Origin of the sequence: Halioglobus japonicus, from assembly GCF_001983995.1 — a bacterium.
Lineage (GTDB): Bacteria > Pseudomonadota > Gammaproteobacteria > Pseudomonadales > Halieaceae > Halioglobus > Halioglobus japonicus.
In genome coordinates this window covers 2,763,551-2,820,213 of the sequence record NZ_CP019450.1, presented here as the reverse complement: position 1 = coordinate 2,820,213, position 56,663 = coordinate 2,763,551, and the positions used below count along the sequence as shown (strand labels likewise).

The 56,663-nt window shown below is 57.7% G+C and carries 54 protein-coding genes and 1 pseudogene (2 of these 55 running past the window's edge); 33 read left to right on the top strand and 22 right to left on the bottom strand.

Annotated elements, in window-relative coordinates; translation table 11 throughout:
• The 10 genes from BST95_RS13270 to BST95_RS13225 all read left to right on the top strand — a co-directional run.
• Positions 1–572 carry the 3' portion of a lipid-transfer protein gene (locus tag BST95_RS13270; RefSeq protein ID WP_084200092.1) on the top strand. The gene continues 499 nt to the left of window position 1, outside the view, so 572 of the gene's 1,071 nt are visible here — the last part of the coding sequence; its start codon lies off the left edge, out of view; the stop codon is at positions 570–572.
• Complete coding sequence (locus tag BST95_RS13265; protein ID WP_084200091.1) at positions 572–1,735, top strand: thiolase domain-containing protein; 1,164 nt, start codon at positions 572–574, stop codon at positions 1,733–1,735. Before BST95_RS13270 ends, BST95_RS13265 begins: the two co-directional genes overlap by 1 nt.
• A gap of 20 nt (positions 1,736–1,755) precedes the next feature.
• A complete protein-coding gene (locus BST95_RS13260) occupies positions 1,756–3,384 on the top strand; it encodes an acyl-CoA synthetase (protein ID WP_084200090.1) in 1,629 nt (542 codons plus the stop codon).
• An 18-nt stretch (positions 3,385–3,402) separates the two neighbouring features.
• Positions 3,403–4,221: a crotonase/enoyl-CoA hydratase family protein gene (locus tag BST95_RS13255; RefSeq protein ID WP_084200089.1), complete on the top strand. Its 819-nt coding sequence runs from the start codon at positions 3,403–3,405 to the stop codon at positions 4,219–4,221.
• 47 nt (positions 4,222–4,268) lie between these two features.
• Positions 4,269–4,943, top strand: a complete 675-nt coding sequence (locus tag BST95_RS13250; protein ID WP_084200088.1) for a nitroreductase — start codon at positions 4,269–4,271, stop codon at positions 4,941–4,943.
• An 8-nt stretch (positions 4,944–4,951) separates the two neighbouring features.
• Positions 4,952–5,722: an enoyl-CoA hydratase-related protein gene (locus tag BST95_RS13245; protein WP_084200087.1), complete on the top strand. Its 771-nt coding sequence runs from the start codon at positions 4,952–4,954 to the stop codon at positions 5,720–5,722.
• 124 nt (positions 5,723–5,846) lie between these two features.
• On the top strand, positions 5,847–8,276 hold the full coding sequence (locus BST95_RS13240; protein ID WP_084200086.1) for a penicillin acylase family protein: 2,430 nt from the start codon (positions 5,847–5,849) through the stop codon (positions 8,274–8,276).
• 201 nt (positions 8,277–8,477) lie between these two features.
• Complete coding sequence (locus BST95_RS13235) at positions 8,478–9,380, top strand: alpha/beta hydrolase (protein ID WP_084200085.1); 903 nt, start codon at positions 8,478–8,480, stop codon at positions 9,378–9,380.
• 232 nt (positions 9,381–9,612) lie between these two features.
• Positions 9,613–10,026, top strand: a complete 414-nt coding sequence (locus BST95_RS13230; protein WP_084200084.1) for a VOC family protein — start codon at positions 9,613–9,615, stop codon at positions 10,024–10,026.
• Positions 10,027–10,400: 374 nt separating this feature from the next.
• Positions 10,401–11,432 carry a midcut-by-XrtH protein gene (locus BST95_RS13225; RefSeq protein ID WP_102106149.1) on the top strand — a complete coding sequence of 344 codons (1,032 nt, stop codon included), beginning with the start codon at positions 10,401–10,403 and terminating at the stop codon, positions 11,430–11,432.
• 21 nt (positions 11,433–11,453) lie between these two features.
• Here the strand turns inward: BST95_RS13225 and BST95_RS13220 are convergent, their stop codons facing one another.
• Both BST95_RS13220 and BST95_RS20620 read right to left on the bottom strand, forming a co-directional pair.
• Positions 11,454–11,858 carry a reverse transcriptase domain-containing protein gene (locus BST95_RS13220; RefSeq protein ID WP_240500195.1) on the bottom strand — a complete coding sequence of 135 codons (405 nt, stop codon included), beginning with the start codon at positions 11,856–11,858 and terminating at the stop codon, positions 11,454–11,456.
• 44 nt (positions 11,859–11,902) lie between these two features.
• The gene (locus BST95_RS20620; protein WP_189520387.1) at positions 11,903–12,265 is read right to left on the bottom strand and encodes a hypothetical protein; all 363 of its coding nucleotides are present in this window, start codon (positions 12,263–12,265) and stop codon (positions 11,903–11,905) included.
• 297 nt (positions 12,266–12,562) lie between these two features.
• Here BST95_RS20620 and BST95_RS13210 point away from each other — a divergent pair, with 297 nt between their 5' ends.
• On the top strand, positions 12,563–13,408 hold the full coding sequence (locus BST95_RS13210; RefSeq protein ID WP_084200080.1) for a DUF3267 domain-containing protein: 846 nt from the start codon (positions 12,563–12,565) through the stop codon (positions 13,406–13,408).
• A gap of 332 nt (positions 13,409–13,740) precedes the next feature.
• Complete coding sequence (locus BST95_RS13205) at positions 13,741–14,061, top strand: VOC family protein (RefSeq protein ID WP_082849838.1); 321 nt, start codon at positions 13,741–13,743, stop codon at positions 14,059–14,061.
• Between the two features lie 281 nt (positions 14,062–14,342).
• On the opposite strand, the gene ribB is transcribed toward BST95_RS13205, so the two are convergent.
• The 3 genes from ribB to BST95_RS13190 all read right to left on the bottom strand — a co-directional run bounded on the left by ribB (position 14,343) and on the right by BST95_RS13190 (position 17,720).
• A complete protein-coding gene (gene ribB, locus BST95_RS13200; protein WP_084200078.1) occupies positions 14,343–15,461 on the bottom strand; it encodes a 3,4-dihydroxy-2-butanone-4-phosphate synthase in 1,119 nt (372 codons plus the stop codon).
• 2 nt (positions 15,462–15,463) lie between these two features.
• Positions 15,464–16,654, bottom strand: a complete 1,191-nt coding sequence (locus BST95_RS13195; RefSeq protein ID WP_084201170.1) for an acetyl-CoA C-acyltransferase — start codon at positions 16,652–16,654, stop codon at positions 15,464–15,466.
• A 73-nt stretch (positions 16,655–16,727) separates the two neighbouring features.
• Positions 16,728–17,720 carry a GlxA family transcriptional regulator gene (locus BST95_RS13190; protein WP_084200076.1) on the bottom strand — a complete coding sequence of 331 codons (993 nt, stop codon included), beginning with the start codon at positions 17,718–17,720 and terminating at the stop codon, positions 16,728–16,730.
• A 117-nt stretch (positions 17,721–17,837) separates the two neighbouring features.
• On the opposite strand from BST95_RS13190, the gene BST95_RS13185 reads away from it, so the two are divergent.
• Together BST95_RS13185 and BST95_RS13180 are read left to right on the top strand one after the other, a co-directional pair.
• Complete coding sequence (locus tag BST95_RS13185; RefSeq protein ID WP_084200074.1) at positions 17,838–19,694, top strand: beta-ketoacyl synthase; 1,857 nt, start codon at positions 17,838–17,840, stop codon at positions 19,692–19,694.
• A complete protein-coding gene (locus tag BST95_RS13180; protein WP_146004162.1) occupies positions 19,691–20,131 on the top strand; it encodes a hypothetical protein in 441 nt (146 codons plus the stop codon). Before BST95_RS13185 ends, BST95_RS13180 begins: the two co-directional genes overlap by 4 nt.
• A gap of 30 nt (positions 20,132–20,161) precedes the next feature.
• Here the strand turns inward: BST95_RS13180 and BST95_RS13175 are convergent, their stop codons facing one another.
• The 3 genes from BST95_RS13175 to pspF are packed head-to-tail and all read right to left on the bottom strand — an operon-like array spanning position 20,162 to position 22,351.
• Positions 20,162–20,911 (bottom strand): class I SAM-dependent methyltransferase, encoded by a 750-nt coding sequence (locus BST95_RS13175; protein ID WP_084200070.1) that lies wholly within the window; start codon positions 20,909–20,911, stop codon positions 20,162–20,164.
• Between the two features lie 8 nt (positions 20,912–20,919).
• Positions 20,920–21,333 carry a hypothetical protein gene (locus BST95_RS13170; RefSeq protein ID WP_084200069.1) on the bottom strand — a complete coding sequence of 138 codons (414 nt, stop codon included), beginning with the start codon at positions 21,331–21,333 and terminating at the stop codon, positions 20,920–20,922.
• 28 nt (positions 21,334–21,361) lie between these two features.
• The gene (gene pspF, locus BST95_RS13165) at positions 21,362–22,351 is read right to left on the bottom strand and encodes a phage shock protein operon transcriptional activator (protein ID WP_229801866.1); all 990 of its coding nucleotides are present in this window, start codon (positions 22,349–22,351) and stop codon (positions 21,362–21,364) included.
• A 212-nt stretch (positions 22,352–22,563) separates the two neighbouring features.
• Here pspF and BST95_RS19765 point away from each other — a divergent pair, with 212 nt between their 5' ends.
• From BST95_RS19765 to BST95_RS13150, 4 genes are all read left to right on the top strand, one after another.
• The gene (locus tag BST95_RS19765; RefSeq protein WP_157114488.1) at positions 22,564–22,740 is read left to right on the top strand and encodes a hypothetical protein; all 177 of its coding nucleotides are present in this window, start codon (positions 22,564–22,566) and stop codon (positions 22,738–22,740) included.
• Between the two features lie 26 nt (positions 22,741–22,766).
• Positions 22,767–23,444 carry a phage shock protein PspA gene (gene pspA, locus BST95_RS13160; protein WP_084200064.1) on the top strand — a complete coding sequence of 226 codons (678 nt, stop codon included), beginning with the start codon at positions 22,767–22,769 and terminating at the stop codon, positions 23,442–23,444.
• Between the two features lie 76 nt (positions 23,445–23,520).
• Entirely contained in the window at positions 23,521–23,784 is a 264-nt protein-coding gene (gene pspB / locus BST95_RS13155; RefSeq protein WP_084200062.1) for an envelope stress response membrane protein PspB, read from the top strand.
• Entirely contained in the window at positions 23,781–24,293 is a 513-nt protein-coding gene (locus BST95_RS13150; RefSeq protein ID WP_066056476.1) for a PspC domain-containing protein, read from the top strand. The genes pspB and BST95_RS13150 overlap by 4 nt, the downstream gene beginning before the upstream one ends.
• Before the next feature lie 244 nt (positions 24,294–24,537).
• Here the strand turns inward: BST95_RS13150 and BST95_RS13145 are convergent, their stop codons facing one another.
• Positions 24,538–25,389, bottom strand: coding sequence for a PA0069 family radical SAM protein (locus BST95_RS13145; protein ID WP_205737273.1), 852 nt, complete (start codon positions 25,387–25,389; stop codon positions 24,538–24,540).
• 94 nt (positions 25,390–25,483) lie between these two features.
• Between BST95_RS13145 and BST95_RS13140 the strand changes: the two genes are divergently transcribed.
• The 6 genes from BST95_RS13140 (at position 25,484) to ppk1 (ending at position 31,039) form a co-directional block, all read left to right on the top strand.
• The gene (locus BST95_RS13140) at positions 25,484–26,512 is read left to right on the top strand and encodes an AraC family transcriptional regulator (RefSeq protein WP_084200060.1); all 1,029 of its coding nucleotides are present in this window, start codon (positions 25,484–25,486) and stop codon (positions 26,510–26,512) included.
• A 92-nt stretch (positions 26,513–26,604) separates the two neighbouring features.
• Complete coding sequence (locus tag BST95_RS13135) at positions 26,605–26,853, top strand: hypothetical protein (protein WP_146004163.1); 249 nt, start codon at positions 26,605–26,607, stop codon at positions 26,851–26,853.
• 140 nt (positions 26,854–26,993) lie between these two features.
• Positions 26,994–27,785: a universal stress protein gene (locus tag BST95_RS20615; protein WP_240500194.1), complete on the top strand. Its 792-nt coding sequence runs from the start codon at positions 26,994–26,996 to the stop codon at positions 27,783–27,785.
• Positions 27,716–27,862, top strand: coding sequence for a universal stress protein (locus tag BST95_RS21410; RefSeq protein WP_420866362.1), 147 nt, complete (start codon positions 27,716–27,718; stop codon positions 27,860–27,862). Before BST95_RS20615 ends, BST95_RS21410 begins: the two co-directional genes overlap by 70 nt.
• A gap of 354 nt (positions 27,863–28,216) precedes the next feature.
• Positions 28,217–28,621, top strand: coding sequence for a hypothetical protein (locus BST95_RS13125; protein WP_084200056.1), 405 nt, complete (start codon positions 28,217–28,219; stop codon positions 28,619–28,621).
• A gap of 270 nt (positions 28,622–28,891) precedes the next feature.
• Positions 28,892–31,039 (top strand): polyphosphate kinase 1, encoded by a 2,148-nt coding sequence (gene ppk1 / locus BST95_RS13120; protein ID WP_084200054.1) that lies wholly within the window; start codon positions 28,892–28,894, stop codon positions 31,037–31,039.
• Here the strand turns inward: ppk1 and trhP are convergent.
• Positions 31,036–32,349 (bottom strand): prephenate-dependent tRNA uridine(34) hydroxylase TrhP, encoded by a 1,314-nt coding sequence (gene trhP, locus BST95_RS13115; protein WP_084201169.1) that lies wholly within the window; start codon positions 32,347–32,349, stop codon positions 31,036–31,038. The genes ppk1 and trhP overlap by 4 nt on opposite strands.
• A gap of 126 nt (positions 32,350–32,475) precedes the next feature.
• Here trhP and BST95_RS13110 point away from each other — a divergent pair, with 126 nt between their 5' ends.
• The gene (locus BST95_RS13110) at positions 32,476–33,408 is read left to right on the top strand and encodes a DUF808 domain-containing protein (RefSeq protein WP_084200052.1); all 933 of its coding nucleotides are present in this window, start codon (positions 32,476–32,478) and stop codon (positions 33,406–33,408) included.
• On the opposite strand, the gene BST95_RS13105 is transcribed toward BST95_RS13110, so the two are convergent.
• The gene (locus BST95_RS13105) at positions 33,405–33,608 is read right to left on the bottom strand and encodes a DUF1289 domain-containing protein (protein WP_084200050.1); all 204 of its coding nucleotides are present in this window, start codon (positions 33,606–33,608) and stop codon (positions 33,405–33,407) included. The two genes, BST95_RS13110 and BST95_RS13105, sit on opposite strands and share 4 nt — an antisense overlap.
• A 65-nt stretch (positions 33,609–33,673) precedes the next feature.
• Positions 33,674–35,542, bottom strand: a complete 1,869-nt coding sequence (locus BST95_RS13100) for a DUF885 domain-containing protein (RefSeq protein ID WP_084200048.1) — start codon at positions 35,540–35,542, stop codon at positions 33,674–33,676.
• Between the two features lie 176 nt (positions 35,543–35,718).
• On the opposite strand from BST95_RS13100, the gene BST95_RS13095 reads away from it, so the two are divergent.
• Complete coding sequence (locus BST95_RS13095; RefSeq protein ID WP_084200046.1) at positions 35,719–36,429, top strand: glutathione S-transferase family protein; 711 nt, start codon at positions 35,719–35,721, stop codon at positions 36,427–36,429.
• On the opposite strand, the gene BST95_RS13090 is transcribed toward BST95_RS13095, so the two are convergent.
• Entirely contained in the window at positions 36,422–37,879 is a 1,458-nt protein-coding gene (locus BST95_RS13090) for a helicase HerA-like domain-containing protein (RefSeq protein WP_084200044.1), read from the bottom strand. The two genes, BST95_RS13095 and BST95_RS13090, sit on opposite strands and share 8 nt — an antisense overlap.
• Positions 37,880–37,983: 104 nt before the next feature.
• Here BST95_RS13090 and ypfJ point away from each other — a divergent pair, with 104 nt between their 5' ends.
• Both ypfJ and BST95_RS13080 read left to right on the top strand, forming a co-directional pair.
• Entirely contained in the window at positions 37,984–38,883 is a 900-nt protein-coding gene (gene ypfJ, locus BST95_RS13085; RefSeq protein ID WP_084200042.1) for a KPN_02809 family neutral zinc metallopeptidase, read from the top strand.
• 95 nt (positions 38,884–38,978) lie between these two features.
• Positions 38,979–39,191 (top strand): hypothetical protein, encoded by a 213-nt coding sequence (locus BST95_RS13080; protein ID WP_084200040.1) that lies wholly within the window; start codon positions 38,979–38,981, stop codon positions 39,189–39,191.
• Between the two features lie 6 nt (positions 39,192–39,197).
• Here the strand turns inward: BST95_RS13080 and BST95_RS13075 are convergent, their stop codons facing one another.
• A complete protein-coding gene (locus BST95_RS13075) occupies positions 39,198–39,806 on the bottom strand; it encodes a uracil-DNA glycosylase (RefSeq protein ID WP_169843939.1) in 609 nt (202 codons plus the stop codon).
• Between BST95_RS13075 and BST95_RS13070 the strand changes: the two genes are divergently transcribed.
• Entirely contained in the window at positions 39,796–40,542 is a 747-nt protein-coding gene (locus BST95_RS13070; RefSeq protein WP_229801872.1) for an ABC transporter permease, read from the top strand. The two genes, BST95_RS13075 and BST95_RS13070, sit on opposite strands and share 11 nt — an antisense overlap.
• 2 nt (positions 40,543–40,544) lie before the next feature.
• On the opposite strand, the gene BST95_RS13065 is transcribed toward BST95_RS13070, so the two are convergent.
• Together BST95_RS13065 and BST95_RS13060 are read right to left on the bottom strand one after the other, a co-directional pair.
• Positions 40,545–40,904 (bottom strand): YkvA family protein, encoded by a 360-nt coding sequence (locus BST95_RS13065; RefSeq protein WP_084201167.1) that lies wholly within the window; start codon positions 40,902–40,904, stop codon positions 40,545–40,547.
• A 4-nt stretch (positions 40,905–40,908) separates the two neighbouring features.
• Positions 40,909–41,781, bottom strand: coding sequence for a helix-turn-helix transcriptional regulator (locus BST95_RS13060; RefSeq protein WP_084200036.1), 873 nt, complete (start codon positions 41,779–41,781; stop codon positions 40,909–40,911).
• Between the two features lie 152 nt (positions 41,782–41,933).
• On the opposite strand from BST95_RS13060, the gene BST95_RS13055 reads away from it, so the two are divergent.
• Both BST95_RS13055 and BST95_RS13050 read left to right on the top strand, forming a co-directional pair.
• Entirely contained in the window at positions 41,934–42,743 is an 810-nt protein-coding gene (locus BST95_RS13055; protein ID WP_084200035.1) for a hypothetical protein, read from the top strand.
• A 34-nt stretch (positions 42,744–42,777) separates the two neighbouring features.
• Positions 42,778–44,148, top strand: coding sequence for an MATE family efflux transporter (locus BST95_RS13050; protein ID WP_229801876.1), 1,371 nt, complete (start codon positions 42,778–42,780; stop codon positions 44,146–44,148).
• Positions 44,149–44,165: 17 nt separating this feature from the next.
• Here the strand turns inward: BST95_RS13050 and BST95_RS13045 are convergent, their stop codons facing one another.
• Together BST95_RS13045 and BST95_RS13040 are read right to left on the bottom strand one after the other, a co-directional pair.
• A complete protein-coding gene (locus BST95_RS13045) occupies positions 44,166–45,047 on the bottom strand; it encodes a lysophospholipid acyltransferase family protein (RefSeq protein ID WP_084200033.1) in 882 nt (293 codons plus the stop codon).
• 127 nt (positions 45,048–45,174) lie between these two features.
• Entirely contained in the window at positions 45,175–46,647 is a 1,473-nt protein-coding gene (locus BST95_RS13040; protein ID WP_084200031.1) for an HAD-IB family hydrolase, read from the bottom strand.
• Positions 46,648–46,852: 205 nt separating this feature from the next.
• On the opposite strand from BST95_RS13040, the gene hrpB reads away from it, so the two are divergent.
• Entirely contained in the window at positions 46,853–49,408 is a 2,556-nt protein-coding gene (hrpB, locus tag BST95_RS13035; protein WP_084200029.1) for an ATP-dependent helicase HrpB, read from the top strand.
• A gap of 1 nt (position 49,409) precedes the next feature.
• Here the strand turns inward: hrpB and BST95_RS13030 are convergent, their stop codons facing one another.
• The 3 genes from BST95_RS13030 to BST95_RS13020 are packed head-to-tail and all read right to left on the bottom strand — an operon-like array spanning position 49,410 to position 54,806.
• Positions 49,410–51,458: a YgiQ family radical SAM protein gene (locus BST95_RS13030; RefSeq protein ID WP_205737409.1), complete on the bottom strand. Its 2,049-nt coding sequence runs from the start codon at positions 51,456–51,458 to the stop codon at positions 49,410–49,412.
• Positions 51,382–53,904 carry a TonB-dependent receptor gene (locus BST95_RS13025; RefSeq protein ID WP_205737271.1) on the bottom strand — a complete coding sequence of 841 codons (2,523 nt, stop codon included), beginning with the start codon at positions 53,902–53,904 and terminating at the stop codon, positions 51,382–51,384. Before BST95_RS13025 ends, BST95_RS13030 begins: the two co-directional genes overlap by 77 nt.
• A 44-nt stretch (positions 53,905–53,948) precedes the next feature.
• Positions 53,949–54,806 (bottom strand): ion transporter, encoded by an 858-nt coding sequence (locus BST95_RS13020; protein WP_084200025.1) that lies wholly within the window; start codon positions 54,804–54,806, stop codon positions 53,949–53,951.
• 82 nt (positions 54,807–54,888) lie between these two features.
• Between BST95_RS13020 and BST95_RS13015 the strand changes: the two genes are divergently transcribed.
• Positions 54,889–55,683, top strand: a complete 795-nt coding sequence (locus BST95_RS13015; RefSeq protein WP_084200023.1) for a PhzF family phenazine biosynthesis protein — start codon at positions 54,889–54,891, stop codon at positions 55,681–55,683.
• Here the strand turns inward: BST95_RS13015 and bioA are convergent.
• A pseudogene (gene bioA, locus BST95_RS13010) lies at positions 55,680–56,663 on the bottom strand (adenosylmethionine--8-amino-7-oxononanoate transaminase); it runs 311 nt beyond the window's last position. The gene BST95_RS13015 and the pseudogene bioA sit on opposite strands and share 4 nt — an antisense overlap.

The following is a 56,663-nucleotide window of genomic DNA, read 5'->3' as shown; positions in this document are numbered from 1 at the left end:
CTCGTCGTAACGCGATGGAAAATAATCCTCACGCGCAGCTCAAAGGCGAGCTGTCTGTGGATGATGTACTCGCACAGGACACGTTTGTGTCGCCTCTGCGCAAGGCAGACATCTGCCCCATTTCTGACGGTGCAAGTGCGATGGTGATCGCAACGGTAGAGAAGGCCAAGGCCTGGGGTAAGCCCTACGCCGTGATCTCCGGCATCGACCATATTATCGAAACCCACAATATGGGGATGCGCGATCTGACGGACTCCCCATCAACGCGTAAGGCTGCAGAAAGAGCGGGTGTGAGTAACGGCAAGGTGGATGTCGCCGAGTTGTATGCGCCTTTCAGTCACCAGGAAATCATCCTCAGCCGAGCACTTGGCTTGTCGGAGGACACCAGTGTTAATCCGTCGGGTGGTGTGCTGGCAGGTAACCTCATGATGGCCTCTGGACTGTCACGGGTTGGGGAGGTGTTTAATCGAATTATTGCCGGTGAGGCGGAACGCGGTGTGGCTCACGCCACGTCTGGGCCATGCCTGCAGCACAACCTGGTTGCCGTGGTAGAGAAAGGGGAGAAAGCCTAATGACAAATTTGGCAGCAGTGGTCGGGATTGGCCAAACGAGTTATACGACCAAACGCGATGACGTATCGATCGCAGGTCTGGTGCGCGAGGCGGCGGTCAATGCCCTCAAAGACGCAGATCTGACCTGGGATGACATCGACGCGGTAATCATCGGCAAAGCCCCCGATATGTTCGAGGGCGTTATCATGCCGGAGATATATCTCACCGACGCATTGGGATGTAATGGCAAGCCCATGTTGCGCGTCCACACGGCTGGCTCGGTGGGCGGCTCAACGGCACTTGTAGCGGCATCACATGTGCAAAGTGGCGCCTTTAAGCGGGTGCTTACCGTGGCCTTTGAGAAACAGTCAGAGTCGAACGCGATGTGGGCCCTCTCAAATCCACAGCCTTTTTCCACCCACCTGAATGCGGGTGCGGGCGGCTATTTCGCACCAATCATTCGCGAGTACATGCGCCGCTCCGGCGCCCCCTACGACGTGGGTATCAAGGTGGCTGTCAAGGATCGACTGCACGGCGCGCGCAATCCTCTGGCGCACTTGCAACTGCCTGAAATCACGATGAAGGAAGTCGAGGAATCCTTCATGCTGTGGGATCCGATCCGTTTCCTGGAATCTTGCCCGTCGTCCGATGGCGCCTGTGCCATGATCATTGCTAACGAAGAGCTAGCAGAAAAGGCATCCAAGCCTCCCGCGTGGATTCGCGGCGTAGCGATGCGCTCGGAGCCGACAATGTTCGCCGGTCGCGATGAGGTGAACCCACAGGCTGGCCGCGATTGCGCGGCGGATGTTTACAAGCAGGCAGGCATTACCGACCCGCGCAAGGATCTCGACTGTGCTGAGGTGTACGTACCGTTTAGCTGGTACGAACCGATGTGGCTGGAGAACCTCGGCTTCGCCCCGGAGGGCGAGGGCTGGAAGCTGACCATGGAGGGCGCAACGTCGCTGGATGAAAATGGCGATATTCCCTGGAACCCTTCAGGGGGTGTGCTGTCATCGAATCCGATTGGTGCATCGGGCATGATTCGCTTTGCCGAGGCTGCACGTCAGGTGCGTGGTGACGCGGGTGACCACCAGGTTGAAGGCGCTAAACTGGCATTGGGCCATGCCTACGGCGGTGGCGCCCAGTTCTACGCCATGTGGGTTGTGGGCGCAGATAAGGCCTAAGTACAGAAGGAGTAGCAGGCATGAATAAACATTTTAATATCGCCGATATGTACGAGATGGTGGCCGATAAAGTGCCGGGGCGCGATGCCCTGGTGTGCGGTGACCAGCGGGCGACCTTTGCTGAGCTCGACCAACGAGCCAATCAGCTGGCTCACTACCTGGCTGCCAATGGGGTGGGCGCGGGCGACCATGTGGGGCTCTATCTCTACAACTGCAACGAGTATCTCGAGGGTATGCTTGCCTGCTTCAAGATCAGGGCGGTGCCGATCAACGTGAATTATCGCTACGTCAAGGATGAGCTGCTGTACATCTTTGATAACGCGGACATGGTTGCCTGTATTCACAATCAGGAGTTCTCACCTCACATTGCGGAGATTCGCAACGCGGCTCCCGATCTGCAAACGTTTGTGCATGTGGTGGATGACAGCGGTGCCGATGTCGATGCTATCGGCTCGGTGGAATACGAGGCCAGCCTGGCGGGGCAATCTGACAACCGCGACTTCGGTGAGCGTGCCGACGACGACCTGTTCATTCTCTACACCGGCGGCACCACCGGTATGCCCAAGGGCGTCATGTGGCCACACAAAGCCGTGTTCTTTGCCGCCATGGGCGGCGGTGGCTGGTTCCACCCCGATGGCGCGATCAGCCAGCCCGAACAAATCGTCGATCGTATCGGTGATTTTCCGATTGTTGGTATGGCCCTGGCGCCGCTCATGCACGGCGCCTGCTGGTGGTATGCCTGTATCCAGATGCTGGCCGGTAACACCGTCGTGCTCAGCCCGTATCGCTCGCTGGTGGGCGAAGAAGTCTGGGACATCGTGGCTCGCGAGAAGGTCAACGCGATCTCAATTGTCGGCGATGCCATGGCCGTACCGCTGCTCGATGCCCTTGAGGCGAATCCCGAGCGCTGGGACCTGAGCTCGATATTCAGTGTGGGCTCCGGTGGCGCTGTGTTCTCCGAGAGTAAGCAGGAAGCCTTCAAGACGCATTTCCCGAACGTATTCATTACCAACTCGTTCGGTTCCTCAGAGTCCGGCAACATGGGCATGGATGGCGGTGGCAAGAAAGGGCAGGGTCTTGGTAATGTCACCAAGAGCGAGTTCATGTCCGTAATTACCGATGTGGAAGGCGAGCCGCATCGTCATGTGCAGCACGGTGAAATGGGCATCTTTGCGCGCGCCGGGCATATCCCGGTGGGCTACTACAACGACCCGGAGAAAACCGCGCGCACGATTGTTGAGGTAGATGGCAACCCCTGGTTGTTACTCGGTGACGAGGCGCGACTTGAAGAAGACGACACAATCACTGTGTACGGTCGCGGCTCCAACTGCATTAACAGCGGCGGCGAGAAAATCTTCCCCGAAGAGGTGGAGCAGGCGCTGAAGGCCAATCCTGCGATTTTCGACTGCCTGGTGGTGGCCACGCCGGATGAGCGCTTTGGCAGCAAAGTAACCGCTGTGGTGGCGTTGCGCGGCGATGCCGCGGTGTCGCTTGCCGAGGTGCAGGAGGCGGCCCGAGAACACATTGCAGGCTACAAGGTGCCTCGCGAGCTACACGTAGTGGACGAAGTCCCGCGCGCCCCGAGCGGCAAGCCCGCGTACCCCAAAGCTCTGGAAATTGCCCTGTCCGGCGATTTCCACCAAGCCTGACAACATTGAGGAAGTAACATGGCTGAACTGGATATAAGCACTGAGAACTGCATTGTTGAGCAGGAGGGCAACGTCCTGATCGTGACGCTGAATCGCCCGGAGGCGAAAAACGCCTTCAGCCCGCAGATGCTGCTGGGTATGTATAAAGCCTGGCGCCTGCTGGATGAAGACGACAGTCTTCGCTGTGCGATTCTGACCGCCAATGGCGATACCTTCTGTGCGGGCATGGACCTCAAAGCCGGTGCGGATGGCGATCACGGGGCTACCGAAGAGTTTATGACGCTCATGGGTGAAGTGCCCAATGTGCACTGGCAGGCGCTGTTGCGTGACAATCGCCCCAACAAACCGATTATCCTCGCCGTTGAGGGCTACGCGCTCGCCGGCGGCACTGAGATTTTGCAGGGCACGGATATTCGGGTCGGTGCCGAGGATGCGGTGTTCGGTGTTACAGAAGTGGCGCGGGGCCTGTATCCCATGTCCGGCTCCACCGTGCGCCTGCGCCGCCAGATTCCCTACTGCCTGGCCGCCGAGATTCTGCTCTGCGGTGAGCACGTGTCTGCACAGCAGGCATTAGATATCGGCCTGATCAACAAGATTGTTCCGAAGGGCACCACATTGGATGCCGCCAAGGAATACGCAGCCAAGATCTGTGCCAACGGACCGCTGGCGGTCAAGGCCGTGGTGCAGTCATTGCGTGAGCACCAGGAGTGTATGAGCGAAGACGATGCCATGGTGGCCTCGGATGCCCTCGCAGGGCCTGTGTTTGCCTCCAACGATGCCAAGGAAGGTATGCGCGCGTTCAAGGAAAAACGCCCCGCGGAGTTTACCGGCACCTGATCTTGCCGCGATAATGGCGCCCCCAACTCAAGACGGATTCCAGACCCATGTCAGACAGCAGTGATATTTTCCAGGCGGTAGTCGAAGGGCGGCGCTCCCTGCGTGCCTTTGAGCCGGAGCCCATTGAGCCGGCGCTGCTGGAGCGCATTTTTAACGTTGCCCAGCGCGCGCCGAGCAACTGCAATACTCAGCCCTGGAACGTGCATGTGGCCTCGGGTGCGGTGCTGGAAAAACTCCGTACTGAAATTCCGGAGCGCTTTATGGGCGGGGACATCAGCATGGACTTTCCCTATGACGGCGTGTATGACGGTGTCTACAAGGAGCGCCAGCACGGCGCCGCTGTGGCCCTCTATGATGCTGTGGGTGTTACCCGTGAAGACAAGGCCGGGCGCCACACCCAGTTCATGCGCAACTTCACGTTTTTCGATGCCCCCCACGTTGCATTCCTGTTTCTGCCCGAACCCTTCGGTTTGCGCGAAGCGGCGGACCTGGGCATGTACGCGCAGACGTTGATGCTCACGCTGACCTCGCACGGCCTTGGCAGCTGCCCGCAGACTGCTTTGAGCTTCCAGGCCAACTTTGTACGGGAAGTATTGGGCGTGCCTGAAACCGACAAACTCGTGTTCGGTATTTCATTCGGCAGGCCTGTGGCCGATGCGCCGGCAAATGGCTGTCAAACGGATCGGGCCGATCTGGCGACGGCCATCAATTTTCATCAATAAGGAAAACTATGAGCGATAAACTGCTTGTCGAGAATCGTGACGGGGTGCTGGTTGTCACCCTGAATCGTCCAGAGCGTAAGAACGCCATCGACAACGATATGTGGGTGGCGATCGAGTCGACCTTCCGCAACGCCGCCAATGACGACGACGTGGTCTGTGTCCTGTTGTGCGGCGCCGGCGCCAATTTCTGCTCCGGCGTTGACCTCTCCAGCTTCGGTGAGGCGGGTGTCGATGCCCAGGCGCTGTTTGATGCAGCAGCTTTGGCGGTGGCTGAATTCGACAAGCCGCTGGTAGCGGCAGTGCAGGGCGCCGCCGTCGGTGGTGGTGCCACCGTGCTGTTTCACGCTGACATGGTGTACGCAGCCGAGTCCTTCCGTCTGCGCCTACCGTTCGCCAGCCTGGGGCTGGTGCCGGAGTGGGCAAGCAGCTATATGTTGCCGGCCAATATTGGCCCGCAACGGGCAGCGGAACTGTTCTACACGGCGGCCTGGGTGGAAGCTGAGCGAGCTCTGGAACTGGGTGTTGTGGCCCGGGTGCTGCCGGAGTCAGAACTCTTCGATCACGCCCTTGCGCAGGCGCGGGAGATCGCCCAGTGGCCGGTGAATTCCCTGCGCGAGATCAAGCGCAGCCTGCGCATGCACCATATGCCTGCGATCCACACTGCCATTGAAGCAGAGAAAGAGGGCATGGCCCGGCAGGCCGGTTCGCCCGAGAATATCGAAGCCATTACCGCCTTCATGGAAAAGCGGCCGCCCAATTTTCGCGAATTGAAGGGCTGACCACTTTTGACTGGTTGGTGGCCAGAATTCACTGGCCATTATTTTTAGGTGCGGCTGTGCAAGGGACTGGCCGATCGGTAAACTATTACGGTTGTTTCATTAACAATTCTAATAGGTACCTCACTTGAGCACTGAACTACCCCGCAAGTTGCGCCTGCCACTGGCTGCATTGGCCTGCAGCGTTATTGTCGCCTGTAGCGATTCCTCCGACCGCAATAACACGCCCGTTGACCCGCCGGTCGATCCCCCCGAGCCTGAATACACCTACGAGACAGATATTATCTGGACTGAGTACGGCATTCCCCATGTCGTGGCCGACGATTGGGGCAGTGGCGGTTATGGCGTGGGTTACAGCTACGCCAACGAAAATTTCTGTACCCTGATGCGTGAGTATGTGCGCGCCAACGGCGAGTCCGCCCGCTATCTGGGCGACGAGGGAAACCTCAATGACGACTTGGTCTACAAACTGTACAACGACGATGAGACCATCGACCGCATCTTCGGGACTTTGTCTGACGACCTGCAAGCCGCGATGGAGGGCTATGCCGCCGGCGTCAACCGCTACCTTAGCGAGACCGGTGTCGACAACCTGGCGGAAGGCGAAGAAGGCTGTCGCGGCGCCGATTGGGTGCGCGAAGTGGATTATCGCGATGTGGTACGACTCGCTCACAAGGCGATCTTGCGTGGCTCCAGTGGCCCGCTGGCCGATTTTAGTACCGCTGTGACGCCACCCCAGGGTATGGCTGCCGTGGCGCCGATGGCGCCGGCTGAACAGGCCGAACTGTTCGCCGGGCTGGACAAGGCGACGGTAACCGCCGCGCTTGGCGTGCCTGAGGGATGGGAAATTGGCAGTAATGCGTATGGCATCGGCGCCGATGCCTCGCAGACAGAATCCGGCATTCTGTTTGGTAACCCGCACTTTCCCTGGCAGGGCAACCTGCGCTTCTTTATGTTTCACCTGACCATTGCGGACGAATACGACGTGATGGGCGCGGCCCTCGGTGGCCTGCCTGCACCGGTGATTGGTTTTAACGAAAACGTCGCCTGGTCACACACGGTAAGCACCGGCGACCGCTTCACCTTCTTCGAACTGTCGCTCAATCCAGACAACCCCATGGAATACCAGTACGACGGCGAGATGCGCGAAATTACCTCACGCTCGGTTACGGCCATTGATGGCAGCGGCGCCGAGGTGGATTACACGTTCTACTTCTCTCACTACGGCCCGATTGTCGACCTGGGCTCTGTCTCACCGCTTCTGGCTGGCTGGCCCAATGCCGCCGGTACGCTGCTGACCTATCGCGATGCGAATCTGGAAAATCTGCGCGGTTTCGACCAGTGGGTGCAAATGGGTAAGGCCGAGAACATGGGCGAGTTTACCGACGCTCTGCGCAGTATTGGTATTCCCTGGGTGAATACGATTGCGGCTGACCGTGATGGCAACGCGTTCTACGGCGATATTTCTGTGGTGCCCAACGTCTCTGTAGCTCAATACGGCAGCTGTATTCGCGGAACGCTGCAGGCGCTGCTGACCGACTTTGGTTTCACCACACTGGAGGGCTCTGATTCCAGTTGCGAGTGGGGCAACGATCCCGATACGCCCGAAGGCGTGTTTGGTTACGACAGCCTGCCTAAACTCGAAACGCGCGAATACGGCGCCAATGCCAACGACAGCTACTGGCTGTCCAACCCACGCCAATTGCTCACCGGCTTCTCGCCCGTGATTGGCGATGAGAATATTGAGCAAAGCATGCGTACCCGGCACACGTTCTCGCTGGCTGAAGCGCGTCTGGCAGGCGGGGATAACCACGGTGCTGATCCCTTGTTCAATATCGATAATGTCCGGGCGATCTCCTATCAGGCAGACAACTACGTCGCGCAGCTGATGCAGAGTGATCTCGCCGATGTCTGTGACGAAACCGCAGACTGGGCCATGTATAGCGCCAATCCCGCTGCCATGACAGAGGCCTGTACGATACTGCGCAACTGGGACGGTGCACACCGACTCGACAGCGTTGGCGGCCATATCTTCTGGGAATTCTGGCAGCGCGCACGCGACATTGAAAACCTCTGGAGTGTGCCTTTTGATGTGACCATGCCCGTGACCACGCCTGCTGTGCTTAACCTCGATCCGGTAGTGGTTGACGCTGTTCGTGTCGCGCTTGGTGGTGGCGTAGACGCGCTGCTGGACGCAGGCATTGCGCTTGATGCCCCCTGGGGTGAGGTGCAGTTCGACGAGAAGAACGGCGAGCGCATCGGTATTCACGGCGGCTCTTCGCGCATGATGTTCAGCGTGATTACCTCTGACCTGATCGATGGCGAAGGCTACTCCAATATCACCCACGGCAATAGCTACATCCAGGCTATTACCTGGGATGAGACCGAGTGCCCGGATGCCTATGCCATTCTGACTTACTCGCAGTCCACTGACCCCGCGTCCGATCACTACGCCGACGCCACACGCCTGTACAGCGAAGGCGGCTGGATTGATATGCCGTTCTGTGACACTGCCCGCGACGAGCAGGAAATAGGGCGAGAGACGATCGCTGAGTAATCATTAACCGCCTCGCGAGGGGTGGGGAGCATAAACCAACGAGGCCTCCTGGATGTGATTCAGGAGGCCTTTTTGTAGGAACAAAGTGTTGCCAGGGAAAATTCACACCAGGCTATCTCGATAGGGAACTGCTACATTGAGGTTGAGTTGCGATTCAACCAACCGGCGACGCAATCTACACAATCGGAACTGGAACCCAGAATGGCGAGCGACAATCTCGAGGCAATCATCGACCTCATCCCGGAAAATTTCGCAGACCCCAATGCCGATTTTCAGGCAGTTCGAAACACCATGGCGCCTTTTCATAATCACCCAACGGACAGCGACCTGCGGATTGACGTCAAAGAAGTGGGTGGTATCAGAGCAGGCTGGTACGAATATGATCGCCACGCCGACCACGCTTGTGTCGCACTTCACTACCACGGTGGCGCCTACGTATCTTGTCCGTTGGATGTGTACCACTTTTACGGCGGTCTCATCGCAAGGGCATTGGATATGCCGGTGGTTATGCCGGACTACCGCCTGGCACCCGAACATCCGTATCCCGCCGCTCCCATGGATTGCTTTAATGCCTATCGAGGATTGCTGGAGATGGGCGTTTCCCCAGAGAAGATTGTTGTACTGGGTGAGTCTTGCGGCGGGGGCTTGGCGGTGGACGCACTATTACAGGCAAGAGATGAAGGGCTTCCGATGCCGGCATGTTTTGTGTCGCTGACGGGGTGGTTCGATTTGAATGTAACGACCAGGCCTTCGGGAAGGGATCCGTTTCTTACGCCGGAATGGGTAAGAAATCGTGGGCTCGATTTCACCGCGGGCAAAGTAGAGCTCGACGACGGCCGTGCCTCAGTCTGCAACGCGAATCTTGAAGGACTACCCCATCTGTTTCTACAGGTCGGCGAATACGACACCATGGCCAAAGGCGCACTGCGACTGGCTGAGCGTGCAACGCTGGCGGGAGTGAAAGTTACCCTGGAAAGCTGGCCGGAAATGATACACGGCTGGCACGGTCTGTTGGATTCTGGAATACCCGAAGCGGAGGAAGCCTGGGCTCAGATTAAGCACTTTGTCGACTGGAAACTGCAGCGGGAAAAGTATGCAAGCTGATGAGGCCAAGCTAAAGCCCTGTCGGGGCCGGTATCTCCCACACAAGTAACACAGATCCCAGGGTCAGCTAAGCGTCCCCTTCCCGTCATTCCTTTGAAGGCCGGAATCCAGTGTCAGCTTTGGGGCTGTGGGTTCAACCCTTCGATCCCGAACGACCGCTTTCGCCTAGAAACGGACTTTTGCGCTACCATGGTTTGAAGGAGCTTTTTCTGACTAGCGGAGAAAATTGTTCATGTCAGTTTCGTTTACTCATCTTGCTTTGCACGTTCGTGACCTTGAAGCGTGTGTTGCTTTTTATACGTCATATGCGCAAATGCAATTGACTCATAATCGAGTTAACCAGGGGAAGCGGGTCGTCTGGTTGGCTCAGGCTGGTAGGGAAAAAGAATTTATTGTCGTACTTATCCCCGGTGGTCCCGGCCGGGAGCAGGCCCCTGCAGACTACTCTCATCTCGGTTTTGCTGTGGACAGTAAAGAGGCTGTCGATACTATCGCAGATATGGCTCGATCAGATGGTATCTTGGAGTGGGAGCCACGGGAGGAGCCATATCCAGTAGGCTACTACTGCGGAATAAGAGATCCAGATGGCAATTTCGTTGAGTTTAGCTTTGGGCAGCCGTTAGGCCCGGGCGCGGAAGGAAACTAAATTAGTAAACTTAAAGCGATGGCCTCTGAGATCATTCATCTTGACTGATCAAAGTCCGCTTTCGCCTAATTGCGGTCTCTTGATATAGTTTCGCGAGCGTCCGCTTTCGTCCACAAAGCGGACATGAAGCGTTGTATCCGACAAACATCCTCTCCGCTCAAAAATGAACGCCCCGTGCTTCTGAAATCCGTGTGTAACGGTCATAATTCGAAGGGAAGCTTTGATTGCCTCATATTATTGAGCCGAATCGCGGCTCAGTATTGTTGCGTTGTCAGTTAAACTCAAGTAAAACCAAGTATAGCCGCACTACAATATCAAGCGCATGGAAGGCAGCGCGTGCTTTCAAATAACAAAATGGTAACCAGGGGACTAACATGAGCATCAAGCACGCATGGGCGGCGATTTCATCGCTGACACTCTCTTCAGTCGCATTCGCGCAAACAAGCGGTACCCTGACATATGGGCCTGCGTCAGTGACCGCTGCTCCGACTCCCGTTGATTCAGTCGCACCGGCAGTGCCCGTGCCGATGCCTTCGCTGCTGTTAATACCGCTTGGCGTTTTGTTGGCGCTGGTTGGCTATCGCGCATTGCGCGGCCCGCAGGGGCGTAAATTATTGAGTGTGATGTTATTGGGGGCGGGTCTCACCCTGAGCGCATTGGGTAGCCTGAACATTCCCCAGGCACTGGCTAGTATTATTCCGCTTGAGCTGGACAACCCTGAAGGCGGGGAAATTGATCTACCTGTCGAGCCGGCGCAAATCAGTAATACCTCTGGCGTAGCGCTGAAGCTGGGTTCCTTGAGGATAGATGATAGCTGTACTTCCCAACCCCCGCCCACCACGCAATGCGAGAGCGGCCTCATCCTTGAATCGGGTGACAGTTGCGCCGTCGATTACGACTGCAAGAAAGTTGTGTTCGTTACGAGCACCACTCAACCCGGAAATTTGGGAGGTCTTGGCGGTGCAGACGGAATTTGCACAGATCTGGCGGCTTCGGCCGGTTTGCAAAATCATGGCAATTACAAGGCATGGTTATCTGACAGCGTAAAGGACGTAGCGTCCAGATTCGCTCCGAGTGATTACGAATACCGCTTGGTCGATGGCACGGTTATCGCGAGCGGCTTCTCCGACATCACTGATGGTCGACTGAGGGAGCCTATTGATCTTGATGAGGGCGGCACACAGCTGCCTTCGGATTACTTGTATGCTTGGACAGGAACGGACAAGTTTGGAAACCTTAGCGACTATTCCGGTAATCAAGTTTTTGACACTTGCGCTGATTGGGCAACCTCTATTGATGCATTTTCTGGCAACGCGGGCTATAGTCTCAGTATCGATATTGATTGGACCGAATCGTACCTTCCTTCCTGTGACACTTTGTCTCGGTTGTACTGTTTCGAGCAATGAAAGACTGCGCCTCACGGCACGTCACGGTGCGGGTGACAGTCTGCTCGTGGCCCCGGTGAGGGCCTTCTGTTCGACCAGCACCTGCGTTCCGGGTAAACCCGCACACACCCAACGCCACCAGCGTGTTGCGTAAGCCCCAATGCGGGCGTTGCCCGCACCTTGCTCATAAAGCTGGGTGATTCGCTCACGAAAACGCGCGATGGTGTCTTTGGCTGGCCTCACGCCAGCACGGGTGTGGTGGTAGCCCAGAAACGTAAAGCCCCGGTCTATCTTGCCCACCCAGGTTTTGTCTGGATGGGTGCTGAGTTTGAGCTGCTGCAAGGTCTGCTGGATTAGGCGAATACCCCGCCTGAGTTGGTGACGGCGAGGCGTCATGATGACCCAGTCATCCATGTAACGCACATAGGCAATGCCAGCGCGGTCCATCACATCATCCAATGGCTTGAGATAGATGGCCGCTAACAGCGGACTCAGGGGCGAGCCCCCTTCAGGCCTCCCTGGCCTTTTACATGAGTACAGCGCGGCGAGACCGGCAAGGCTGAGCCCAGTACCATCGCCATCGCTTTCTGTACCAGGGCATCTTCGGCACACCACAGGTGGATGGGCTTGCCGTTGGCACTCAGCAGCCGCTGCTGCGGTCTAAATTGATAGTCGCGGCTGCGCAGTTGCGCAATGAGTGCGGGTCGACGGGTCTGCCAATGAAAACGCAGATGCCAAATATCGGCATTAGCGGGGTAGCGACTGCGCTGGTTGCAGAGCCAGGTGTAGGCTTGGTCAATGGTTCTGTCACAGGCGATGGCATCAAGCAGTGCTGACTCGAGCGGTCTATTCATAGGGCGATCCAAGCGCACAGGCGGCTCCGTGTTGACTCTGATAGAAGCATAGACCCGTTTGCCCGCAGTGACAGTGTGCAGGCTTGAGTGCCCGCTGAGTGCAACGACAGATATGCGATTTTATACCTCTGTCCCCGGAGCGATATGATCTATGAGACTATAAAGCCGGCAAGAAAAGAAGATTGATCAACGTCCGCTCTTGGCCCCTTAGCTGCCCTTTGGTACAGCTAGAAGCCCGAAAGCTTTGGCTAACCTGCGTTTCTACTCACGCTAAGTAACATAGGATTTTAAGATGGCATGGAAGCTAGAACTAGAAAGATGCTGAGAGTAATTGCACGAATTCTTTTACTAGTTACGACAGGCGACACCGCCTACGCTACGTGGCTATGGATACAGTCAGATCCAACTGAGGTTGGATCTGGCCCACTAGCGGATGTGTGGCTTGGTTGGGCCCTGGTTTCAATCTGTCTCGCTCCCATTGCATTCACGCTTCGTTTCGAAAAGTGGAGAATTTTCGGTGGTCGCTCATCTTGGAGTGCTGCACACGGTCGTGACGTCGCGGGTTTAGTAAAATTTCATGTCGGAGCACCACCGGAGAACACAAGGCATAACCTAGAAAAGTATATTCGGCTAAAGGAGCCAAGCAAAGATGAGTTCCGTCGAATAATGAAGTACCTTTCGGTGGCAATGACCTTATTCTTTGCAGCTCTTTGGTGGGTGGTTGATCCTCTTATTTTTAGCAATTTGCTTGATACTAGTCCGTTCGTGGTGCTCTTGGTGATTGTCTTTCTTGTACCTATTCATGAGCTGCTTCATGCTGCAATTTATCCGCTAGGTAATCGTCGTGAAATCCTTTTTGGTTATTGGCCGGAGATGTTTGTCTTCTATGCGTCATACCAAGGGCGCCTTAGTAGGAACAGGTGGCTCCTTGTGTATGTTTTTCCGTTTGTTGTACTGTCATTCGTGCCATTGCTAATCGTACTCTTTTTCTCCGTTCCTCCATGGTTAGCGGTTTCATCGATTATCAACGCTGGAGCCTCTGTTGGAGACTTGGTGGCAGTGGCCATGATTCTCAGACAAGTTCCTAGCCAGAGCGTTATTGTCCAAAACGGTTGGGACACATTCTGGCAGCGAATGACATGAAACCGCTGGAATATTTGATTGAGGAGATGTGAAGTTGCTGCTCATGGCCCCTAGGAAGTCGAGAGTGAGCTTTGAAGAGTATCCTTAGAGCACTAGCAGGAGCAGTTTGCTTGCTCACGTTGTGGACATTTTTCGACCGCTTATCGAGCGCCGATAGAGACTGGTTTCAACTGCTGATCGCAACAATTGTAGTATTCTACTCGGGGCTTTATGCCGTAACCGGCCATCAGTCGTTTTATGGCCTGTTACGCCGGCGTAAACCTGTTGTCTAAGTTCTGATAAATGTCCGCTTATGGCCCCTTAGCTGCCGTTCAGATTGAACAAGGATTCCAATGAAATTTAATCATATAGGCATACCAACACTAGAAAAATTTGATGGTGAAATTGATTTGCCTCATTTAAAAATGACGGTATCTGATCATGAAAACAATCCCTTTGGTATTCAGTGGCAAAGGTACTGGAAAGATGCACCTTATCCAGAGCTTGTTAAATCTGTGCCTCATGTTGCTTTTGAAGTAAGTGATTTAGACAATGCATTAAAAGGGCAAAAGATAATCATTCAACCAAATTCACCCAGTGACGGTTTAACAGTTGCGTTCATAGAAGTTAATGGAGCACCAGTAGAATTAATGCAGTATGACAAAAACACATAACAAGCAAAGGCAGCATTGCCCTTCGGGCTTTACGAGCTAACGCGCGCCGCTCTTTGGGCGTTAACAAGTGTCCGCTATTGGCCCCAGAGCGGACACTGGATTCCCGCCTTCGCGGGAATGACAGGAATTGGTCCAGGGCTGCCGCTACTTGATCGAGATGCATGATTCTGTGCCTATTCGGACCTCACAAAAACGGCCCGCTGGCATTCAACAGGCCTTCCGGTATCTGATAGCGGAACTAGAAAAGGCGCCCATAGGGCGCCTTTTTCTGGCGCCGAAAACTATTCCGGTTCAACGAAGTCGGTAACCTCAAGGTTAAAGCCGGAGAGGGCGTTAAAATGCACCGGGGCCGACAGCAGTTTCATTTTGCCGACACCCAGGCGTTTGAGGATTTGTGAGCCGGTACCGATGACGCGATAGTTCTGCTGGCCGCTGGTATCGGCAGGGCCGGTTACGCTGGGCGGCTCCGGGAACTGCACAACCTCAGCCAGTGCCTGCTCGGGGCTCTGTTCCTGGCCAATGAGAACTACAACACCGCAGCCGGCTTTAGCCACATGCGCCATAGCTCGACGGTAAGACCACCCGGGCCTGCTGTCGGCGATGGTGGTGCCGAGTACGTCACGCAGGGTGTTCACCGTTTGTACCCGCACCGGCACCTCGGCGTCTTCGCTGATCTCTCCGCAGGTGAGGGCGTAGTGCACGGTGTCGTCGATCAGGTCGAGGAAGGTGTGCAGCTCGAATTCGCCAAACTCTGTCGTGATGGTTTTGGTGTTACGCAGCTCGATAGACTGCTCGTGCAGGGCGCGGTATTCGATGAGGTCGGCAATCGTACCCATTTTCAGGCCGTGTTTCTCGGCGAATACCTCAAGTTCCGGGCGGCGGGCCATGGTGCCGTCTTCGTTCATGATTTCGACAATTAGTGCAGCTGGCTCGAAGCCTGCCATGCGGGCGAGGTCTACACCGGCTTCGGTGTGGCCCGCGCGGCGCAGTACACCGCCTGGCTTGGCGACCAGCGGGAAGATATGCCCGGGTTGGATAATGTCCATGGGCTTGGCACCGGGAGCTACTGCTGTCAGGGCGGTGTGCGCACGTTGCACGGAACTGATGCCGGGGCCTTTTTTCTCGGCCGCGTCGATGGATACCGTGAAGTTGGTTTCGTGCTGGGAGCGATTGTCCCGCACCATGAGTGGCAGTTGCAGCTGACGCGCGCGTTCTTCGGTAATCGGCATGCAGATGAGTCCACAGGCTTCGCTGGAGAAGAACGTAATCATCTCCGGGGTTGCTGCCTCGGCGGCGATAATCAGGTCGCCTTCATTTTCGCGATCTTCGTCATCCATCAGGATGACCATCTTGCCGGCGCGGATGTCGTCCAGAATGTCAGGTACGCTGGAAAGGGCCATGCTTATTCCTCAATCAATTCAATGGCGACAGCGGTAGCTTCGCCGCCGCCAATACACAGAGCGGCAACGCCGCGTTTTTTGCCGAGTTTTTTCAGGGCGTACATCAGGCTCACCAGAATGCGCGAACCGGTTGAGCCAATGGGGTGGCCCTGGGCGCAGGCACCGCCGTGGATGTTGACCTTGGCGTGATCCAGACCGAGGTCTTCCATGGCGAGCATGGTGACCATGGCAAACGCCTCGTTGATCTCAAAGAGATCTACATCTTCGACGGACCAACCCGTTTTTTGCAGCAGCTTCTGGATAGCGCCGATGGGTGCAATGGTAAATTCACCGGGTGCCTGGCTGTGGCGTGCATGGGCGACCATTCGGGCCAGGGGCTGGAGGCCACGCTCCCCGGCGACAGCTGCAGACATCATTACCAGGGCGCTGGCGCCATCGGAAATAGAGCTGGCGTTGGCCGCAGTGATGGTGCCGTCTTTGGCAAAGGCGGGACGCAGGTTGGGGATCTTGTCGACAGCCGCCTTGTGCGGTTGCTCGTCGTCTTCCACCACGGTTTCGCCGCGGCGGGACTTTACCGTCACCGGTGCGATTTCTGCCTTGAGGGAACCGTCGTCAATAGCCGCCTTGGCGCGGCTGAGGGATTCCACGGCGAAAGCATCCATTTGCTCTCGGGTGATGCCGCGTTCATCGGCAGTCTCCTGGGCAAAGCTACCCATGGCACGTCCGGTATAAGCGTCTTCGAGGCCGTCGAGAAACATGTGGTCGAACAGCTGGGTATGGCCGGTGCGCAGGCCGCCGCGGCTGCCGGTGGGCAACATGTGCGGTGCATTCGACATGCTCTCCATGCCGCCAGCAACCACCACGCTGTTGGTGCCAGCCACAATACTGTCGTAGCCGAAGATAGCGGCCTGCATGCCGCTGCCGCAGGCCTTGTTTACGGTCACGGCGCCGGCCGATACTGGAATGTCTGCGCCAATTGCTGTCTGGCGGGCAGGGCACTGCTTGAGCCCAGCGGGCAGTACGCAGCCCATGAACACCTCATCTACCGCGTCGCCGCCAATGCCGCTTTTGGCGAGGGCAGCGCGCACGGCGGTGCTGGCCAGTTCGGGCGCGGGTACGCTGCTGAGGCTGCCCTGTAGGCCGCCCATGGGCGTGCGGGCACCGTCGACGATGACTACTGTTTCTTCAGACATATCTGGATCCATTGGCGCTGGGCCGGGATGGCTGGGAAAAGGGCGCTAATTTAGCCACAAGCGCCCGTTTTACTCAAGGCACACCCGGGGTGAAAAGCTTGCCCCGTACGGCCTCGCGGTACTTTGCCGGGGTCATGCCTACCCTGCGTTTGAACAGTGCTCCAAAGTGGCTGGCGTCGTTGATACCGACTTGCCAAGCCACCTCGTTGGCCGGCAGGTTGCTGTGTCTGAGGAGTTCACGGGCGCGGCTGATACGCAGGTTCTGAACCCACTCCCGGGGGCTGCTGCCGCTGGCCTGATGAAAACGCCGGTTGAGGCTGCGCTCGCTGATGCCCAGTTGCGCGGCGATGTCGGCAAGCCTTGGCGGATTGCTCAGCTGGCTGCGAATCATGTCCTGGGCCTCGGCCACCAGTTCGTCGTGGTGACTGCTGTCTGAGCCGGTCTGATATGCCGCAGCGCGAAACGGACGGCGGATCTCTGGTGAGAACTGGCTTTCCACAGCCCGGGCAATGCCTTCACCGTACCACTCTTCAATCAGGTGGACGGCCAGGTCGGCGATGGAGTTCACGCTGCCCACGCAGAAGATATTGTCGCTTTGCGTGATCAGGTGGCGGCTCTTGAACGCCACCTTGGGATAGCGGCGGGCGAACTCCTGGCGGTAGTTCCAGTGTGTGGTGGCCGGGCGGCCGTCGAGCAAACCCGCTTCGGCCAGCATGCAGGCGCCGGTGCCAACGCCACACAGACGGGTGCCGGCCTTGGCCAGGTCGCGCAACTGCGGTAGCCAGGGGCGGGCGGCAGCCACAATGGGTTGCGGGTTGCGCCAGATCGCCGGAATGATGAGCAGGTCCAGGTCGTTTAGCTCATCATAGCTAATGTCCGGCGCCAGGGTCAGTCCGCCTAGCAGTGACACCGGGCGCAGGTCGGGAGCGGCCAATATCGAAGTCACCGCGAAAGATTGCCTGGATTCCACCCGGGCCAGTTGCGCAGCGGCCTGCAAAATTTCCAGGGGCAGGGTGATACTGGTAGCCAGGGCCTGTGGGTATAGCAGTGCGCCTATACGATACATGAGCGTCTTCTGTGTGCCGAAAGCGCATATTATGTGGCAGATATGCCATATCTGCTAGTCTGTGTGCTCCCTACACTGTCTGATAACAACTCATCGCAGTAGAGAGGAATAACAGGAATGTCGAAACAGCGGTTGCCCGTGATTGTCAGCTTTGGTGGTATCAATGGTGCTGGGAGAGCATCCGGACATCACGGCGTCGCTCGCATGGCTTATGAAGCCCTGCCAGAGCAGACTCAACAGAGCACGCTGGCCTCGCTGGCCAGTATGATGGCCCTTGACGGTGCTGCGGGCAATGAACAGTACATTCTCGATCACACTCTCATCCGCAAGATCGAGGGCCAGCATTTCGACGTTGATGCCGTGTTGTGGAACCAGCGGTTTCCCACCGAGAGCAACGGTCATCCGGTGAACTTCGATATTGAAACCCGCCATCTGCCCGACGCCATTCCGCCCAGCTGGAAAGTAACGCCCACGTCTGTCACTCACGTGAATGTGAATATCCGCGGTCACCAGGAATTCCTATTGCCCACCGCGCGGGATTTTGAGGTAAAGGCGGCCGGCCAGTTGCCCACGGGCTATGAGCCGGGAACGCTGTACCCCTCGCGCAGCCATCCCCGTGGCCTGCAGATGACCGTGTGCGCAGCCTCTGATGCGCTAGGTAACCTCGGCCTCAACTGGGAGGATTTGCAGCGCAAGGTGCCCGCTGACCAGATCAGCGTGTATGCCGGCAGTGCCATGGGGCAGCTCGACAGTGCCGGCGCCGGCGGTATGCTCAAAGCCCGCTACAATGGTAAACGCGTCACCTCCAAATACTGCCCCTTAAGCCTCGCCGAAATGCCCTCGGATTTTATCAATGCCTATATACTCGGCACCATGGGTGCCACCGGGGCGACCCTCGGTGCCTGTGCGTCATTCCTGTACAACATGCGTATGGGGATTGCCGATATTCGCGCCGGTCGCGCGCGAGTGGCATTTATTGGTTCTGCCGAAGCACCGATTAATGCCGAGGTGATGGAAGGCTATGCCGCGATGGGCGCGCTGGCGACGGACAAAGAACTGCGCGCGCTGGATGGTCTGGCTTCGGACTCCGCTCCCGATCATCGCCGCGCGTGTCGGCCGTTTGCTGAAAACTGTGGCTTTACCATTGCCGAATCCGCGCAGATGATTGTGCTGTTCGACGATGAGCTGGCAATGGAGTTGGGTGCCACCGTGTTCGGTGCCGCCACCGATGTCTTCGTCAACGCGGATGGCTACAAGAAGTCGATCTCCGGCCCTGGTGTGGGTAACTACATTACCATGGCAAAAGCGACGGCTGCGGCCCGGGCAATTGTCGGTGAGAACGCACTACGCACCGGCGGCATTGTGCAGGCTCACGGCACCGGCACGCCGCAAAACCGCACCAGTGAGTCTGAAATTCTCTCGCGCGTAGCTGAGGCCTTTGGCATTGAGCAATGGCCTGTTGCGGCTCTTAAGAGTTATCTGGGCCACTCTCTCGGCGCCGCCTCCGGTGACCAGGTCACATCGACACTCGGCATGTGGCATCACGGCATTATCCCGGGCATTAACACCATTGATGGCATTGCCGACGATGTGGCGCAGGACCATCTCGCTTTTAGTCGGGCGCATCGCGAATTCGACGCTTCCGAGGCGGCCTATGCAGTGATCAACTCCAAAGGCTTCGGCGGGAACAACGCCTCGGCGACCATGCTCAGTCCAAGCACCGTTCGCAATATGCTCAAGGCCCGCTATTCCAAGGCGCAATGGCAGGCCTACGAGGCGGCTAACGAGGTGGTGCGTGAAACCCAGCAGGGCTATGATGCGGGTATGACGAACGGCACCATTGATCCCGTATATCGTTTCGATCATGGGGTGTTGCAGGATGGTGATGTTGAACTGGATGGCTCCCGCATCGTGGTGGGTGGATACGAGGTCAGCCTTGATCTCGAATCACCCTATGAGGACATGACCCTATGAAACGTTGGATTTATTCATTAGCCGCCACTGTATGCTTTGCGGCAAATGCGATGGCGCAGGTGGAGTACGACGGTACGCCCGATACTGTGCTCGAGAGTGCGGCGGCCGACTGTAGCGGCTTCCAACAGGGGCAGTTCAGTGTCGGGGAGAAGGCGGTGCAGCGCTTTGCGCTGGGAGATGATGAAGCGACCTTCATCGATGCCTTGCACTTCTCCTGTACCTCCGCCGCGTCTATGTGGGGTGGTACCGGCGGTACCACTTTGTGGGTGGTGGTGGACAACACGGTTTATCGGTTTCTGGCCCGGGGTTGGCAATTGGTGGACACGCAGTCGGTGCCGGTCTTGCTGTTGCGAATTCACCCTTCTGAATGTGGTGCAGGCCTGAAGTCCTGTTATCGCGCCTATGCCTGGGACGAGGGTTTCTCCACCGTTCGCTGAACCTCAGCGCTAGCTTTTGGACATTAATCGCTAGAGCTTGCGCGCGATATACATGCCATAGGTGAAGTCGGCGCTGTGTTCGTTGTACATGGCGATCTCCGCCTGATTGTCAGCGACGATGCTATGCGCATCGTCATTATCCGGGTGGCGGGCTAGAAAGGGTGCAAACTGTTCAGCGAGAGGCGCGTAGTAGTGCTCTGTCCAGGCCGCCTGCGGAAGCAGAAAGTGTGCAATAGGGCTGTAGCCGGCATTTTCCAACACCTGAATTTTACTGCTTGCGGTGCCAACCTCGGGATAGGCCTGTTCCCAGTATTCGCGCAGTGTCGCCGGTGGGTTGGCGTGACACCAGGTAATTTCTGATACAACCAATAAACCGCCGGGTTTGAGGAAGCGTCGCCAGCTGTTCACGCCGCTGGCAAAGCCGATGTTGTAAATTGCGCCCTCTGAAAAGATCAGGTCGAGGCTGTTGTCGACAAAGGGCAGAGCGTCCATGGAGCCGCACACGGTTTGAATGCGCTTATCCAGCCCTGCCTCTTGGGCCTGTAACTCCAGGCGTGCCAGAAACCGCGGCAGGAAGTCTACGGCGGTAATGTCAGCATTCAGTGCCCGCGCTAGCGCCAGAGTGGATGTGCCGGTGCCGCAGCCAATATCGGCTACCTGCAGCGCTTGTTCAGGGTCTAAGTCACACAGTGCAAGTGCACGATTGAGCACTGCCGGGCTGCCGGGTCCCTGGCGTGGGATGGCGGCAAACAGGTCTTCAAGTAGCTGCAGGTAATCCATAATCGTCGCTAGAGCAGGGCGGTGATCACACCATAGAAGAGGATCAGAAAGCCGCCGATCTCAGCGCCAATCAATGTCCACATAAACACGCGTACTGCGCCTGATGCGCGATGCACCTGATTGTCAGTTTCGCCTTTAAAACCCTGCAGAATGTACGTGAGAATGGCGATACCAAAATAGATCACCAGTAACGCCGTCGCCACCAGTTCGAGGGTGGCGCCAAGCTGGCTGATATTGACGAATGCGGCGATCAGGACGCAGGCAAACGCATACATGAGCGAAGCGCGGTGCGCTGTGTCGACATAGAAGTGAGCCTGCCCCGTTTCACTGTCGACCATCTGCACATACTTCCAGACGCCACAGAGCAGGGCAGTGAGAAAAAACGTCCCGGCACTGATCACGGCGAGAGAGTAGGCGTTCATGGCATGTCCTTGGGTTGGTGTGTGTATCCTAGCGGCTTCTGCGCCGCGTGCCACCTAGTTTGTACTTGCGCACCATGCCGCGCAGTTGGTCGTAGCTCAAGCCCAGCGCCTCGGCGGTACGACGCTGGTTGCCCTCGTTATCTGCCAGGGCTTTGGCCAACAGGTCGCGCTCGATCGTGTCCATGCGCGCGCCGAAGTCCTGATCACCTTCACTTGATGTTGCGGGCGCGGTTGCTTCAGGTGTCTCCGAATCCGCGTCCTGATAGGGCGAACGAAAGGGGTCGATCACGACTTGGCCGACGGCTTCGTCGGGATTGCCCCAGCGGTAAAGTGAGCGTTCAACGACGTTCTTGAGTTCGCGCACGTTGCCTGGCCATTGGTGCGCCAGCAGTTGCTGCATGGCCGCTTCGGAAAAACCGGGAAAAAGCTCCCAGCCCAGCTCGGCACTCATACCAAAAGCAAAATGCTCTGCCAGTTCCGCAATGTCCTCGCGGCGATGGCGCAGGGCGGGCAGGTGCACTACGTCAAAGCTCAGTCGGTCCAGCAGGTCTGCCCGAAACTCCCCTCGCTCGGCCATGGCAGGAAGGTCGGCATTGGTAGCCGCGACAACGCGAACGTCGACCCGCAGGGTTTGCTGGCCACCGAGGCGCTCAAACTCACCGTACTCCACCAGGCGCAGGAGCTTTTCCTGCAGGCGCAGTGACATGGTGCCCAGTTCGTCGAGAAACAAGGTGCCCCCGTCGGCACGTTCAAAGCGGCCCTGGTGAGTTTTGGTGGCACCGGTAAAGGCGCCGGGTTCGTGGCCAAACAGTTCGGACTCCAGCAGCGCGTCAGCGATCGCTGCGCAGTTGGTCTTTAGCAGCGGGGCGTCCCAGCGGGCGGAGAGGAAGTGCAAGCGGTCTGCAGCCAGCTCTTTACCGGTGCCGCGCTCGCCGATGACCAGCACCGGCCGATTGATTGGTGCGAGTACCGATACCCGGTCCAAGGCGGCCGCGAGGGCTGCTGAATTGCCAATCATACTTTCCTGAGGTCTTTGCATAGGTTAAATATACCTTATGTGTAGGTAAATAGAACCCTATTAAAAGGTCAAAATAGCCTTATTTAGAGTGTAGGGATGACCATTAAATATAATAAATCCAATAAAAACAGAGAGATACGAATTCTGGCACGGATTCTGTAATACCTGCTCCGCAATACAAAAAATCGCCATTTAACTTAGGGAACAGGCAAATGAACAAATGGGGTGAAAGGTTTGTGATCTATACCGCACTGGCAGTGCTGTGTGGCATGACGGCCGCTTTCGCCGGAACCGCGGCAGCCTTGTGGAGCTTTCTTCAGGTGCTGGCGGTGATTGAACTGATTTATTGGATTGCCCAGCCAGCGACGAAGTCGCAGGCCAAGGGCTGAGAGTTACTTAAGCAGGAGACGTAGCAATGGGCATATTTTCCCGTATGACAGACATTATTAATTCCAACCTGAACTCGCTGTTGGACCAGGCGGAGGATCCGGAAAAGATGATCCGCCTGATTATCCAGGAGATGGAGGATACGCTGGTAGAGGTTCGTTCTTCTTCAGCCCGGGTCCTCGCGGATCGCAAGGCAGCGGCGCGCCGTCTCGAGCAGGTTCAGGCAGAGGCCGCCAGCTGGGAAGAGAAGGCCAAGCTGGCCATCAGCAAGGGGCGTGAAGACCTTGCCCGTGCAGCACTGCAGGAGAAGCACGCTATCGAGGACGAAGTGGCCACTGTTGAGGCCGAGCTGAAAGCCACTGACGAGCACATCGATCAATTGAATCAGGAAGTGGCGCAGCTGCAGCAGAAATTGTCTGATGCCAAGGCCAAGCAGAAAGCCCTGGCCATGCGCACCAAAACTGTGGAGTCTCGCATCAAGGTGAAGCGCCAGATGCATCGCGATGCACTCGACAGCGCTTTCGCCCGCTTCGAAGGCTTCGAGCGTCGCATGGACAACCTCGAGAGCCAGCTCGAGTCGATGGACATTGGCCGCGATGTGCCCCCGGACCTGGCCGCCGAGATTGATGCGCTGGCCGAAGACGACCGCATTAACGACGAGCTGAGCCGTCTGAAGTCCGAAATCGGTGGCGGCAGCAAGGACTAATCGCCACCGCGGATTTGGCTCGACATCCTAACAATGGCAGCATGGGCGTATGAAGCCCGGCCCAAGGAAATGATTAATGGAATTTTGGCAATTCATGTTCGTCCCCACCATCTTATTTATGGTGATCGTGGCGCCCGTCTGGATCAGCATGCACTACCGCAGTGTTAATCGGTCGGCGAAGGGATTGTCCGCAGAGGACAGGGAAACAGTTGAACAGATGCTGGAGACAGTGGACAAGTTAACGGACCGCATCGAGACCCTCGAACGCCTGCTGGACGCCGACCACGGCGGTTGGCGGCAGCCGAGCGGTCAAGAGCAGCACCGGGAGGTAAACTCATGAGTCGTAGATACGATGATCGACGTGGAGGCCGCGGCCATCACGCCAGGAAGTTTTACAGTAACAAGCGCGGCGGCTGGGGCATGGGCCTGTACCGCAATACCCGCGACGGCAAAGTCGCCGGTGTTTGTGCCGGGCTAGCGGATCACTGGGATATCGCCCACTGGGTGATGCGGATGATCTGGATTGGCGGATTCATCTTCACGGGTACGCTGGCGCTGTGGATATATCTGGCCGCCTGGGTGTTGCTTTCACCGCGGCCAACCCGACGCAGCAATGACAGCTATAGCTGGCAAGAGCCTGACTATGACGAGGTCGAGGTGGAGATGGAATACGATGAGCGCTACCACGATTACCGGCCGCGCAAAGTGTTTCGTTACTCTGAATCCAGCAGTGTACGATTGAATCGCGCCAGGGAACGGCTCGACGCCGCCTTGCGCCGCGTCGAAGACATGGAGTCCTATGTGACGTCGCGCAAATTCAAACTCAACCGCGAGTTTTCCAACCTGTAGCGTTTTTAGCTGAACATATCTATCTGGGCGCAATTGCGCCCTTTTTTCTGTGGTGGTGTGAACAAATCTGTTCTGCCGCGGCAGCGTTCTCCGTCCCGTACGCCTGCTTTTTTGCAGGCGATTCTGAAGCGCTGCGACAACAGGTCCGCGTAGGTCCCCTGGCCGCGCATACGGTGGCCGAAGCGGCTGTCGTAATCCTTGCCGCTGCGACATTGCCGCAGGAGTGAAATGATGCGCGCCGCTTTCAGGGGTAGTGTTCATGGAGCCATTCGTAGAACAAATCCCTGACTTCGAACGGGAGTCGCAACAGCATATAGGCTGCGCTGGAAGCACCTGCCTCTGCGCTGGCGGCAACAATGCGTTCCATTTCTGCGTCGTTGAGTCCAGGGATCATCGGGCTGGCCAGCAGCGTCACCGGTATGCCAGCTTCGCTCAGTGATGCGATTGTGCGCAGCCGCGCGTGGTCAGAGGTAGCGCGCGGTTCCAGAGTGCGCTTGAGATCGTCATCGAGTGTGGTAATGCTCACTGCTACTGAGGCAAGACCTTCTGCGGCCATTGGCGCCAGAATGTCGATGTCTCGAGTAACCAGGGCGCCTTTGGTAATAATGCTGACAGGGTGGCGCGTCTCCCACAGTACCTGCAGGATGTCACGGGTGATACTTAGCTGTTTCTCCACCGGTTGGTAGGGATCGGTGTTGGCCCCCAGGGTAATGCCCCGGCATTGATAACCCGGCTTGGCCAGTTCATTGTTCAGAACCTCTGCCGCGTTTTGTTTGTAACTCAGGCGCGTTTCAAAATCGAGCCCCGGCGAGAGATCGTGGTAGGCGTGTGTGGGCCGGGCGTAGCAATAGATGCAGCCATGCTCGCAGCCCTGGTACGGATTGATCGATTGCTCGAACGGAATATCAGGCGAAGTGTTGCGCGAGATAATCGAGCTGGCCTGGACTGCGCGGCATTCGGTGACCGGGCTGGGGCCCTCAATGCCATCCTCCCACAGTGTCGTCAGCCGCTGGAAGCGAGGCGGGTGATTACTGGCAGTGCCGCGACCTGACAGGACGCTCTTCTGGCTGGCGATGATGCGTGGTTTGGGCGACATGGCTCACCTATGCTGTATATAAGTACAGTATAATGCCCCCTTGGGCCCGGGCAAGGTTTCTATTAGTCTGCATAGAGCTCACAGGGGAGGGCGCATGGAACAGGACTCAACATTACAACACTCTGTTTTAGGCAGCATGGTGCTGCCGCTGGCGCAGGCGATGCGGCGCATTGGTATGTCGCCATTGGAGGTGATGGAGCGCGTGGGTCTGGATAGCGCCAAGCTGGCCAACCCTGACTGGCGTATCCCCCAGCGCGAATTCAATGCGCTATTAGCGGCCTGTGTTGAAGAGAGTGAAGATGAGGCCTTTGGCCTGGTGGCTGCCGAGCAGTTGCAGGCGCAGGTACTTCACGGTCTTGGTCTGGCCTGGCTCGCCAGTGATTCGATTCTCGACGGGCTCAAGCGGTTGGTGCGCTTCGGCAAGTTGCTGACGACCGCATCCAATATGAAGCTCTCCGAAGACGGTGACTATATTCGCCTGGAGTTTGGCCCCATTCCGCTCAGCGATAATTATCATCCTGCGGTGCGCGACTTTGGTGTCGGTATCGTAGCGCGCATGTGTCATCTTTCGCTGGGCGATTTTATTCCGCCTGCCTCGGTGCAGTTGGAGCGTCCGCGCCCCGCCAACCCTGAGCGCTGGGAGTCGTTACTGAGCACGCATGTAGAGTTCGATGCGCCGCACACCAGCGTAGCCTGGTACAAGTCAGACATACTCGAGCCCCTGGTGACGGGAGATCCCGCATTGGCCCGGGTGAACGATGAGCAGGCCCAGGCTTATCTCGATGGTTTTCTGGCCCATTCCATATCGCGCGACGTGGTCGACAAAATCGTACAGCACCTTCCCGATGGGCCGCCAAGCCAGCAGCAGATTGCCGATGCTATGCACGTGAGTAATCGAACGCTACAGCGCAAGTTGAAGGAAGAGGGCACCAGCTTCATGGATCTGCTGCAGGACACGCGTCTGCAGCTGGCCCAGAAATATCTCAGCACGCCCAATCGTTCGGTTGTTGAGACGGCTTACCTGTTGGGCTTTTCAGAGCCAAGCACGTTCTCGCGCGCATTCAAGCGCTGGACAGGCACGGCCCCCGCCGACTTCAGAGCCTCAGTACAGCCGCGCGCTTAATGACGCGGCTCGCCATGCTATTGGCGTGGCGGGCCATGCTCTGCGTGCGTTCGGCGACGTATCGTGTTCATGTCAACAAACAGGAGGTTGGCATGAATCCGATTGTTGTAATAACCGACAAAGTCATGCGCATGATGAAAGCCATGGTGTACATGGCGGTGCGCTTTACGTATGCGGCGGGTGCTACCACTAGCGATATTGCCGCTTTCCTCGCCCAGTGGACGCCCAATGGCGCTGAAACCTATCACGCGGGTGTCGTCGAGCGGGTGCTGGTCGATTTGCAGCACGACGGTCTCGTCTATCGGGTCGATGATAGTTGGTATCCCGTGATCTCTTCCTAACCTCGCTAACCTGGTCTGCAGCTGCCTTCATTTTGGTTCTGCAGGCGCCGCGATAATTATCGCTTTATTGATCTGGGCCACTGTTCACCAGGCCCCAAAGCCCCATAATCTCTCAGGCAAAACAACAATGAGATTATTCGATGGCAAAACTTCTGATCGTCGCCGACCTCGAAGGTAAAGGCATTGCTACTTCACGCGGCCTGAATATCGCTGCACGCACGGGTATGGACAGCGAAGTGGTCGCATTTGTATATGCGCCCCTCAAAGCCTTGCAACTGGCAACGGCAGAGCGGGCCAAAATCAAGGCTCAGCTGATTGAAAACCGTCGCGAAGAAGTTCAGACCGAAATCGACAAGCGTGTTGCCAATGGGCAAAAAGTAAAGCTGCGTGTGGTCTGGGAGAAAGATGTCGCGAGCTGGGTCGCTGCACGTTGTGAAGGCAGCCGTTACGACATGATGATTAAAACCGGGCGACGTCCCGAGACCATTGCTCACACTTCCACTGACTGGCAGCTTCTGCGTGAATGTTCGGTGCCGGTGCTGATTCTGGCGGAGAAAAAGTGGTCGCGCACCAAGCCGGTGCTTGCGGCGCTGCACCTGGATACCAAGATCCCGGCCAAGAAAAAGCTCAATGAGGAAATCCTGCGCAGGGCAAAGCAGCTGGCATCGGCCATGGATACCACGGTTGAAATTGTCAGTGCGATTGAGATTCCGGTGCTGCTGGCTGATCTCGACCTGATTGATCCCGGCACCTATGTGGCCGACGCCAAGAAAGCTATGGCGCCTCACATCAAGGCCCTGGCGGCGCAGTTCGATATCCCCCAAAAGCAATTTACGGTGAAGAGGGGCCGGTCGAGAAGGTCATCGCCAGCCAGGCGGCCGCCACACGCGCTCAGCTGGTCATCATGGGTACCGTCGGTCGCCAAGGCGTGAAGGCGCGGCTGTTGGGCAATACCGCAGAGAAAGTTTTGCGCCATCTCAAGACCGATGTCCTGGCTATCAAGCCCTGACTGATGATTTTTTGAGCGAATAATTTGCTATTTGGCCAGAGCGGACTACTTTTTAGTTAGCACGTTGCTCCCTGCACGTGCTAACACGTCCCCTGGCCGATGTTTCTGCCCCGAAACATACGGCTGTTAGCCCGCCCGTCATATGACTCGCGGGCTTTTTTCCTCTAATTCATGCGCTTGCAGCAAGCTCTTCAGATTTGATCTAGCTCTGGTTCCCACAGTGCCGGCCATATGGCGCGCGCGGTCATGCGCTTGTCGCGTGCTGCCATGTGGAAATTGACCCTCACTCCCTAATATACAACCCATACACGGCGCAGCGACAAGATAAGCGCGTTAACGATAGGGAGAAAAGACATGCACGAATTAGTAGAACGCATTAAAGAGCCGGAACTCTGCTACGTATTTGCCAAGAACGCAGCACGTCGAGGTCATCCGGAATTGGCCACCCAGGCTCACCGTCGCGCAGTAGATCTGCGAGCGGAGCGCCACGAGACAAACACCGACGCCGAGTTTGCTGCTGTCCGCGCCATTTACGCCTACGAGGAAGCGCTAAGCTTCAGCAAAGGCAAGCGCACCCGAGCCACCGGTACCTGGCAAATGGTGAATCGCCACGGTTTGCTCAACACCATTCACAAGCGCATCAGTGCCAAGAGTGGTGAGGACGTGGAAGCGGTACTCAAAGAGCTTGGCATGGAAGATTACAGTTTCGACGCGGTAGGCGCTGCCTACCCGGACGACATCCAGCGGGCTGCTGCTTAAGTCGTCCATAGCATTGGAGATCCCTACCTTGGCCCGCCTCAGCGTTAACGAGGAATAAACGGGCCCTTTTTAAATTTCGCGGCTGGCTTTGCACATGGCAACAGCGCGGCTGCACCCAGATATCCCATGTAGGTAGAATCCCTACCTTAGCCCGGCCTCGAGCCGGGCTCTTTTTTTGTACCTATCTGTCTAGTGTCTGTCATCAAACCGCGCTATCGCTCGTAACGAAAATGTACTAGATTCGAAGAGTCGATCTTAGACTGGACCACCATGGCAAACCCGATCAAAACCCGCGCAGCCGATCTGCGCGAGAGTGACCACTTTTACCCCCGCGAATTGAGCTGGTTGTCGTTTAATGAGCGCGTTCTGCAGGAGGCAGCAGACGAAAGTGTGCCCATTATCGAGCGTTTGCGCTATCTGGGTATCTTTTCCAACAACGGCGATGAGTTCTTTCGTGTCCGGGTCGCGGAGGTGCGTCGCCTGATCTCCGTGTCGTCTGGATCCAACCGTCAATACTTCAAGGACTTGCTGGTTGCCATCCTGGACAGGGTGGTGGAGCTGCAGCAAGAATTTGATCGCATCTATAGCGTGATTATGCAGGAGCTGGCGCGGCGCAAGATTTACCTGATTAACGAGCGCCAACTCGATGAGGGGCAGGCGCGGTATGTGCAGGATTATTTCTCCGAGAGGGTGTTGCCGGAGCTGGAACCCATATTGCTGCGCGAAGATCGCGCCATCCCTACCTTGAATGATGAGTCAATCTACCTGGCTGTCGACATACTGTCCGGTGACAGCTACAACTACGCGGTGGTTGAAGTCCCTACTGATCGCCTGGAACGCTTCGTCGAAATTCCCAGGCGCAAGGGCAAGGGCGGCAAAGTGTTTATTGCCCTGGATAATGTGATCCGGGCATGCCTGCCGCAGATGTTTCGCGGTGTTATTCCCGTCGATGAGGCGCAGGCATATTGCTTCAAGTTTTCCCGCGATGCCGAGTTGGAAATCGACACAGGTATTACCCAGAGCCTGATCGATAAGATGGCGAAAAGTCTCAAACAGCGCAAGAAGGCCGACGCGGTGCGCATGGTTTACGACAGCACCATTCCCCAGCGATTGCTCGACCATTTGTGTACCCGCTTTGGGTTTGGCAAATACGACAGCCTCATTGCCGGCGGTCGATATCACAACTCCAAGGATTTCATGAGCTTTCCCAATGTGGGGCCGAAATATCTCGAGCACAAACCCTTGCCGCAGATTCGGGTAGAGCGACTGGAATGTGAGAACAGTATTTTTGACGCAATTCGCGACAAGGATGTTTTTCTCTACTACCCCTATCACCCGTTTGATTATGTGGTCGATTTTCTCAAGACCGCAGCACTTGACCCGGATGTTACCGATATCAAAATTTGCCTGTATCGGGTCGCAAAGAATTCTCGTGTTATCGATGCCCTGGTAAACGCCGTGGACAATGGCAAGCGCGTGCTGGCCGTGGTCGAACTTGCTGCCAGGTTTGACGAAGAGGCGAACATCAGCTGGGCGCAACGGCTTACCGAGAACGGGATTAATGTCATCTTCGGTATTCCCGGCCTCAAAGTGCACAGCAAGCTGATTCTGATAGAGCGCCGTGAGGGCGGCTCACGACGTTATTACTCACATATCGGTACCGGTAACTTCAACGAAAAAACCGCGCGGGTGTATACCGATTTCACGCTGATGACCTACGACCAGAATGTCGGTAAGGATGTGTATAACATCTTCGATTTTCTGCAGTACAACTATCGCAGGCCAGACTATCGTTTGCTTCTGGTCTCGCCGCATAGCAGCCGACCTGGATTGTTGGCACTGATTGATCAGGAAATCGAGAACGCACGCGCCGGCTATCGCGCTGAGATGACGCTAAAGTGCAATAACCTGGTGGATCGTGAGCTGGTAAAAAAACTGTACGAAGCCAGCGCAGCCGGTGTCCAGGTGCATCTTATCGTCCGTGGTATGTGTTCGCTGCTGCCGGGTGTGAAAGGGCTGTCAGATAACATTCAGGCCATTAGTATCGTCGACCGGTATCTGGAGCATCCACGCGTCTATGTGTTCTACAACCGCGGTAATCCGCGCTATATGATTGGCTCTGCGGACCTGATGACGCGCAACCTCGATTTCAGGGTGGAGGCGCTGGTACCCATTTTTGATCAGGACGCACAGGAGATGATCCAGGGCATCCTCGATCAGCAGTGGCACGATAACGTCAAGGCGCGGGTGCTGGACGCAGACCTGTCCAATGCCTTTGCCGACAGCAAGAAGAAGGGCGCGCGAATACGTTCCCAGGAGAGCATTCACCGCTATCTTTCAACGGGCAAATTGCCGCGTTTTCCAAGCTCGAGAATGCGAGTGCCGGCCAAGCGCCGGCGCAAGAAGGCTGGTCTTTAGCGGTATCGCATCAACAGCGCATGGCCGCCGTCTTCGCCAATCCCGTGTCCTTCGGGCAGCGGTATGTGCACAACGTGACCTGAGCCTGGCGCAGCGTCCACGTCTACGCCTCTGCGGTTGGTAATGTTCTCCAGTTTGAACTGGTAATTCCCCGCAGGGCTGATCAGTTCCAGGGTGTCGCCCACCGCAAAGTGGTTTTTTACATCCACGGTCATGGTGTCGCCATCACAGGACAGGGCTTCGCCAACAAATTGCTGGTTCGGATTGCCCGAATGACCTACCGCGTAGTTCTGGTATTCACTCGGTACGTGCCGGCGATAGAAGCCCTCGGTGTAACCGCGATTGGCCAGGTGATCGAGCTCTGACATCAGCCCCATGTCGAAGGGCTTTCCTGCCATGGCATTGTCGATGGCGGTCCGATAGACCTGTGCAGTGCGCGCCACGTAGTAATGGCTCTTGGTGCGCCCCTCGATCTTGAGCGAGTGGATGCCCATGTTTACCAGCCGCTCAACGTGTTGCACCGCACGAAGATCCTTGGAATTCATGATGTAAGTGCCATGCTCATCCTCGTAGGCGGGCATATATTCGCCAGGGCGATTGCGCTCCTGGAGCAGCACCGGCTCATTGGCTTCGGGATGGTGTTGGTTGGCGGCGGCATCGACGGCAATGATATCGCCGGTATCCGTTTCGGTGGCTGCGTGGGTGTTGTACTCCCAGCGGCATGAATTGGTGCAAGCACCCTGGTTGGAGTCGCGGTGGCTCATATAGCCAGAGAGCAGGCAGCGGCCCGAATAGGCGATGCACAGCGCGCCATGAACAAACACCTCCAGCTCCATTTCCGGGCACTGTTGGCGAATGTCCTCGATCTCGTCCAGGCCCAGTTCACGGGACAGAATGACCCGGCTGATACCCTGCTTGTGCCAGAACTTCACCGTCGCCCAGTTGACCGCATTGGCCTGTACGGACAGGTGAATCTCCTGGTCTGGCCAGCGCTCTTTCACCAGCATGATCAGGCCGGGGTCGGACATAATGAGTGCGTCGGGTCCCATGTCGATAACAGGCTCCAGGTCGCGAATGTAAGAGCGGACCTTGTCGTTATGTGGTGAGATGTTCGACGCCAGATAGAACTTCTTGCCCATGCCGTGGGCTTCCTCTACCGCAGCGGCGAGATTCTCCAGTTTATTGAATTCATTGTTGCGCACGCGCAGGCTGTAGCGGGGCTGCCCTGCGTACACCGCGTCGGCGCCATAGGCGAACGCAAAACGCATGGATTTCAGGGTGCCTGCGGGGGAGAGAAGTTCTGGAGCAATCGATGTCATGAGGGCCGAACTGGTCAAAAAATAGGCGCGCATTGTACCCATATCAGATCAGCGCAACTAGTGTTTTGACCCCGAAAAAGGCACACTCAAGAGGCCTCAATTGACCGGGAGAGCCCAATGGCAGGTTCCAGCTTACTGTTGCTGATCGATGACATTGCCGCGGTATTGGACGATGTGTCGCTGATGACAAAAGTGGCGGCCAAGAAGACCGCTGGTGTACTCGGTGACGATCTTGCGGTGAATGCCGAGAAGGTGACCGGTGTCAGGGCCGAGCGGGAACTGCCAGTCGTATGGGCGGTGGCCAAGGGCTCGCTCGTGAACAAGGCGATTCTCGTCCCACTGGCCTTGCTGGTCTCTTTCGTGGCCCCCTGGTTGATTACCCCCGCACTCATGGCCGGTGGGTTATTTCTGTGTTTTGAAGGCTTCGAGAAGATCGCCCACAAGTTCTTACATAGTACCGATGATCACGAACAGGCAAAAGCTGCGAGGCTGGAACAGGTGGCCAAGTCTGACGTCGATCTGGTCGAGCTCGAGCGGAGTAAGATCAAGGGTGCTGTGCGCACTGACTTTATTCTCTCGGCGGAAATAATCGTGCTCACCCTGGGCATTGTGGCGGAGGCGGATCTCGTCACCCGGATTGGTACGCTTATTGGCATTGCTTTCATTATGACGGTGGGCGTTTACGGCCTGGTGGCCGGCATCGTCAAGCTCGATGACGCGGGATTGTATCTGCATGAAAGTGAAGGCGAGGGCCTCTGGGCGCGCTTCAAACGTTGGTTTGGCCTGGGCCTGATCAAGTTCGCACCCTGGTTGATGAAGGCGCTGGGCGTGATCGGTACGGTTGCGATGTTTATGGTGGGTGGTGGAATTCTCGTCCACGGTATTCATCCGCTGGCGGTTGCCGTTGAACAACTTACGGCGGGTTTTGGTCCGGTATTGGCGGCCATTACGCCGACTATGGCAGGCGTGGTGATAGGCATGATTGCCGGTGCGCTGGTGGTTGCGGTTGTTGAGGGAGGGAAAAAGCTGCGCCGCGCACCGGCCAGCTAGCTGCTCTGGCTTTCGCGGCGGCGCTGCTCGGTGCGCTGCAAAATCGCTTTGCGCTCCTCGATGTCGGCATTGTGCCAGCGGTCGCATTCGTCCGGGGTGCGAAAACAACCACTGCAAATACCGTTAACCAGACTGCAGTTATGCACGCAGGGTGACTTGTGAATTTTGTCCTCTTCGCTGCGATGCCAGTCTGCGGCCATGATTGTCCCTACCTCCCGTTTTCAGGAGGTAGAGACTAGCAAAACCGCTGCGATCAGAGCCATGCTCAACCGGCAGGTTTGGCCTCAGGACTGGCTGCAATGGCGCGCTTGCGGGTGATGTAGGCGTCGACCTGCTCTTCAAGCACATTGAGGGGTACGGCACCGTTGCGCAGCACCGCCTCATGGAATTCGCGAATGTCGAAATCGTCCGCCAGGGCCTGCTGGGCCTTACTGCGTTCCTCAAGAATCTTCAGCATGCCGATCTTGTAGGCGGTTGCCTGGCCAGGCATGACGGCGTGTCGCTCAACCATCTTGACCGCATCGCCTTCCGCGTTGGGCGTGTTGCTGACATAGAACTCGATGGACGCTTCGCGGCTCCAGCCTTTGGCATGCATGCCGGTATCTACGACCAAACGCACGGCACGCCACAGTTCCATGGCCAGACGGCCGAAGTCAGAGTAGGGGTCCTGATACAGGCCGATTTCCTTGGGCAGCAGTTCTGAATACAGTCCCCAGCCTTCGCTGTAGGCGGTGACGCCACCAAACCGACGGAACTTGGGTAGGTCGCCCAGTTCCTGCTTGATAGCAATTTGCATGTGGTGGCCGGGCAGACCTTCGTGGTAGGCCAGTGCCTCCAACTGATAAGTGGGCATTTGCGCCATGTCGTACAGGTTGGCGTAGTACTTGCCCGGACGCGAGCCGTCGGCTGAAGGCATCTGGTAGAACGCCTTGCCGGCTGATTTCTCACGGAAGGGCTCGACGCGCTTTACTTCGAGCTCGGCTTTGGGCTTGGTAATAAACAATGCATCGAGGCGATCTTCCATGTCCTCGAGCACGAAGCGGGCGTGTACTAGATATTCCTCGCGGCCCTCATCTGTATTGGGCAGATAGAACTGGTCGTCGCTGCGCATAAACTGCATAAATTCCTGCAGCGTGCCCTCAAAGCCGACCTTGTCCTTGATGACACGCATTTCGGCGTGAATGCGCTCAACTTCCGCGAGCCCCAGGGCGTGGATTTCGTCGGCAGTCAGCTCGGTGGTGGTATTGCGGGCCAGACGGTTTTTGTAGAAGCGTTCGCCGTCAGGCAGCTTGCGCACGCTGGCTTCGTGAGTGCTTTTTTCCTGCAGGTTTTCCAGGTACACAATCAGATCCTGGTAGGCGGGCTGGAAGCTCGCTACCAGGGCCATTTCGGCGTCGCGCAGGAGCTTATTGCGCTCATTGTCGGAGATGTCCAGGGCGCTGACTTTGGCGGTAAAGTCGGCCATCAGAGTGCTGGGCTCGCCACCTTCGAAGGGCGCACCTACCAACAGGTTACGGGAATCCGAGATCACGTGGGGGAGCACAAAGTCGGGTGCGATGACGCCTTTGTGTTCACGAATCTGTAGCTGCTCAATCAGCTGTTGCATGAGCGGTTTCACGCCGTTGATACGAGCGATATAGGCCTGTGCGTCGCTGACCGAAGCAATGCGGTGCTGGTTGATCAGAAAGGCGGGAATCTCGGAGTGCGTACCGAACATCTGGTTCACCGGGTAGGTGTGGTGACGCCAGCGGTAATCGCTAATGCTCTCTTGCAGGTCCTGCTCCATCAGGCGATAGCTGAGCAGGGTCTGGTCATCGAGCAGGTCGGTATTAATCCCTTCCAGTGATGCGAGGTCGGCTTTGTCGTGAGCCAACTCACTGGCGTAGCGCTCCTCGGAAATCGGCGTCCACTTGTCGTAGTCAGTTTTGATACCAAGGTAGGTCTGGTACTTGGGGTCACGGGCAATACGGCGATCGAAGATATCGTCGAACAAGGCATTGGCCCGGGCCGATTCGCTCGCCTGGTCGGCTGAGAGGGATGTTTGAGAAGGTTGTTCGCTGGAGAAAACAGGGGTTACCAGCACAGCCGTGCCTAGCAGGGCGACAAGAGCCGCTCCGAGTACAGTTCGGGACATATTGTTGCTACCATCTTCAGGAAACGCGACCGCGAGTTCGGATAAGAGCCCGGCGATGGCATTTGCGAGAAATTTAGCCGGGATTGCCGGCCGTTCGGGGCGGACTATACACCGCCAATGGTCAAAAAACCAGCAGTCGCGAGGCGTTGAGAATCAATAACAAAAGGGGCTATTTCATGGTGGTTTTACACCAGTATCACATGTCGCCGTTTAATCAGAAATTACAGCGAATGCTGCGCTACAAAGGCATTGCTTTTGAGGAGCGCTATTGGCTGTTGGTAGAACAGGGCAAATTGAAGCGCGAGCACAATCCCATCGGCAAATTACCGGCGATAGAACACAACAGCGAATGGGTGTGCGACTCCACAGACGCGGCGCACTATATCGAACAGCAGTTTGCTGGCCCATCGCTCATTCCTGAAGATCCCGCCCTGGCTGGCATGGTGCATGTGCTGGAGGACTGGGCCGATGAGAGCCTGTATTTTTACGAGATGCACATGCGGTTTACCACAGAGCATAACTGGGAGCGGAACCTGCCGCGGATGTTTGAGCGCGAGGGATGGTTTCTGAAGTCGGTGCTTGCGGGGAAAATGCCGGGGCAGATCCGCAAGGGAATTCGCAAGATCACCGCGACTCAGGGTATTGGTCGCAAGTCAGAGCGACAACTGCTTGTCGACTGTCGCCGTCACATTAACGCCGTCGCTGGCATGTTGGAGCAGAGTGACTTTTTGGTTGGCGGTCAATTGACTCTGGCCGACCTGGCTGTACATGCGATGTTTTCCTGTTTCCTGGACACAGTGGAGCTCGAAGCCATGATGCAGGAATATCCCGGGGTAGTGGCCTGGATGGCGCGTGTTGAAGCGCTTACCGGCCCGCAAGCTACTTGAGTAGCGACCCCAGTACACCGCGAAACAATTCCCTGCCCGCAGTAGATCCGAGGCTGCGGGCAATGCTTTTCAGGAACGCTTCACCGACACTCTGACGGCTGCTGGAGCGGGACTTCGTCTTGCCCTGGGCCTTCTCCGCACGTTTGCGCATTTCTTCTTCCTGCTGGGCGTCGAGGCGGGCCTGGGTTCGCTCCGACAGCACCTCGTGAGCAGAGCGTGGATCGACGGGGGTTCCGTAGCGACGCATGTTCGGGTCGCGATCCAGCAGCGCTTTGCGCTCGGCCATGGTGGCTTTGCCCATGCGTGACGAGGGTGGCCTGATCAGTACCCGCTCTACCGGCGAGGGCACCCCTTTTTTTTGCAGGGTGGATACCAGCGCTTCGCCCACACCTAACTCGGTAATTGCGGTGACGGTATCCAGTTTGGGGTTGGCGCGGAAGGATTCGGCGGCTACACGGACCGCTTTCTGTTCCTTGGGTGTGTAGGCGCGCAGCGCATGCTGAATGCGATTACCCAGTTGGCCAAGCACGCTGTCGGGAATATCGCTGGGGCTCTGGCTGACAAAATAGACGCCGACGCCCTTGGAGCGGATCAGGCGCACCACCTGTTCGATTTTCTCCAGCAGCGGCCGTGGGGCGTCCCGAAACAGGAGATGAGCTTCGTCAAAGAAGAACACCAGCACAGGTTGTTCGGGATCACCCAGTTCCGGCAGGGTCTCGAACAGCTCTGACAATAGCCACAATAGAAACGTCGAGTACACCCGCGGGCTCATAATCAGTTGATCGGCTGCCAGAATGTTAATGATGCCGCGGCCATCGCGTGCCACCTGCATAAAGTCTTCCAGCTCCAGTGCCGGCTCGCCAAAAAACTTCTTGCCGCCTTCGCGTTCCAGCATAAGTAGGCGACGGAGAATGGCATTAATGGATACCTTTGATACGCCATAGCCGGCGCCCAATGACTTGCCGCTCTCGCCGAGGTACTCAAGTGTGGTGCGCAGATCGGTGAGATCCACCAGCAGGATGCCCTCGCGATCAGCGAACTCAAATACCAGGGTCATGATGCTCTCCTGGGTTTCATTGAGGTCGAGCAGTCGCGACAATAACTGTGGTCCCATCTCGGAGACTGTAGAGCGTACTGGCGTACCTTTCTTACCGAACAAGTCCCAGAACGCCACCGGATAGGCGTGCTGGCTAAAGCCCTCGATGCCGATCTTGGCAACGCGCTCGTCAACTTTGGGGTGGGGCTTGCCGGCCTGGCTCATGCCGGAAATATCGCCTTTTACATCGGCCAGGAATACGGGCACGCCCAGATCCGAGAAGCCTTCCGCCAGACATTGCAGCGTCACGGTCTTGCCTGTACCGGTGGCTCCGGCCACCAGGCCATGGCGGTTGGCAAATTTTGGATCCAGGCCAACCTGGCCGCTGTCGTTACCGCCGATGAGAATGCTCATGCTGGATGTCCCTGAGGTATGCAATAACTTTCAGAGTATATTCAAGCGCGGCAGCTTGCCAGTTTTTAAGTCGCTGCTAGATTGAATAATCAGGGAGGGCCGCTATGCGTTGGCAGGATCGTAGAAGAAGCGACAACATTGACGACCGTCGGGGTGATGGCCCCAGCTATGCGGCCGCCGGAGCGGCGCCGCTACTCTTGAGATTTCTGCCCGGGCTACTGCGTAGCAAGACCGGACGGGTGCTGCTTATCGGTGGCCTGTTGGTTATCTTCGGCGGCAGGATGGTGGGTGTCGACGTACTCGGCCTGTTATTCGCCGGCGGGCAAACCGGGTCCGGCCAAGCCAGTTTCAGTGAAGAAGAGGAGCAGTTGGCCGATTTCGTCTCGGTCGTGCTGGCGGAGACCGAAGATACCTGGAATCAGGTGTTCACCGCCTCCGGGCAACAGTATCGCGAGCCGACCCTGGTGTTGTTTAGCGGCAGGGTTAATTCAGCCTGTGGCCTGGCCAGCGCCGCGGTCGGTCCGTTTTACTGCCCGGGTGACCAGAATCTGTACATTGATCTTAGTTTCTTCAACGACCTGGCTCGCCGCCACGGTGCCCCAGGTGATTTCGCCCAGGCCTATGTGGTGGCACACGAGGTCGGGCACCATGTGCAGACGCTGCTGGGAATTAGCCAGCAGGTGCACGCCGCCGGCAGGGGACGGAGTAAGGCCGAGGTGAATGCGTTATCGGTACGCCAGGAGTTGCAGGCTGATTGCTTCGCCGGTATCTGGGGCCACTTCGCCAACCGCAAGGCGCAGATACTCGATGAGGGCGATCTCGAAGAGGCACTTAGGGCGGCCAGCGCGATCGGCGATGACCGTTTGCAGCGCGAGGCCGGCCAGCGCGTCGTTCCTGACAGTTTTACCCATGGTACATCCGAGCAGCGTGTGCACTGGTTCAGGGTCGGGTTTGAACAGGGCTCTGTGGACGCCTGCGATACCTTTTCTGCGCAGCGGCTATAGGCACCTGTCGCCTTTTCGAACGCGTCCGTAAGGCGACAGATGGAGCGCAATGAGTGGGTGATCCATGATGCAGGCTCAGACATTGGAGAGCTGCCATGACTTACGCCAAAGCCATCGAATACCGTATCACACGCAATTTGCTTGCCCGGCGTTCCGGGCCTGCCGCCTCGCCCGAGACCCACCTTGCGGAGCGGCTTATTGCCATTGGCGCAGTGACCACCGCGTTGTTGCTCGGCGGTAGCTATCTCCCGGAACTGGTGACCGCTGCGATCGCGGCCAGCGGCCTCTGGGTGACCGCGGCAGGTTGAGCATGCCTAGCGCAGCAGCCGGTCCATGCCTTGAATAAAGTCCTGCTTGCCGCCGTAAGACGGATGGCGGATTGCGCGAAAGGATTGGTGGGGGAGCGCGCGCTGTATCGCCTGTGCGGCCTTGCCGCCGACGGCGCCGATCCGATCCGGTTGGTAGGCAGTTATCAGCTGCTGCATAAATGTTTCGCCGGACTTGAGTTCTGCCGCGCTCGGCGCACGATTGGAGTAGGGTTGGCCGGGCAGGTGAGGGTGAAACGGCAGGGCGTTCCAACACAAGGGGATGCGCCGTCGCCCGGCTAGATACTCCCAAACGATACTGGCCGTGGCTTCGGCCAGGTCATCATTAATCTGCAACTGCGGGCGCAGTGTTTGCCAGAACGGATGCCGTGACTCCCTGACCAGCCGCGCGCTGCTGAACGGCAGGCCCGTGAAGACGCCGCCGCGATATCCCAATGCCTCTCCCACCAGCAGTACCCTGCGTCCGGGCTGTGCGAAAATCTTGCGCAGGTAGACCCGCAGATTGTCGCGATACGCTGCTGCGTGATAGGGATTTGCCAGCTGTGCGGAGCGCGGAAATGCGGCAAGCTGGTCGATGAAACTGTCTATGTCATCCATATGGTGTATATATACCACGATGGAAGATGCCGTTATAACACTATCGCTGCCGCGCCTGGCGCTGGCTTTTGTTCCCGTATTTATCGCCCTGCTCATCTTGTGGCGGTGGTCATTCGGCATTGGCAACGCACTCTATGCGCTGGGTCGAATGCTTGTGCAGCTGATGGCGATAGGCTATGTGCTGGCGTGGATATTCGGGGCCGATAATGGCTTGCTGATCGCCCTGGTGCTGGCCATTATGATGACCGCATCGGCCTGGATTGCGGTTGGATCGGTGCCTGGCCGGCGCTTGCAATTGCTGGCGGACTCGTGGATTGCCATAGTCACTGGTGGCGGTTTGACGCTGGCGCTGATTACCCAGCTGGTGTTGTCGGTGGACCCCTGGTACGTGCCGCGCTATGTCGTCCCGCTGGCCGGAATGGCCTTTGCCAACAGCATGACCGCGGTGAGTCTAGCAGCGGAGCGCCTGTTCAGTGAACTTGAACACGGTGTCGAACTGGCGCAAGCGCGGATAAAGGCTTACCAGGCGGCCATGATTCCTGTGATTAACGCCATGTTTGCAGTGGGTCTGGTCTCTCTGCCGGGCATGATGACTGGACAGATACTGTCGGGGGTTTCACCACTGGTTGCGGCGCGTTACCAGATCATGGTGATGTGTCTCATTTTCGCAGCGGCGGGTATTTCGACTGCCGTCTTCCTGGCGCTGGTGATGCGCAGGTTGGCAAAAGAACGCTGAATCTAGTCGGGCTTGTCGTCGTCACCAAACCAGCTGTCGAGTTTGGCAGCGGTTTTGGCACGTACGTCGTCATTGATGTACTGCGCTACCGCCGCAATCGCCAGGGCAAGTACACCCAGATCGTCGGCATAGCCAACCGCAGGGGTGAGGTCAGCGATGGCGTCGATAGGCACGATAAAGTAGCCAAGCGCTCCGGCAATAGTGGCCTTCGCCCAGGCCGGTGCGTCTTCTTCCTGCATGGCATAAAACAGCAGCAGGGCGTTCTCGACAACTTCGCGACCGGCGGACTTTGCGTAGCCGGTGAGCTTGCGCCAGAAATTCTGTTCGCTGTAGGCGTCCTGGAATTCGTTCTGATCTTTCATGATGTCAGCCAAATAGCCACGGCTCGAGTTCATCCCGATTCGCCACGATAATCTGTTGGGCGGTGGGGTCACTGAGTTGCTCGCGGGGGTTGATGTGCAGCAGGCGCAGCGCGTAGGGAACCAGCTTGCCGCGGGTGGTGATCCTCAGTTCGCCACCGATCATGCCGTAATCACATTCGACAACTTCGCGCTGGGCCGCGTTGAGTCGCGTATCCGGGGTAATCTGGATGGTCGCTGTGGTATTCCACTCCACGTCGCCAGTAGCGCCGTGCTCGGATTCATCCATGAGTTCCGGCGTGTCGCGAAACCGACTCAGAACGAAATCCCGGTATTCCTGGTTCTTCTCGCACCAGGCGCGCACATGCCAGCGCAGACCGGTGTACACCAGCGTGTGGGGCACGATGATGCGGCCTTCACGGTCGGGGTTGTTCAGCGATACATAATCGCAGTCCAGGCGCCTTTGTTGTCGCGCCGCCTGCATGATCGGGCGCAGCACCTCCGGTTTGACGTCGCGAACGGGGTGCGCCAGTACCTCGACATTACTGACATTAAGCGACAGCGATTCGAACATATTCAGCAGTTCGTTGTTGCGCGCTACAAGGTGCAGGTATTCGTCAGCCAGACCGCGAGTGACCTGAGGCGTAAAGCTCTCGGTAGGTTTGTAACCCTTGAGATACTTGTCGTATTCGAGATTGTCGATGCCGACTTCGCGCAGGTAAGTATTGATGTCCTTGCTCGCCTGCTGTCTGCCGATGCCAAAGGTGTCGCATAAATGGCGCGTGGTGAGCCGACCCTCCCAGAGCGCAATGGTTTCGATGTAGCGATAACGCAGCAGCAGGTCCCAGCGAAAAGGCCATTTTGATTCTGCCTGGGGCATGGAGTTCTCCAACGGTCGAGCCCATCAAATACCCGTATACGGCGGGTACATGTCGTGATTATAGCTAGAGTATAATACCTGAACCCGCTAGCAAATCAGTTGTCTGCACTGTCATGCCTGTTTTTCGTCTCCGGGCGCTATTCTGCCTGCCCATGCTGTCCCTTTGTCTGCTGTTGATCACACCGCAGGCCTCGGCAGTGCGCCTGTCTATGTGTCAGGGCAACTTCGAGGCCATTCGCGGACCGGCGTATCAGTTTGCACTTCAATCGGCACCGGGCAACGTTGATCCTCTCCTGGTGCGCGATATCGAGGTGGGCGCACGTGGCATCTATCAGCACTGGGAGGCGTTGCTCGCAGCCCCGGTACCGTTCGTGGTTGATGTGCGCCTTGAACTATTCGCCGATGCTGGCGCTTTCCGCCAGCGCAAGCAATCGCTGGTGCCCGAGCTTCCTGAGGTGACTGGTTTCTATGCCTGGGAGCCGCGTCTGGCGGTGGCTTTGCTCGACGCGTCCTCTGTGGAGTCCCGTCATCGCGCGTTACACGAAATCTCGCACCTGATTACTGTCTCGCAACTCGGTGGCGCGCCGCACTGGCTGGCAGAGGGGTTGGCGGAGGTGCATGAAACCATCGTAGTGACGCCCCATGGACCGGAATTTCATGTCAATCCAAGGCATCGGCGGTGGCTGGCGGTCGCGGCTGCGCCTTCTCTCACGGAATTGTTCAAGGCGCCCTATACCGCCTGGACCGCCCCCGACAGCCAGCGGCTGTATGCCCTGTCATGGTCTCTGGTGTATTTCCTGCTGCAGTCATCGGAGGGCAGAGGGGCGTTGGGCTTCACCCTGCAGCAGGCGTCGACCCATTCCTGTGGCAGTTACGATGCCGGAGGGTTTCTGGTTCGATCCTACCCGGGCGGCGCCGCAGCCCTGCAGCGCGACTGGGCGGATTGGCTGAGGTCTGTATAATGCGCCGCTCTCCCCACGCCCGGACGCCGCCGCATTGAAGTTTCTGTCCCTGACAACACTGCGTGAACTCGCGCGCCTGTCGCTGCCCATGGTGGTGTCGCAGGGCACGTTTGCGGTGATGATATTCACCGATCGCTTCTTCATGTCAGACCTCAGCGCGGCCCATATTGCAGCGGCGCTAGGGGGCGGCGTGGCGGCGATGTTCTGCCTGTCGTTCTTCACCGGGTTGATCAGCTACGCAAATGCCCTGGTCGCACAATATCAGGGAGCGGGGCGCACGGAGCGCTGTACCGTGGTGGTCACTCAGGGTGTATACCTGATTGCTCTGGCGCTACCCATCATCGCATTGTTGGGAGTACTCGGTGGCACTGCCTTTGACAAGATTGGGCACGATCCAACCCTTGTGCCCCTGGAGCGCGCCTACTTTTATACGCTGCTCGTTGGTGGGCCCTTTATGTTGGGCAAAACCTTGCTGGCTTGTTACTTCGTGGGCATTGGTCGATCCAAGGTGGTCATGTTTGTGGATGTGATTGCCATTGTGGTGAACGTGCCCCTGACCTGGGCGCTGGTGTTCGGCCACGTCGGTCTTCCGCCACTGGGTATTGTTGGTGCCGGTGTGGGCACACTGTGTGCACAGGCGCTGGCTATCGCGCTGTTTCTGTACTTTTACGGCGATCGCAAGCATGTCGCCCAGTACTCTGTGCGGCAAAGCTGGGGCTACCATCAGGGCGTGATGAAGCGTTTTCTGCGGTTGGGGCTACCCTCGGCAACCGAAGCGTTTATGAACACGGCGACCTTCAACGTGTTTCTGCTCATGTTTCAGTCCTACGGCGTTGCCGAAGGCGCTGCCATCGCGATCGTGTTCAACTGGGATATGCTGTCCTTTGTGCCGATGATTGGCTTGAGTATCGGGGTGGCGACGCTGATGGGGCGCTCCGTGGGTGCCGGTGATATCGCCCGTGCAAATCAGCTGATTTCCTCGGGTTTTATCATGGCGCTGGGATACTCGAGCATTCTCGCCATACTGTTTTTCACGTTCCGCATTGAGCTGGTAGACGTATTTGCCACGCCGGACGAAGAGTTCGCGCAAGTCAGGGAAATGGCCCAGGCCATGATGCTGGGCTTGTGTACGTACATGTTAGCGGACGCCACGATACTGATCGCCGGTGGTGCGCTGCGCGGCGCCGGTGATACCCGCTGGGTCATGTTGACATCGACCTCACTGCACTTTGCCATGCTGGCCGCTCAGTACCTGGTGATTGTGCATTGGCAGATGTCGCCGCTGGCATCCTGGTGGGTGCTGGTCGCCATGTTGATCTCAATCGCCCTGTGTTTTGTGGTGAGGCTTAGAAGTAGTCGCTGGCGGCGTCCCGAGCGGTTGGCCCGGGTCATGGCCGAGCACTGAGGCAACGCTGTACCTGATTACAGCGTCAGGAATCTGCGCCAAAGCCCCTCGTTGCCTTGATTGCGCGCCCGCGCAATAAGAAGCTCGCCCAATTGCGTATCGATCTCGTCCGCCACCTGCTGACGAATATTCTGCAATTGCCGTTTACCCGGCGTGCGCCCCTTGAATTCAGACAGATCGACGGGATTGCCAAAGCCGATGTAGCAGCGTTGCGGCCTTGGGAATAGCGTGCCCAGAGCGCCCCTGGGTATGGGCGGCAACATGTCGGCGCGGGTATTGTCGTCCAGCAGGCCTGCGCGGCGCAGGAGTTTGCCCAGGGACGAGTGGGGGATGTCTTCGCCTTCCATGAGATGGGCATAGAACTCGTCCGGTCCTACCACCCCAAAGGGCATGATGGTGTAGCCCTGTTTTGCTGCGAGCTTGACGAAGCCATAGCGTTCTTTCCACTGCAGTTCATACATCTGGCGTGTGGGCTTGACCGCTTCGTGCGCGCCTCCGGGAAACACCATCAGATCTTCACCCGCGTCCATCAGCGCAGCGCAGACGTCAGGGTGTCCCATTACCGGCCCAAAGCGCAGCAACGTGTCGCCGATGGCCGGTACCGTAAACAGGAATTTGTCTCCCAGGCCACGGACAAAGCGGTTGAGCTCCTTAAGAAAGATCGGCCCCAGCACCCAGCCGTCCAGGGCGAACAAAGAGTGGTTGCCGACAAACAGACAGGGTTTGTCCGGCAGGTTGTGCTCACCCAGTACGACGGGATCGAACAGCGTTTTCACGACTTTATAGGACGTTTCAAGGGCTGCGCCCCGGGGTGGACGTGCAGCCAGGGCCGACTCGATGTGATGAGCCAGTGCCTGTTCTGTTCCCAAGGGTTGGTTGTCTTTATCGAAAATGGGCATGCGCGCTAATCATTAGAAATAAACGGACATTATAGTCGCTCACTTGTCCGACAGCAGTGATGTATTCACACCGATTGCCGGAGCCGATGACTGTCGCGCTGTGAATCGCGGCACTGTAAGCCGTTGGTCAGCCCTCCCTGGCACTGGCACTGTGCGGCAATGCCGCTGCGAGCGATTCTCCCAGGATGGCGCTATAGGTTGCCTCGAGCTGATGACAGCAGGGCCGAATCCGTCGCATGTGTTCTGGGGGTATCGGCGGCAGAACCGTGATTCGAATGGTGGCGGGCTTAATCACTCTGGCGCCTTTCGGAAGCGCGTCTTTCACGTTGTGCAGCACAATGGGAATGACGGGTACGCCGGCTTTGCGAGCGAGTACGAAAGCCCCCATTTTGAACGGCTGGAGCTGCCCGAGAGTGCTTCGCGTACCCTCTGGCGCAATAACCAGTGACCTGCCGCTGTCGAGAGTGGCCATGGCACGGGCGATAACGTCACTTTGATCCTGCTGTTCTCGATCGACGAAAATGGTGTCCACCTGTTTGAGTAACGGGCCGATGATCGGCGAGGAGGCCATCTCCTGCTTACACAGTCCAACGACGTCGTCGCGGAGCAGGTGGGCAAGCACCACGGCATCCAGTAGACTCTGGTGGTTGAACACGTAAATAGCCGGCGCTGAGCGCTGCAAGTGTTTGCGCCCCTCTACCTCGTAGTTAAGTCCGGCACAGCCTGATCCCACGTCACCCAGTAGCCGCGTCATGAGGTTTGCATTCTGGCGGGCCGTTGCGCCCATCCACGACGCAGCACGGCCGGTTAATGCAGTGGCCAGTAATGTCTGTGCCAATGCGCCGGTGCGCAGCACCTGGCCGAGATCGGGCCGGCCGCGACTGGAGAACGTGAGCTGCGGCCAGCCCTGTTCGCTGGCATGGTCTGCAAGTCGGGTGGAAGGGTTGACTGCCACCGGGTTACCAACCGCTTTGAGTAGTGGCAGGTCTGCGCTGGAGTCGGTGTAGAAGTAACAGCGAGACAGCCTGGTTTTTCTGCGCCGTGCCGCGCGCCGGGCCGCCAGGGTTTTTCCCTCGCCATAACACAGCGGGGCTACGACTTCGCCAGTGAACTTCCCACCTTCGACCACCAACTGGCTACAGCAGATGTCCTCAATGCCGAGAATGGCCGCCAGTGGTTCAACCTGATAGCGCGACGCCGCTGTGACAATCACCAGATGGTGTCCCGCCGCGCGATGCGTTTCCACCAGCTCAATGGCTTCCCTGTAAAGCGTGCGTTCAAGGTGATTGCTTGCAGCACGCCTGCCCAGGGCATAAAGGGTTTCTTCGGTAACTCCCGTGAGGGCTCGTGCCACCCGTTTTACCAGCCGATGGTAGTTGCCGCCAGAACCATCGGCACGCTGTTGAAGCACCTCGCGTACCAGTCGTGAGGCATTGGCCATTTCTCCGCTTGCGGCCGCGTGACGCGCGGTCTCACGAGCGAGGGCGGTAATCGAGTAGCCGCTGATCAGGGTGCGATCCAGGTCAAAGAAGGCAATACACCCGGTCTGACCAGGACTTTGGGCGGCAATGCCATCGAGGTGCTCAGTAAACGAGGTCATCGGTGTTTCTCCCGTAGAAGCTGTCACTCGTGCGGCTTGGTGGATACGTGCAGCAAGAACCTTGCCATAGCTCCATTATCCGCTGTGCGTATGACAAAGCCGTGACGGAGCCATCTTTTGCACTTTTAGAGTGAACGAGCGCACCAAGTAGGTGCGCGAGTGCGGTAACGTGGTCAGCGGCAGCGGGCTTGGTTAAGATGCCGCTATGAATATCCCCGCAATTGCAGACCTGCCCATTGCCAAAGTGCTCAGCGAGCTGGTGCTGACCCTGGCCGGGCACCATGAGCTGGTGTTACAGGCTCCTCCCGGTGCCGGTAAGACCACGGCAGTTCCTCTGGCGCTGCTGGATGAACGCTGGCTCAAGGGGCGAAAAATTCTCATGTTGGAGCCGCGCCGTATGGCCGCGCGTTCCGCCGCCGCGCGAATGGCCGAGTTGCTCGGTGAAGAGGTAGGCGAGACGGTGGGTTACCGGATTCGCCTGGATGCCTGTGTTTCCGAGGCGACGCGCATCGAGGTGATTACCGAAGGTATTCTGACCAGGCGCTTGCAGAGCGACCCTGGCCTGGAAGACGTTGGGCTGGTGATATTTGACGAATTTCATGAACGCAGCCTCGACTCGGACCTCTGTCTGGCGCTGTGCCTACAAGGCCGTGAACTGTTCCGCGAGGAAGATCCTTTGAAGCTACTGGTGATGTCGGCCACTCTGGACGGCGACGCAGTAGCGACGTTACTCGACGGTGCGCCCGTGGTGACATCAAAAGGGCGGCAGTATCCGGTGACCACCCTCTATCGACGCACCTTGAAGCTCCAGGAGGCGATAGCGCCGCCGGTGACTGACGTGGTTCTCGATGCCCTGGCAAACAGCCAGGGCAGTGCACTCGTCTTCCTGCCGGGGCAGCGCGAAATTCGTGCGGTTGCCAGGGATCTCGGTGCCAGGCTGTCAGCATACCCGGAGGTAGATGTATGTCCCCTCTATGGCAGTCTCAAGCTCGAACAGCAGCAGCGGGCCATAGCGCCAGCACTCGAGGGGAGGCGCAAGGTTGTGCTCGCAACGAACGTGGCAGAGACCAGCCTGACCATAGAAGGCGTCACGATAGTGATTGATTCAGGGTTGGCGCGTGAACCGATGTTTGACCCGGTGACCGGCGTTACCCGACTGGTGACTCGCCGCGTGTCCCAGGCCTCGGCAGAGCAGCGCCGCGGGCGGGCAGGGCGGCTTGCGCCGGGAGCCTGCTACCGGCTCTGGTCCGAGGAACAGCAGGGGCGGCTGGTGAGTCACAGCAGCCCTGAAATTCTGCAGGCGGATCTGGCGCCGCTGGCACTGCAATTATTGGCCTGGGGCGTTAGCGATCCGCAGGAATTGTGCTGGCTGAATACGCCACCGCAGCCAGCCTGGCAGCAGGCGATCAGTGTTCTCGAACAGTGTGGTGCGGTCTTTACGCACCCCCAGAGCGGTTTGCAGCTCACTCCACATGGGGTCCGCCTGGCGCAGGTGCCGTTGCATCCCAGGTTGGCCCACATGCTCCTGGTGGGTTGCGACATCAAGGCCAGGGAGACTGCCTGCCTGCTGGCGGCGGTGCTGTCCGAGCGCAATCCGCTGGGCAACGAAAGTGCCGACATTGCAGACGCTATTGCGCTGCTGTTAGGCGAGGGTAAATGTCCCGAGCGCCTGCAGGGCTGGTTTCGTCGGGTGTGGCAATTGGCCAGGCGTTACGCGCGTATCGCCACTGAAGTACATCAGCCACGGGGTGCAGGTTTTGACGTGGGGGCAGACGATGTGTGCGGTATTTTGCTGGCCAGTGCGTATCCGGACCGGATAGCAAAGCAGCGTAGCGAAGGCCAATACCAGTTGGCTAATGGTCGCAGCGCCAGTGTTGATCGTGGGCAGGCCATTGCCGGCGAAGCCTGGTTGGCGGTGGCGGATATTGGCGGCGAGCGTGGCAGCAGCACTGACCGGATTTACAGCGCTACGCGCTTAAACCCGGTGTGCTTCGACGGCATCCTCGCAGAACTGGTACGTCGCGAGGACCTGGTTGAATGGGACCAGCGCGAGGAACGCTTCAGTGCCCAGCGGCGACGGATGGTAGGCGCAATCCAGCTGAAGTCGTCACCGTTGCGGGAAGTGTCTGACGAGGCCAGGGGCGAGGCGCTATTAGGTGTCGTCCGGCGACGCGGCCTGGATATCCTGCCCTGGGATAGTGACACGCTACAATGGCGCGCCCGGGTGCAACTCTTGCACGATAGCGTAGCCGAGGAGGGCGGTGATAACCCCTGGCCCGATCTTCGCGATGCGGCGTTGCTTGCCACGTTGGAGCAGTGGCTGGGGCCCTGGCTGGAGCCTGTGCGCAAGCTTGACGATTTTGCCCGCCTGGACTTGCAGGCCATTCTGACCGGTATGCTCGCCTGGCCATTACCGCTGGATCTGGAGCGGCTGGTACCTGAGCGCATCAGTGTGCCTTCCGGATCATCAATTCGGGTCGACTACACCCAGCATCCACCCGTGCTGGCTGTAAAACTCCAGGAAATGTTCGGCTGTGAAAGTACGCCCACCGTCGCCCACGGCAAAGTCAGGTTAATGGTTCACTTATTGTCACCTGCACAGCGACCACTGCAGGTGACACAGGATCTCGCCGGGTTCTGGCGCGGTAGCTATCAGGATGTGAAAAAGGAAATGAAGGGGCGCTATCCCAAGCACCCCTGGCCGGATGACCCGCTGCAGGCCCCGGCGACGCGGCATACCAAACGCCGCAGCGACGCTTGAGTCAGCGCCGGCGGCCGGGTTTGCGCTTCGGGGTGCGGGGCAGGCCGTTATGCTGGGTGGCAAAGGTCTTGCTGCCGGGCTCAACCACGGCGTGACGACGCCCGGGTTGGCGCGGCGGCACCAGGTGCATTTTGCCATTGCCGATCAGATCCGTTCGCCCAAGCTTTTTGAGTGCCTTGCGCAATACTGGCCAGTTCTCCGGGTCGTGGTAGCGCAGAAACGCCTTGTGCAGACGCCGCTGGCTCAGGCCGCGCACCGTAGGCATGGTGTCGCTGTCACGGGTAATGCGCTGTAGCGGGTTCTTGCCGCTGTAGTACATGGCCGTGGCGCTGGCCATTGGCGACGGGTAGAAGGTCTGCACCTGGTCGGCGCGATACTTATTGCGCTTCAGCCATAAGGCGAGGTTCATCATATCACGATCCGAAGTGCCGGGGTGAGCGGCAATGAAGTAGGGGATGAGATACTGTTCTTTACCCGCAGCCTTAGAGTATTTCTCAAACATGGCCTTGAACCGGTCATAGGTACCAATGCCAGGCTTCATCATTTTGCCCAGCGGCGCATCTTCGGTGTGTTCAGGCGCAATCTTCAGGTACCCGCCGACGTGGTGGGTGACCAGCTCCTCGACGTATTCAGGGGTTTCCACGGCTATGTCATAGCGTAGTCCCGACGCGATGAGTACTTTCTTCACGCCGGGCAATTCCCGCGCCTTGCGGTAAAGCTCTACCAGTGGTTTCTGGTTGGTGTCGAGGTTTTTGCAAATTCCCGGGAACACGCAGCTGAGCTTCCGACACTTGGCCTCAATCTCCCGGCTCTTGCAGGCTAGTCGCCACATATTGGCGGTGGGGCCGCCGAGATCGGAGATGACGCCGGTAAAAGCCGGCGAGGTATCGCGAATCGCTTCAATCTCGCGCAGTATCGAATCTTCCGAGCGGTTCTGGATAATGCGTCCTTCGTGCTCGGTGATTGAGCAGAAGGTGCAACCGCCAAAGCAGCCTCGCATGATGTTCACCGAGTGCCGGATCATCTCATAGGCGGGAATACGTGCATCGCCGTAGCTGGTGTGGGGGAGCCGGGTATAAGGCAGCTCGAACACCCAGTCCAGCTCGTCGGTCTCCAGGGGGATAGGCGGTGAGTTCAGCCACACTTCGCGGTCGCCGTGCGCTTGCACCAGCGGTCGCGCATTGTGCGGGTTGGTCTCCTTGTGGAGCACGCGCGATGCGTGGGCGTAGAGCACGCTGTCGTCTTTGACCTGTTCATAAGAGGGAATGCGTATTACGCCCGGCCGATCGTCGTCGACGCGGTCGAGGATTCGCACCACATCTTCGCCCTGCTGGACCGCGATTTCATCCGGCTCACACTCAGGGCCCTGCGGGGTGTCGTAGGGGTTTATCTTTGGCTCAACCGCACCGATCGGGTCGATTGAGCTGGAGTCGATGACGCGCCAGCCTTCCGGTACGCGTTTGCGGACAAAGCCCGTACCGCGAATGTCGCGGATATTGTGCACATCCTCGCCATCGGCCAGTCGATGGGCGATGTCGACAATGGCCCGCTCTGCGTTGCCGTACAACAGCAGGTCGGCGCGGCTGTCGAGCAGGATTGAGCGACGGACCTTGTCACTCCAGTAGTCGTAATGGGCTATCCGGCGCAGGCTGGCTTCGATACTGCCAATAATGAGCGGTACATCTTTGTACGCTTCACGCACGCGTTGGCTATAGACAACCACAGCGCGGTCAGGCCGCTTTCCGCCCTCGTTGTTCGGGGTGTAGGCATCGTCATTGCGCCGCTTGCGGTCCGCTGTATAGCGGTTAATCATCGAGTCCATGTTGCCCGCAGCTACGCCGAAGAACAGGTTGGGCTTACCCAGGCGCTTGAACTCATCGGCACTGGTCCAGTCTGGCTGGGCGATAACGCCTACCCGGAAGCCCTGCGCTTCCAGGGTACGACCAATGACGGCCATGCCGAAAGAAGGGTGGTCAACATAGGCGTCGCCCGTGACCAGGATGATGTCGCAGGAATCCCAGCCGAGCGCGTCCATCTCTGCCCGGGTCATGGGCAGCTCGGGGGCTGGGCCGAAACATTCGGCCCAGTACTTGCGATATGAGTGGATGGGTTTGGACATGCGCGCCACCGGGGGTTATGGGGCGCGCATTATAGCAGAACCTGGGGTCAGAAATCCTTGCGTAAGGTGAGACCCCAGGTGCGGGGTTCTTCGTAGTAGGCAATGAAGCGACCGGTCTGGGCGGGGCGTCTGCAATCGTCCCTGTGTATTCCTCATCGGTCAGGTTACGACCCCACAAGGTGACGTAGGCATCCCAGGGCTCGTAGCGCAGTCCAGCCCGTACGTTGATGAGGTTGTAGTCACCATCGTACTTCACCGGGTCATTGTTCACGTCGGTCATGCGATCGTCGACCCAGGAGTATTCGCCGTAGATGAAGCCCGTCATGGTGTCGCTGAGCGTGAAATCTTGGTTGACGGTGAGTACCACTACATTCTCTGCGTTACCGGACAGATCGCCGCCAGAGATATCACAGCTGCCATCTTCGTTCAGCCCGGGAGGGGCCTCTCCGGTATGCCACGGGGTACCCGTCCAGCAGGGGCCATTTTCAAAGTCGCTGTATTCACCGTGATTGTAGGCATAACCCAGGGTCAGCGTAGTGCTGTCTGTCGGCGCCCAGTAGAGGTCAGCCTCGAGGCCGTAGGTTTCGGCGACACCGGCATTTGACAGGAAGAAACCGCCACCCTGGAACGAGCTGGTCTGCAGGTCGTCCGTGTCGGTGCGGTGGATGGCCAGGTTCAGACGCATGGCCTGTTCCGGGAAGTCAGCTTTCATGCCGACTTCGTAGGATTCAGATTCCTCGGCATCGAAGAGCGGGTTGAACTGCTCTTCAATCCGGTCGGCGTTGACCCCGCCCGACTTGTAGCCGGTGCCGTAGGAGGCATACAGCATGACGTCGTCATTCATAAACCAGCTGATTTTGAGGGCGCCGGTTATGCGGTCGTCGTCAAAGCTCTCGCTGAGATCATCCTGAGGTGTCAGCGGGGCGAAGAAGTAAAAACCCCAGTTGTCCTGGGAAAAGTCCAGGGAGGGAGGCGCATCGTCGGTGTAGATGTTCTCCAGGTCCTTGTCTTCGTAGGTCCAGCGAAGGCCGGCGGTCAGGATCAGGTCATCGGTAATGTTGTAGTCGACCTGACCGAAGGCCGCGTAGCTGGTGTGATCCTGGGTGTTTACGTCGAAGGATCCGTCGCCACCAATAAAGGCATTCGGCGACAGGCCGATGATGCCGCTCAGATCGCTACCCACGATTGTCTGGCGGCTGTTGTCCAGCTCCTGTTCATAGTAGTAGAGGCCGGCGACGTAACTGAATCTGTCAGACTCATTGGCAATGCGCAGTTCCTGGGTGAACTGGTTCTGCTCAGCGTCGTTGATGCGATAGGCGCCATCGACAGAAGTAAATGCAATATCGGCATCGTCAAAGGAATCGTGCTCGCGATACGCGGTAATGCTGGTCAGGGTGAAGGAATCTGTTTCCCAGTCAATCTGCACGGATAAGCCGCTGTCTTCGTTCTGTGAGACCGGGGGGCGAGCCACAGCGACTTCGCGATCGTAGAAGTCATCCTGGTCGACAACGGTGCCGCCGATATTGACGATATTGGTGTCGGTACCGAAGACCGGTGCCGAGCCCGGGGGCAGGTCCTGTGCGACAAAGTTATTCTTGAAAGAACCGCTTGCACAGCAGGTTTCGTCGACTTCCGAGTAATCGGCGATTACCCGTACGGTGACAGAATCTGTTGGCAGGTAAAGGGCCTGAAGACGCGCGCCCCAGCGGTCGCGATCGTTAATCACGTCATCGCCGCCGTCGACGATGTCGATGTAACCGTCGCGCTGCATACCAAAGCCGGTCACCCGGAAGGCCAACACATCTTCAATGGCGGTGAAGGACTTGGCGCCACTCAAACCATACAGGTCGTAGTCGCCAACGGTGCCTTCAATGAAGCCGGTGCCCTCGAAATCGGGCATGGCTGTCGACATGGTGATCGCGCCGGCCGGGGTATTACGGCCAAACAGCGTGCCCTGGGGGCCGCGCAGGACCTCGATGCTGGAAATATCCACCAGGTTGTTAATCATGGAACCCTGACGCGCTCGGTAAACACCGTCGACATACAGCCCCACTGAGGGTTCCAGTCCGAAGTTCTGGCTGCTGGTAAATACGCCGCGAATCGCAAAGGTGGTGGTCGTGGATGTCTGGCTGGCACCAACGCGCAGGCTCGGTGCGTTGACCTGCAGGTCGAACATGTCCTTGACGCCGGACTTCTCCAGTTGCTGGGCAGAAAATGCGGTTACGGCAACAGGGACGTCCTGCATGCTCTGCTCACGCTTCTGGGCGGTAACGATCACTTCTTCCAGCTGGCCCTGGGCCTGGGCCAGGCCGGGCAATAACAGCAGCGTAGCTGAAGCCACAGCGGTGGAGAGTACAGCGGGTTTGAACACAGTCATTTTAATACCTCGTTAGATACAGCGGATAATCGTTATTAGCATAATTAATTGTCGGGCTTGTGCCCCGGCGCGGGTAGCTCGCTGCCACAGTTCCTACAGTAGTGCGCATGGGGATCAGTTTCAACACTGGCACATGTGGAACAATTGCGTGAGCGGCGGGTAATGCGTTCGTTCTTCAGGGCCTGGGCCAGGGTGAGTTCAGCGGTGACTATGCCGGTGGGCACCGCGATGACCGCGTAGCCGATCAACATGCCGATGGATGCGATAAACCGTCCGGCAGAGGTGAGCGGTACCACGTCGCCATAGCCAACGGTGGTAATGGTCACAATCGCCCAGTAAATGCTGTGAGGGATGCTGTGAAAACCGTGTTCGCTGCCTTCAATGACATACATTAGGCAGCCGAAGATAGTGGCGAGAATGATCATCAAGGTGAAAAAAACGAACACCTTGCGCGCACTGCGACGCAGGGCGGCAGCGAGTTCATTGGCCTCGCGCAGCAGCGAGAGCAGGCGCAGTACCCGAAAAATTCGCAAAATCCGCAACAGGCGGATAATCAGCAGTGGTGCTGCCTGGGGCAGGATCAGAGACAGATAAGTGGGGGCGACAGCGAGCAGATCGACGATGCCGTAAACACTGCGTGCGTAGGCGCTGCGATTGGGCGAACACCACAGGCGTAAAATGTACTCGATGGTGAAAAACAGCGTAAAACCCCATTCTGCCCTGAGAAACAGGTGGCCATAGTCAGCGTGGTACTCCGGAATAGAGTCGAGCAGCACCACCGCCACGCTGGCCAGTATGAGGGCGATTAATACGATATCGAAGGTTTTACCGGCAGGGGTCTCCGTGCCAAAAATGACATCGTAGACCTGCTTTTGGCGCGCTGTTTGTTCGCGTACTGCCATAGTGTGATTTTTTACTTTTCCCAGGCTCGCGGCTGTCTCTATATTTAACACCCCGAAGATAACAAAGCTATGGACGCAAAACGTGAATATCCCCATCTATCAGGTAGATGCTTTTACCTCGTCGGTATTCGGCGGCAACCCGGCCGCAGTTATGCCGCTGGCGCACTGGCTCGAAGATCGTCAGTTGCAGGCGATTGCGGCCGAGAACAATCTCTCGGAGACCGCTTTTCTGGTCGCTGCGGACAATGCCTGGGAGCTGCGTTGGTTTACGCCGTCTACCGAGGTGGATCTCTGTGGGCACGCAACGCTCGCCAGTGCGCACGCTCTGGTCCAGCATATGGGCGTACAGCAGCCTGAGCTGGTGTTTGCCACGCGCAGCGGCAACCTGAGCGTGACCCATTCGCATGGCAGCTACTTGCTGGATTTCCCTGCCTACACACTGACGCCCGATGCGGTTGATGTGGCGGTATGCGATGCGCTGGGCGGCATGGCGAGTGAGGTCTGGCAGGTAGAGGGCACTTGCAAAAAATTGTATGTGTTTGAGTTTGAAGCGGATGTCGCCAGGCTAGCACCAGACTTTGCTGCGCTGGTAGCCGCCTCTGCGTTCAATGTGATTGCCACGGCACCGGGCGATGAGTGTGATTTCGTATCTCGCTTCTTCGGCCCGCACGTGGGTATCAATGAAGATCCGGTGACAGGGTCGGCACACTGCGCCCTGGTGCCTTATTGGTCGAGCCGACTGGGTCAGGCGCGAATGAGTGCCCGGCAGATTTCCGAACGGGGAGGCAGGCTCGATTGCACCTTGCAGGGAGATCGCGTGTTTATGACCGGCGAGGCGACTACCTATATGGTCGGCGAGGTCTCGCTGCCGCTTTAGAGCCTGGCGACGACCTCGAGCATGCCCGCAGTGACGCTGGCGGTGTCCTCGGAGTTCATAATGAAGGGCGGCATGGTATAGACCAGCTTGCCGAACGGGCGAATCCAGATGCCCTGCTCAACAAACATCGGCTGTACCTCACGCATGTTGACCGCCTCCTTGAGTTCAATTACCCCGATCGCGCCGAGGGTGCGGACATCCGCGACTTGTTCGAAGTCGCGGGCGGGGCCAGGCCCTGTTCCAATTCGGTTTGCAGTCGTGCTACGGTCCGCTGCCAGGGCTGAGAGAGCAGCAGCTCGATACTTGCGATCGCTGACGCACAAGCCAGGGGGTTGCCCATAAAGGTCGGCCCGTGCATAAACGCGCCGGCTTCACCGCCGTCGATACCCTCTGCGATGCGATCATTGGCGATTGTCGCCGCCAGCGTCATATAGCCGCCGGTGAGTGATTTTCCGAGGCACAGCAGATCCGGCTCTACGCCTGCATGCTCCAGTGCAAACAGCTTGCCGGTGCGGCCAAAGCCGGTGGCAATTTCATCGAATATCAGCAATACGTCAAAGGCATCGCACAGAGCGCGCAGTTTGCGCAGATAGTCCGGCGAGTAGAAGCGCATGCCGCCGGCTCCCTGCACTACGGGTTCGACGATAACGGCGGCGATCTCCTCGTGGTGCCGGGCCAGAATGTCGCTGATCTCTTCCATGTCGCTTTCGGGGCAGGGGCCGTCGAAAGCACAGTCCGGAGCCGGCGCAAAGAACTGTTTCAGAACCACATCGCCGAAAAGATGGTGCATTCCCGTGACCGGGTCGCAAACCGACATGGTAGCCAGAGTGTCGCCGTGATAGCCGCTGCGCAGTGCCACCATTTTTTGTTTGCCGGGCTTGCCGATGGCCTGCCAATATTGAATGGCCATTTTCATGGCGACTTCTACCGACACGGAACCTGAGTCACTGAAAAACACGCGATTCAGGCCTTCGGGTGTC

Coding starts and splice junctions, on each gene's coding strand:
- BST95_RS13265 (WP_084200091.1), top strand. CDS start 572: ATGACAAATTTGGCAGCAGTGGTCGGGATTGGCCAAACGAGTTATACG.
- BST95_RS13260 (WP_084200090.1), top strand. CDS start 1,756: ATGAATAAACATTTTAATATCGCCGATATGTACGAGATGGTGGCCGAT.
- BST95_RS13255 (WP_084200089.1), top strand. CDS start 3,403: ATGGCTGAACTGGATATAAGCACTGAGAACTGCATTGTTGAGCAGGAG.
- BST95_RS13250 (WP_084200088.1), top strand. CDS start 4,269: ATGTCAGACAGCAGTGATATTTTCCAGGCGGTAGTCGAAGGGCGGCGC.
- BST95_RS13245 (WP_084200087.1), top strand. CDS start 4,952: ATGAGCGATAAACTGCTTGTCGAGAATCGTGACGGGGTGCTGGTTGTC.
- BST95_RS13235 (WP_084200085.1), top strand. CDS start 8,478: ATGGCGAGCGACAATCTCGAGGCAATCATCGACCTCATCCCGGAAAAT.
- BST95_RS13230 (WP_084200084.1), top strand. CDS start 9,613: ATGTCAGTTTCGTTTACTCATCTTGCTTTGCACGTTCGTGACCTTGAA.
- BST95_RS13225 (WP_102106149.1), top strand. CDS start 10,401: ATGAGCATCAAGCACGCATGGGCGGCGATTTCATCGCTGACACTCTCT.
- BST95_RS13220 (WP_240500195.1), bottom strand. CDS start 11,858: ATGGACCGCGCTGGCATTGCCTATGTGCGTTACATGGATGACTGGGTC.
- BST95_RS20620 (WP_189520387.1), bottom strand. CDS start 12,265: ATGAATAGACCGCTCGAGTCAGCACTGCTTGATGCCATCGCCTGTGAC.
- BST95_RS13210 (WP_084200080.1), top strand. CDS start 12,563: ATGGAAGCTAGAACTAGAAAGATGCTGAGAGTAATTGCACGAATTCTT.
- BST95_RS13205 (WP_082849838.1), top strand. CDS start 13,741: ATGAAATTTAATCATATAGGCATACCAACACTAGAAAAATTTGATGGT.
- ribB (WP_084200078.1), bottom strand. CDS start 15,461: ATGGCCCTTTCCAGCGTACCTGACATTCTGGACGACATCCGCGCCGGC.
- BST95_RS13195 (WP_084201170.1), bottom strand. CDS start 16,654: ATGTCTGAAGAAACAGTAGTCATCGTCGACGGTGCCCGCACGCCCATG.
- BST95_RS13190 (WP_084200076.1), bottom strand. CDS start 17,720: ATGTATCGTATAGGCGCACTGCTATACCCACAGGCCCTGGCTACCAGT.
- BST95_RS13185 (WP_084200074.1), top strand. CDS start 17,838: ATGTCGAAACAGCGGTTGCCCGTGATTGTCAGCTTTGGTGGTATCAAT.
- BST95_RS13180 (WP_146004162.1), top strand. CDS start 19,691: ATGAAACGTTGGATTTATTCATTAGCCGCCACTGTATGCTTTGCGGCA.
- BST95_RS13175 (WP_084200070.1), bottom strand. CDS start 20,911: ATGGATTACCTGCAGCTACTTGAAGACCTGTTTGCCGCCATCCCACGC.
- BST95_RS13170 (WP_084200069.1), bottom strand. CDS start 21,333: ATGAACGCCTACTCTCTCGCCGTGATCAGTGCCGGGACGTTTTTTCTC.
- pspF (WP_229801866.1), bottom strand. CDS start 22,351: ATGATTGGCAATTCAGCAGCCCTCGCGGCCGCCTTGGACCGGGTATCG.
- BST95_RS19765 (WP_157114488.1), top strand. CDS start 22,564: ATGAACAAATGGGGTGAAAGGTTTGTGATCTATACCGCACTGGCAGTG.
- pspA (WP_084200064.1), top strand. CDS start 22,767: ATGGGCATATTTTCCCGTATGACAGACATTATTAATTCCAACCTGAAC.
- pspB (WP_084200062.1), top strand. CDS start 23,521: ATGGAATTTTGGCAATTCATGTTCGTCCCCACCATCTTATTTATGGTG.
- BST95_RS13150 (WP_066056476.1), top strand. CDS start 23,781: ATGAGTCGTAGATACGATGATCGACGTGGAGGCCGCGGCCATCACGCC.
- BST95_RS13145 (WP_205737273.1), bottom strand. CDS start 25,389: ATGTCGCCCAAACCACGCATCATCGCCAGCCAGAAGAGCGTCCTGTCA.
- BST95_RS13140 (WP_084200060.1), top strand. CDS start 25,484: ATGGAACAGGACTCAACATTACAACACTCTGTTTTAGGCAGCATGGTG.
- BST95_RS13135 (WP_146004163.1), top strand. CDS start 26,605: ATGAATCCGATTGTTGTAATAACCGACAAAGTCATGCGCATGATGAAA.
- BST95_RS20615 (WP_240500194.1), top strand. CDS start 26,994: ATGGCAAAACTTCTGATCGTCGCCGACCTCGAAGGTAAAGGCATTGCT.
- BST95_RS13125 (WP_084200056.1), top strand. CDS start 28,217: ATGCACGAATTAGTAGAACGCATTAAAGAGCCGGAACTCTGCTACGTA.
- ppk1 (WP_084200054.1), top strand. CDS start 28,892: ATGGCAAACCCGATCAAAACCCGCGCAGCCGATCTGCGCGAGAGTGAC.
- BST95_RS13110 (WP_084200052.1), top strand. CDS start 32,476: ATGGCAGGTTCCAGCTTACTGTTGCTGATCGATGACATTGCCGCGGTA.
- BST95_RS13105 (WP_084200050.1), bottom strand. CDS start 33,608: ATGGCCGCAGACTGGCATCGCAGCGAAGAGGACAAAATTCACAAGTCA.
- BST95_RS13100 (WP_084200048.1), bottom strand. CDS start 35,542: ATGTCCCGAACTGTACTCGGAGCGGCTCTTGTCGCCCTGCTAGGCACG.
- BST95_RS13095 (WP_084200046.1), top strand. CDS start 35,719: ATGGTGGTTTTACACCAGTATCACATGTCGCCGTTTAATCAGAAATTA.
- BST95_RS13090 (WP_084200044.1), bottom strand. CDS start 37,879: ATGAGCATTCTCATCGGCGGTAACGACAGCGGCCAGGTTGGCCTGGAT.
- ypfJ (WP_084200042.1), top strand. CDS start 37,984: ATGCGTTGGCAGGATCGTAGAAGAAGCGACAACATTGACGACCGTCGG.
- BST95_RS13080 (WP_084200040.1), top strand. CDS start 38,979: ATGACTTACGCCAAAGCCATCGAATACCGTATCACACGCAATTTGCTT.
- BST95_RS13070 (WP_229801872.1), top strand. CDS start 39,796: ATGTCATCCATATGGTGTATATATACCACGATGGAAGATGCCGTTATA.
- BST95_RS13075 (WP_169843939.1), bottom strand. CDS start 39,806: ATGGATGACATAGACAGTTTCATCGACCAGCTTGCCGCATTTCCGCGC.
- BST95_RS13065 (WP_084201167.1), bottom strand. CDS start 40,904: ATGAAAGATCAGAACGAATTCCAGGACGCCTACAGCGAACAGAATTTC.
- BST95_RS13060 (WP_084200036.1), bottom strand. CDS start 41,781: ATGCCCCAGGCAGAATCAAAATGGCCTTTTCGCTGGGACCTGCTGCTG.
- BST95_RS13055 (WP_084200035.1), top strand. CDS start 41,934: ATGCTGTCCCTTTGTCTGCTGTTGATCACACCGCAGGCCTCGGCAGTG.
- BST95_RS13045 (WP_084200033.1), bottom strand. CDS start 45,047: ATGCCCATTTTCGATAAAGACAACCAACCCTTGGGAACAGAACAGGCA.
- BST95_RS13040 (WP_084200031.1), bottom strand. CDS start 46,647: ATGACCTCGTTTACTGAGCACCTCGATGGCATTGCCGCCCAAAGTCCT.
- hrpB (WP_084200029.1), top strand. CDS start 46,853: ATGAATATCCCCGCAATTGCAGACCTGCCCATTGCCAAAGTGCTCAGC.
- BST95_RS13030 (WP_205737409.1), bottom strand. CDS start 51,458: ATGACCCGGGCAGAGATGGACGCGCTCGGCTGGGATTCCTGCGACATC.
- BST95_RS13025 (WP_205737271.1), bottom strand. CDS start 53,904: ATGACTGTGTTCAAACCCGCTGTACTCTCCACCGCTGTGGCTTCAGCT.
- BST95_RS13020 (WP_084200025.1), bottom strand. CDS start 54,806: ATGGCAGTACGCGAACAAACAGCGCGCCAAAAGCAGGTCTACGATGTC.